Origin of the sequence: Streptomyces sp. NPDC050509 (assembly GCF_044457965.1) — a bacterium.
GTDB lineage: Bacteria > Actinomycetota > Actinomycetes > Streptomycetales > Streptomycetaceae > Streptomyces.
Genome location: NZ_JBITHL010000016.1, coordinates 1 through 56751 on the forward strand (window position 1 = coordinate 1; position 56751 = coordinate 56751).

Below are 56751 nucleotides of genomic sequence, written 5' to 3' on the forward strand. Positions count from 1 at the left end.
TTGTCTCCGGTGTGGGTGAGGTCGTCGATGCCGGCGGAGGCGCTGGTCATGACGGCTTCGGTACGCAGCGGGTTGATCTCCGAGACGGCGCCTACAAACGTGGTCTTGCCCACGCCGAAGCCGCCCGCCACCACGATCTTCGCGCTGGTGGTTGAGCGGGCCGCACCGCCGCTAGAGCTTGCGAAGTCCACTGAGCACCCTTTCGAGCAGTGTCACATCCGGCGTGCCGCCGGCCTCTCCGTTGCCCGGCTGGTGGATGGCCACCATGCCGGCCTCCGCCAGGTCGGCCACCAGGATGCGGGCGACGCCGAGCGGCATGGTCAGCAGCGCCGACACCTCCGCCACCGACTTGACCTCGCGGCACAGGTGGCAGATCCGCTGGTGCTCGGGGAGCAGGGTGGCGAGATGGGCCGGGTCTGCGGTCGTACTGACCAGCGCCTCGATGGCGAGCTGGTACCGCGGCCGGGTCCGGCCGCCGGTCATGGCGTACGGACGTACCAGCGGCTGATCGCCCTCAGGACCGTACGAGGCGTCGACAGAGACGCCGTACGGATCGTGAGAAGCGGGTGGCGGGGTCATGAATCCTCCGGGCGTGACAGCAAGATGTCTGCGTGCCGTCTGACTTGGCCGGTGGGGGGCCGGTTGGGCGGCCTGACGGTATGGAGCTGGGGAGTTCCTGGAAGCCTCAGTGCAGCAGACTTCCCTGGAGCTCGGCGCGCAGGTCCGGCGTGAGGACCGTACCGGCGCGATCGACCAGGAGGGCCATTTCGTACCCCACCAGACCGATGTCGCACTCGGGGTGGGCGAGCACGGCCAGGGAAGAACCGTCGGAGACGGACATGAGGAAGAGGAAGCCACGCTCCATCTCCACCACGGTCTGGTTGACCGGGCCGCCTTCGAAAATCCGGGACGCCCCCGCGGTCAGCGAGGTCAGACCGGATGCCACGGCCGCGAGCTGATCGGCGCGGTCGCGGGGGAAGCCCTCGGACATGGCCAGCAGAAGTCCGTCTGCGGAGACCACCACGGTGTGGGACACCCCAGGGGTGTTGTCCACGAAATTGGTGATCAACCAGTTCAGATTCTGCGCAGCCTGACTCATCGGACTCAACTAACGCTCCTGCTGGTGAGAGGTGCCGAGGTTGAATCCGTTGCTCGCCGGGCCGGTGTTGCCCGCCTGACGACCTTGCTGGATGCCCCGACGGAGATTGGTCAGCCGGCCGCGCACATCAGCGGGCGCACGGGAGACCTGCGGACCGGCCTGGGTGGTCTGTTCCTGCGCGGTACCGGGCACCAGATTGGCGCGCGGCACCCTGCGGGGCAGACCGGAGGTGGTGATGCCGCCGGCCTGGGGCTTTTTGACCCGCTCGGCCTGGCGTACCAGCTCGTCGTTGGGAGAAGTGCGCCAGGAGGAGTTGGCGCCCACGCCGCCCGCGGCCGAACCGTGAGCGTCCGAACCGTTGCCGCTGGAGAAGTTGAAGCCGGCGCCGTTCGTTCCGGAGCCCTGGGTCTGCTGATGGAGCTGACCGAGCCCCGGCCGCCGGCCCTGGCCAGGACCCTGCGCGTCCGATCCGTTGGCGCCCGGCCTGGTGAAGCCGGAGCCGTTGGTGTCGAAGCCGTTCGTGTCGTAGCCGGAGCCGTTGGTGTCGTAGCCGTTGGCGCCCGTGTCGTTCGCGCCGGAGCCGTTGGTTCCGGCGCTGTTCGTCCCGAGGCTGTTGGATCCGAGGCCGTTCGTCCCGGAGCCGTTGGTGGGCTCGCGGCGCGGCATCGGCGGCGTCGGCGGCTGCTGCGGGGACAGGTTCTCCTGGCGCTCCGCGTCCGGGGTGGAGGCCGGCCGGCCCTCGTCCGCCGCGCCGCCCTGCTGTCCGCCGCCCTGGGTGGCGTGGAACCAGTTGGTCTCCAGGGTGTCGTACAGCGGCGTACGGCCGTCACCGGGGCCGGAGGCCGGAGGCAGCGCCTCCGGCTGCGGCTGCGGCGGCAGGCTCGGCTGGCGGTAGCCGCCCTCGGAGCCGGGAGCCGGGGCCGGGGCGGGCGGACGCGGGGCGTTGAAGTCCTGCTGGGCGGAGCCGAAGTCCGACGACGGGCGGAAGCCCGAACCGTCGGTCTGGCCGCCCTGCGCGCCGTACTCCGGGGAGTAGCCGGCCGGGGAGTTGAAGTCAGGACGGGGGAACTGGGCCGTGGCAGCCGGGTCCTGGCCGCCGCCGAGCGGGGCGTTCTGGTCGGGCCGGGGCCCGTCGAAGTCCGGACGCGGGAACTCGGAGGTGGAGCCGGGCCCCTGCCGCTCACCCGTCGGACGGGCGAACCGGCCGCTGGAGTCGTGGTCCTCGTGGCCGCGCGGCGCGTCCAGCGAGGGACGGCCCGACTGCTGGTCGCTGCCCCAACTGGGGACCGGCGGGCTGCTCTGCGGGCGCGGCTGCGGGTTGCCGCCGGGCAGTTCGGCGCGCGGTCCGCCGGGCGGCGGGAGCTGCCGGCCGCGGTCGGGGGCGCCGCCCTGCTGGAAGGCGTTCTGGGCCCGCCCGCTGAAGCCGTTCTGGCCCTGGCCGCCGGGACCGCCCTGGTTGCTCTGGCCGCCCTGGTTGCCGGGGCCGCTCTGGCCGAAGGCGCCGCCGGGCCGGTCCGTACGCTGCTGGCCCTGGCCCTGGCCGGGGCCGCCCTGGTCCGCGCCCTGCGAGGGACCCTGCGACGAGGGGCCGAAGGCGTTCTGGGCGAAGATGTTGGGTTGTCCTGAGCTCTGACCCTGGCCGCCCTGACCCTGGCGCTGCGAGTCCTGGGCACCGCCCTGGTTCCCGTCGCGGGACGGCAGCGCGGCACGCGGCCCCGCACCGGCGCCGACCTGGCCGCGCGGCGCACCCGCGCCGAGCAGACCGCCGGGGGCGGGCGCGCCACCGGGGCCCGCACCGAGCCCGGGACGTCCGCCGCCGGAGCCGCCGGAACCCCCCGGGCCGCCGGGGAGCTGGCCGCCGCCCGCGGGCGCCTGGCCCAGCGGGCCGCCCTGGCCGGGGGCGCCGGGCCTGCCGCCGATGGGGCCCTTCTTGCCGCCGTGGGCGACATCGACGGGCAGCATGACCAGCGCGGTCGTACCACCGGAGTCGGAGGGGCGGAGCTGGATCCTGATGCCGTGGCGCAGCGACAGCCGGCCGACCACGAACAGACCCATGCGGCGCGAGACCGAGACGTCCACGGTGGGCGGCGAGGCCAGCCGCTCGTTGATCGCCGCGAGGTCCTCGGGGGAGAGGCCGATGCCGGTGTCGTGGATCTCCACGAGCACCCGGCCGTCGGGCAGCGCGTGACCGGTGACACGGACCTTCGTCTGCGGCGAGGAGAACGACGTGGCGTTCTCCAGCAGCTCGGCGAGGAGGTGCACGAGGTCGTTGACGACGCGTCCGGCGACCTCACTGGTGGGTACGGAGGACAGCTCGATGCGCTCGTACTGCTCCACCTCGGAGGCGGCGGCACGGAGCACGTCGACCAGCGGAACGGGGCGGGTCCAGCGGCGGCCGGGCTCCTCGCCCGCGAGGACGAGCAGGTTCTCGCCGTTACGGCGCATACGGGTCGCGAGGTGGTCCAGCTTGAACAGCGAGGAGAGCTGGTCCGGGTCGGCCTCGCGGGACTCCAGTTCGGAGATGAGCGAGAGCTGACGCTGGATGAGGCCCTGGCTGCGGCGCGAGAGGTTGGTGAACATCGCGTTGACGTTGCCCCGCAGCAGGGCCTGCTCGGCGGCGAGCCGGACGGCCTCGCGGTGCACGTCGTCGAAGGCCGCGGCGACCTTGCCGATCTCGTCCTTGGAGTGGACACCGACCGACTCGACGGAGGTGTCGACGTCCTGCGGGTCGGAGTCGGAGAGCTGCTTGACCAGCTCGGGCAGCCGGTCCTGGGCGACCCGGGTGGCCGTGTCCTGGAGGCGGCGCAGCGAGCGGATCATGGACCGGGCGACCACGAAGGCGCCGACGAGCGAGACACCGAGGACGACGAGGATCAGCGCGGCGTTGAAGATCGCGTCACGCTGCGACTCGTCGCGCAGGTCGCGGGCCTTGGCCTCCATCTCACCGAGCAGCGTGGCCTCGATGGTCTTCATCGCGTTGATCCGGGTGGACGCCTGGTCGGTCCAGTCCAGATACGAGCGGTTGGGCTGGCTCGCCAGGCCGTCGGCCGTGCTGAGTACCCGGTCCGCGTACTTCTCGGACGACTGGATCTCGGGGTTGCCCTGCCCGTTGAGCGGGGCCATCAGCTCCGCGGCGTCGCCGCCCATCGACTCGTACAGGAAGCTGAAGGAGGTGAGGGCGTTCTTCTCCTTCGACGCCGCGGCCTGACCGTACAGCCGGTCGTTCTCGGTGAGATTGCCCTTGGTCGACGGGTCGGCGGGCAGCGCGGCGGCGATGACCGCCCGCTGGATCGACGCGTACTCCTTGGCGGACGAGAACGCGGCCAGCGCGCGGGTCCGCTTGATCATGTCCGGGTTGTTCGTCGCCTGCGCCATGTCCTGCGAGAGGCTCAGCAGCGAGGTGATCAGTCCGTCGTACGCGTCGACCGTCAGCGAGTCCGAACCCGCGCCGACGTACGCGCCCTTACGGATGGTGCTGATCTGGTTGACCTGGGTGGAGATCTGCCTGACGTTCGAGCGGATGCTCTCCAGCGCCTGGTCGCCGTCGGTACTGCCGATGTCCAGCGTGGCGTCGAGGAAGATCTTCGAGGCCCGGTCGGTCTTCGTACGGCGGTCCTGGACCTTGAAGTCCTTGGCGCTCGCCCCGTTGGTCAGCGGCCCCGCCGACTCGTCGCGCTCCGCCTGGAGCGCCTGGGCGAGCGTGGTCGCCTCTTTGGTCATCTTGGTGAGCAACTGCATGTGTTCGAGCTGCTGTATGTCGTTCAGCGACTCGTTGATCCGCAGTCCGCCCAGCGTGGTGGCGGCGACCACCGGCAGGGTCAGCAGCGCCACGAGGCGGGTGCTGATGCGCCAGTTGCGCAGGGCTATTCGCGACCCGGGGTCGGTCGGTGACTTCGCGTTCGGCGCCGTCTGCGGAGGCGGCGGCGTGGACGGCGCGCCGGAGCCGCTCTGTCCCGGACCGGGGTGTCCGCCCCGGCCGCCGCTCTGGTCGCCCGACGGAGCCGGGCCCTGGTTCTGGGTGTGCTGGGGCGAGGAGCCGCGGTCGGATCCGCCGCGGTGCTCCTGCTCCGCCGCAGCGCTGCCATCCCTCTTGTAACGTCCCTGCACTAGCGTCGCAACCTCTGGACCAGGCGTCCCCCCGCTGAACGGCGGAACGGTGTCGGCGTCGTGGGGCGCGGAAACGCTCCCCATGGTGGTCGTGAGTGACCGGCGCTGCTCCCCTTCCCCACCGCCACTCGGCGCTGCGTTGCGCCCCTGCGCGCCGGCACATCCAAACCCGCGGCGGTGGGGGGAATTCCAGCACAGTGCAGGATCTCCAACAAGGGCGGTGGGCAGGGCTGTGACGTGAATGACACGGAGTGAGCGCCGAGTCACCAGCCGTAGAAAGTGTGGGCGGAGGAAACGGACTTTCACGTACGAGCCATGTACGGGTGGGGGGTGTCCCGGTCCGGATGATCAGCAGCGGAATGCAACGTTCAGTAACGCAATGTCCGTTTCCTTGGTCATCAACTGGCGCCCGGAATGAGGGAAATGCCGGGCGGGTCGTGAGCAAACTCACACGGTGATCGACGATCGATCGCCGCTCCGGTGGGGAATTGGATGTTTAGCCTGACGCTTTACAGGGATGGCTCATCCGACAACCGGCGCATCCGCGCCCGTAGCCCGACAAGGTCTGACACCACAGATGAATCCGCAGAAGACCACGATGATGTTCCGCAACACCGCCAACCCCCGGCGCACCACGCTGGCGCATCTGAAGGACGCCGAGGAACTGGCCCCCGCCGCGCAGCCGGAGCACCCCGTCGCCCTGCCGAACCGTACGGCCAACCCGCGCCGTACGACCCTGATGGTCGCCCCGTCCGCCCCCGCGGACACCGCCGAGGCCGCGCCCGCCACCTCGTAGCGGCCGGGCACGGGGGACCGCCTCGCCCGCTCCGTATCCGTACGCCGCGTTCCGCCCACGTCCGTTAGTACGCGCCACGGGCGCCCGTCGTTCACGCGCCGTTCCCTTCGCGCGGGTGGCTGCCCCCGCCGCGTTAGCCTGGAGCGTCAGTCTTCGGACCTGGGGCGTCAGACTCCGGGCCAGTCAGCAAGTGAAGGGCGAACAGCTTCCGTGCGCATCGCCAGATTCTCCATCGACGGCAATGTCGCCTTCGGCGCGGTCGAGGGCGACGGCAGCGGCGACACCGCCGGCCTCGTCCTCGACATCATCAAGGGCATTCCGTACACCGACTTCGAGCTCTCCGGCACCAAGGTCCCGCTGAGCAAGGTCCGGCTGCTCCCGCCCGTCCTGCCCAACAAGGTGGTGGCCTTCGGCCGCAACTACGCGGAGCACGCGGCAGAGCTCGGCAACGCCGTCCCCGACGCGCCGTTCGCCTTCTTCAAGCCCACCACCTCCGTGATCGGCTCGGGCGACGCGATCGAGTACCCGTCGTTCTCGAACGAGGTGCACTACGAGGCCGAACTGGCCGTCGTCATCGGGCGGATGTGCCGCGAGGTGCCGCGCGAACGCGTCAAGGACGTCATCTTCGGCTACACCTGCGCCAACGACGTCAGCGCGCGCGACATCCAGAAGAGCGAGAAGCAGTGGGCGCGCGCGAAGGGCTTCGACACCTCGTGCCCGCTCGGCCCCTGGGTGGAGACCGAACTCGACCCCTCCGACGTCACCATCCAGTGCACCGTCAACGGGGAACAGCGGCAGCTCGGCCGTACGAGCGACATGATCAACTCCGTTGAGGACCTGATCGTCAACATCAGCGAGGCCATGACGCTCCTCCCCGGTGACGTCGTCCTCACGGGCACCCCCGCCGGGGTCGGCCCCCTCAGCGTCGGCGACGAGGTCGCCGTCACCATCGAAGGCATCGGCACTCTCACCAACAAGGTGATCAAGCGTGGCTAGCGCACCCGTCCGTGTACGTTTCTGTCCCTCCCCGACCGGCAACCCCCACGTGGGCCTGGTCCGTACCGCCCTGTTCAACTGGGCGTTCGCCCGCCACACCGGCGGCACCCTGGTCCTGCGCATCGAGGACACCGACGCGGCGCGCGACTCCGAGGAGTCGTACGTCCAGCTCCTCGACTCGCTGCGCTGGCTCGGGCTCGACTGGGACGAGGGCCCCGAGGTGGGCGGCCCGCACGCGCCGTACCGCCAGTCGCAGCGGATGGACATCTACCGCGACGCCGCGGACAAGCTCCTCGCGGCCGGCCACGCGTACCACTGCTACTGCACGACCGAGGAGCTGGACGCCCGCCGGGAGGCGGCACGCGCGGCGGGCAGGCCCTCGGGGTACGACGGCCACTGCCGCGACCTGAGCGCCGAGCAGAAGGCGGCGTACGAGGCGGAGGGCCGCAGCGCCATCGTCCGCTTCCGGATGCCCGACGAGCCGATCACCTTCACGGACCTGGTCCGCGGCGAGCTGACCTTCACCCCGGAGAACGTCCCGGACTACGGCATCGTCCGCGCCAACGGCGCCCCGCTCTACACGCTCGTCAACCCGATCGACGACGCGCTGATGGAGATCACCCACGTCCTGCGCGGCGAGGACCTGCTCTCCTCCACGCCGCGCCAGGTCGCGCTCTACAAGGCGCTCACGGAACTGGGCATCGCCAAGGGCGTCCCGAGCTTCGGTCACCTTCCGTACGTCATGGGGGAGGGCAACAAGAAGCTCTCCAAGCGCGACCCCCAGGCGTCCCTCAACCTCTACCGCGAACGCGGCTTCCTCCCGGAGGGGCTGCTCAACTACCTCTCACTGCTGGGCTGGTCGCTCTCCGCGGACCGCGACCTCTTCTCCATGGACGAGATGGTCGCCGCGTTCGACATCGCGGACGTCAACGCCAACCCGGCCCGCTTCGACCTGAAGAAGGCCGAGGCGATCAACGCCGACCACATCCGGCAGCTCGACGTGAAGGCGTTCGCGGACGCCTGCGCCCCGTGGCTGAAGGCCCCGTACGCCCCCTGGGCGCCGGAGTCCTTCGACGCGACGGCGTTCGCGGCCCTGGCCCCGCTGGCCCAGACCCGGGTCACGGTCCTCTCGGACATCACCGCCAACGTCGACTTCCTCTTCCTGGACGAGCCGGTCGAGGACGAGGCATCGTGGGCGAAGGCGATGAAGCCGGGCGCGGACGCGCTGCTCACCACGGCCCGCGCGAAGATCGCGGAGTCCGACTGGAACGCGGAGTCCCTGAAGAACGCGGTCCTCGCCGCCGGCGAGGAACACGGCCTGAAGCTCGGCAAGGCCCAGGCCCCGGTCCGCGTCGCCACCACGGGCCGCACGGTCGGCCTCCCGCTCTTCGAGTCCCTGGAACTCCTGGGCCGCGAGCGCACGCTGACCCGCATCGACGCGGCACTGGCGAAGCTGACGGCGTAAGGCAGCAGGCGGTACGCGTACCGCACACGAGGGCCCGGTGGCCCGCCCCGCAGGCAGGGGGCGGCCCACCGGGCCCTCCCGCATACCGTCACGGCCTCGGCGCACCCGCCCATACGACGCTGCCGAGGCTCCCGGGCCTCCGCGAAACCCACGCGGCGGCCCGCTCGGGCGAGGCCAGGGACAACCAGGCGCCCCCGTCAACGCCGGCGACCTGCGTACCCCCGCCGTCCGCGTGGGCGAGGCCCCAGCCGGCGACCCGGGCGTCCAGCTCGCCGTCCTCGCAGGTGTACTCCTCGACGACGGCGAAGAGGCGGGGCGCGGTGTCGTCGACGAGCGCGCGGATCTCCTGGTCGAACCCTTCTGGGCGCTCGGGGCGGGGGAGGGGCGGGGATACGGTGTTCATGTGAAGTCTCCTATCCGTCGCAGCAGTTGGTACGTGGTAGGAATGTAGCCTCTGGGGGATAAAGTTATCCTCGATTTCACGATAGTTTTTTGACTTCACCTGTGTGGGTGACAGCTCGTATGGGGAGGGTGGCCAGTGGCGAGAGACACGCCGCCGACGCTGAGGCAGCGAAGGCTGGGCGCCGAACTGCGCAAGCTGCGCGAGCGGGCCGGACTCAAGTCAACTGCCGCCGCGGCTCAAGTCGGCGTCCAGCAGGCCCGGATGAGCATGATGGAAGCGGGCCGGTACGCGGTCGGCGCCGAACGGGTGCGTGCGATAGCGCATACCTACGCCTGCGACGACGCCGATCTGGTGGAGGCGCTGGCGGGCATGACGGGAGGCCGCGAGCGGGGGTGGTGGGACGAGTACCGTGAGCTGCTCTCTGCACCGCTGATCGAGTGTGCCGAGCTTGAGAATGACGCCACCTCGATGCGGGTGGCGGCCGTCATGAACGTGCCTGGCCTTCTTCAGACGGCCGCCCAGGCCCGCGTCTCTTTCAAGCACAGTGTTCCGTCCCTGCGCGCCCACGAACTTGAGCACCGTACGTCGTTCCGGATGAAGCGACAGGCGGTTCTGTACGGGGATTCGGCGATGCTCTACACGGCGATCGTCCATGAAGCGGCGCTCCGGCTCGGGTTCGCGGGCCCCGAGGTCACGCGCGAGCAACTGCACCATCTGATCGAGATGGGCGAGCACGACAATGTGAGGGTCCTGGTCATCCCCTTCGGTCTCAGCGACTTCCCCGCTGCAGGCCAGCCCGTTACCTATGCAACCGGACCAGTGCCGCAACTCGACACCGTCGTGTTGGACACCGATCATGGCTGTGACTTCCTGGACGGAGAGGCGCAACTCGCTCGGTACTGCACGGTTCTGGATCGCATGGAGAGCTGCGCCCTTCCGCCTGGAAAGTCACGGGACTTCATTCGGCGTGTAGCCAAGAGCATCTGAGGAAGTTTGACCATGCCTACCTACCAATGGCAGAAGTCCTCCTACAGCTCGGAGGGCGCCAATTGCGTCAACGTCGCCGCCGCCCCCGACGGCACCCTCCGTATCCGCGAGAGTGACGATCCGGATGTGCTGCTGTCCCTCGCACCGGGGCAACTGGGCTCGCTTCTGATAGCCATCAAGGATGGTCTGCGAGTTCGGGCCGAGGCGTAACCGGCCCGGCCCGGGTCCAATGGGTGCGGCAGGCCCGCCCCCTCCCTGGTTCGATGATCGCGGCTCCGGGGTGTGCGTCAAGGGCGCTCCTGCGTCGCGTCGGCTTCGCCGATGTCGCTGCGCTCCACCCTTGACCCACACCCCTGCGCCGCTGGAAAAGGCGTGGGGAGGGGGCGGGGGGGGAGGGGTCCCCTGGGAAACACCGATGTTCCTGGGGTCGGTTCCAGGCCGCCGGGTCGGCTCGCCCTGCGGGGCGCGCGGTAGTGGAGTGGGGCGGTGACGCGTCTCGTCAAGCGTCCGCCGACCGGTCGTGCGCTGGGCTTCATGCCCCGCTGGTCACTCGCCGTGGGTGAGGCCGGTGGTGAATGCGGCGTGGAGTGGGGCGACTTGACGCAGCCGGGTGCCTTGATGGAGTCGGGGTGGTGGGGGGCCGGGGCAGGATGCGGTGCCGGGGCAGGGTGCGGTGCTGGGAGGCCGATAGGGCGCTTCCTCACCAAAAAGCATGCCTTATGCCCCAGTTTGCCTGGTCAGTTGGGGGTTGGCTGTCCGTTGTTCCGTGACTGCGCGCAGCCAGCGCACCTATGCGGGACTCTCGGCACACACTTCCCCGTTGGGCACCTCTCCCGTCCCACACGTCACATCCACCCCGACTCCACCCGACCCCTCCCACCCACGGCGGGTGACCAGCGGGGCATGAAGCCCAGCCGTCATCCGGTGGGGAGCCGCTTGACGAAAGCCGGGCCACCCCACTCCACTACCGCGCGCCCCGCAGGGCGAGCCGACCGGCCAGCCTGGAACGGAGCGGGAGTGCAGCCGTGTTTCCCAGGGGACCCCTCCCCCCCCGCCCCCTCCCCACGCCTTTTCCAGCGGTGGAGGGGTGTGGGTCAAGGGTGGAGCGCAGCGACATCGGCGCAGCCGACGCGACGCAGGAGCGCCCTTGACGCACACCCCGGAACCGCGATCATCGGACCAGGGAGGGGGCGGACCGCCCGCCATTACCCACCACCGGCCCACCCCGACAGACCCCGTCCGAACCCGCACTCTCCGCAACCCCCCGCGCGGTACCGTCGCCGTATGGCGATTCGTGCCGTCCTCTGGGACATCGACGACACCCTCTTCGACTACACCACCGCCGACCGCGCCGGCATGCAGCGGCATCTCGCTGCCGAAGGGATGGCCGACCCAGGCGAAACCGTCGATCAGGCTCTCGGGCGGTGGCGGGAGATCACCGATGCCCAGTGGCTGCGCTTCGCCGCCGGGGAGACCGATTTCCTGGGGCAGCGGCGGGACCGGGTGCGGATCTTCGTCGGTGCGGGGCTGAGCGATGCCGAGGCCGACGCGTGGTTCGACCGGTACATCACGCACTACGAGGCCGGCTGGAGCCTGTTCCCCGACAGCCTCGCCGCTCTCGATCTGCTTGCCGCCGACTACCGGCAGGCCGTGCTGTCGAACTCCTCGATCATCAACCAGGACCGGAAGCTGCGCGTCCTGGGCGTACGTGATCACTTCGAGGCCGTGCTCTGCGCCGCCGAGCTGGGGGTCTCCAAGCCTGACGCCGCCGCCTTCCACGCCGCCTGCGACGCGCTCGCGCTGGAGCCGGGCGAGGTGGCGTACGTCGGGAACGAGCCGGACATCGACGCCGGCGGGGCCACGGCCGCCGGGCTCGCCGGGGTGTGGCTGGACCGGGGCGGGCTCGGCGGGCGTCCCGAACTGGTGCGGATCACCGATCTCGGTCAGCTTCCCGCCGTACTGCGCGGGGATACTCGTTTTGGAGCGCTGTCCGCGATCGGGTAATGTTCTTCCTGCGTCGCCCGGGAAAACCGCAAGGTCCGACCGGGAAGCGCACGCCAGACAAGACCCCCGTACGGGGGTTCAGCTTTGGTGGGCTATGGTGTAATTGGCAGCACGACGGTTTCTGGTTCCGTTAGTCTAGGTTCGAGTCCTGGTAGCCCAGCGCAGACTGTAATCTGCAACGCCCCCGTTGTGTAGCGGCCTAGCACGCTGCCCTCTCACGGCAGTAGCGCCGGTTCGAATCCGGTCGGGGGTACAGATCCTTCTCTCCGACGTCTTCGGGTCGCACCTGGATACGTTGATGCAGGATCGCTAGGGCCCCCGTTGTGTAGCGGCCTAGCACGCTGCCCTCTCACGGCAGTAGCGCCGGTTCGAATCCGGTCGGGGGTACTGATTCTCAAGAATCACCATGGGCTATGGTGTAATTGGCAACACGACGGTTTCTGGTTCCGTTGTTCTAGGTTCGAGTCCTGGTAGCCCAGCTTGGCTCAGGGCCATGCCCCCGTTGTGTAGCGGCCTAGCACGCTGCCCTCTCACGGCAGTAGCGCCGGTTCGAATCCGGTCGGGGGTACCACGCAGGAAAGATCGCGATATCGACCCTCCCCTCGGGGAGGGTCTTTTCGTTGCCCCGCGATCAACTGCCCGCGATCAACTGCCCTCGCCGAAGCGCCGGTTGGACTCCTCCGCCTGGGCGAGCCGCCGCAGGCTCAGCAACACCGGTTCGTACAGCACCGTCTTCGCCACGGCCGCCTCGACCTGCCGCGTGCCCGGCTCGTATCGCTCGATCATGTCGATGTCCACGACGCCGAGTTGGTCCGCGCACCGCCCGTACGCGAGCAGGTCCTCCACCGTGGTCGGATACCCGCTCCGTTCCAGCGCCGCGATCGCCCCGACGAGCGTCCGGAACGCGGGGGATTCGCCCCGCGCCGCGCTGCCGAAGCCCCAGCCCAGCCGTACCAGCAACTCCGTCGCCTGCTGCTCGGCCGCCTCCACCGTGGCATCCGGTACGGGGGCCTCCGTGCCCGGGGCCGCTGCGTCCGGCGCCGTACCGGGGGCCGTGGAGGGGAAGGCGTCCGGGAGCGACCAGACCGCCGCGCCGATCCGGCTGTGGTGGTCCAGCGACTCGTCCTCCACCGCCACCAGGACCTCCCGCGCCGTGGCCACCGGCATCCGTCCCACCTGGATCAACGCCCGCACCAGCCGCAGCCGGCGCAGGTGTTCCTCGTCGTACGCGGCCTGCGTGGCGTTGATCCGGCGGCCCGGCCGGAGCAGCCCCTCGCGCAGGTAGTACTTGATCGTGGCGGTGGGGACCCCACTGCGTTCGCTCAGCTCCGCCATGCGCATCCCGGTTGCACCTTTCCTTGAATAGTGCCACTATCCAATCATGGATAGCGACACTATCCAATCCGTGGAGGCCGCCCGGGAGGGCGGGAGCAGGGGAGATGAGGGCGTCATGGGTACGAAGGTGATCGAAGGCCGGATGACCGCGGCGGCGGAGCGGGAGGTGGTCGTCTTCATGATCGGGATGCGGATCAACAAGTTCCGCTCCCCGCGCGACTGGTGGCCCGTGGCCAAGGCCATGCCGCGGATGCTGAAGGAGCTGTCCCGGGACGCGTCCAGCGGGTTGATAGGGTCCCGGATCCTTCTGGGCGGGCCGCGACTGGTCTACCTCGTCCAGTACTGGGAGTCCGAGGAGAAGCTGCTGGCGTACGCGGCGGCGCCGGACAACGAGCACCGTCCCGCCTGGGCGGCGTTCAACCGCAGGGCGCGCGAGGGCGGCGACGGGGTCGGGTTCTGGCATGAGACCTATCTGGTCCCGGCCGGTTCGTACGAGTCCGTCTACGTCAACATGCCGGAGTTCGGCCTCGGTGCGGCGACCGGGGTGATTCCGGTCGGCAGGCGCGGTGAGCGCGCGGCGGACCGGCTGGCCGCGCGGAGCCCGGCCGTGTAAGGCGGGGGCCTCGCCTCGTCGGAGAAGTCGGAGAAGAAGGCGGGTCCGGGCGGGGGGCCGGGGAAGGCCGGGGCGGGCCGCTGCGGCGCTGGAGCGGCCTGCTGGGTTTCGGGGAACGCCGCTGAGCTCGGGGAACGCCCGGCGAGGTCAGCTCGCGCGGCGCAGGGCCTCGCTCAGCCGTCCCGCCGCGTCGATCACGGCCTGGGCGTGCATCCGGCCCGGGTGGCGCGTCAGGCGTTCGATCGGTCCGGATACCGAGACGGCCGCGACCACCCGGTTCGAGGGGCCCCGTACCGGCGCCGAGACCGAGGCCACGCCCGGCTCGCGCTCGCCGATCGACTGGGCCCAGCCCCTGCGCCGGACGCCCGAGAGCGCCGTCGCCGTGAAGCGCGCCCCCTGAAGGCCGCGGTGCAGCCGCTCCGGCTCCTCCCAGGCCATCAGGATCTGGGCCGAGGAGCCTGCCTTCATGGTCAGGGTCGAGCCGACCGGGACCGTGTCCCGCAGCCCCGAGAGCCGCTCCGCCGCCGCCACACATATCCGCATGTCGCCCTGGCGGCGGTAGAGCTGCGCGCTCTCGCCGGTCAGGTCGCGCAGATGCGTGAGGACCGGTCCCGCCGTCGCCAGCAGGCGGTCCTCGCCCGCCGCCGCGGCCAGCTCGGCCAGCCGGGGGCCGAGAATGAACCGGCCCTGCATGTCCCTCGCCACCAGCCGGTGGTGTTCCAGTGCCACAGCCAGCCGGTGTGCCGTGGGTCGTGCGAGCCCGGTCGCCGCGACCAGCCCGGCGAGGGTGGCCGGACCGGACTCCAGGGCGCTCAATACCAGAGCCGCCTTGTCGAGAACGCCGACGCCGCTAGAGTTGTCCATGAAACGATACTCGCGTCTCACTCTGTGAAACGCAAGTTCAATTTTCCGGGGAAGTTGCCAACCTGTAGGTACGGGCCCGCGGAATCGGGCCCGCGGGAGACGGGCCCATGACCAAGGGTCCCCCGCCGACGTCCGGTGCGTGGGGTACGGACGTAGGCCCACATATCTCTAGGAGAGCCGGCCACGAGAGGCCGGCCGGAGGGAACGCGATGGGTAGGACACTCGCGGAGAAGGTCTGGGACGACCATGTCGTCCGGCGCGCGGAGGGCGAGCCCGACCTTCTCTTCATCGATCTGCACCTGCTGCACGAGGTGACCAGCCCCCAGGCGTTCGACGGCCTCCGCCAGAACGGCCGGCAGGTCCGGCGGCTCGACCTCACCATCGCGACCGAGGACCACAACACCCCGACCCTCGACATCGACAAGCCCATCGCGGACCCCGTCTCCCGCGTCCAGTTGGAGACCCTGCGCAAGAACTGCGCCGACTTCGGTGTACGGCTGCACCCGCTCGGCGATGTCGAGCAGGGCGTCGTCCACGTCGTGGGCCCCCAGCTCGGACTGACCCAGCCCGGCACCACGGTGGTCTGCGGCGACAGCCACACCTCCACCCACGGCGCCTTCGGCGCGCTCGCGTTCGGCATCGGCACCAGCCAGGTCGAGCACGTCCTCGCCACCCAGACGCTGCCGCTGGCCCGCCCCAAGACCATGGCGATCACGGTCGAGGGCGACCTGCCCGCCGACGTCACCGCCAAGGACCTGATCCTCGCGATCATCGCGAAGATCGGCACCGGCGGCGGCCAGGGCTACATCCTCGAATACCGGGGTTCCGCCATCGAGAGCCTGTCGATGGAGTCCCGGATGACCATCTGCAACATGTCGATCGAGGCCGGTGCCAGGGCGGGCATGATCGCCCCCGACGCGACCACCTTCGACTACCTCAAGGGCCGCGACCACGCCCCCGAGGGCGCCGACTGGGACGCGGCCGTCGCGTACTGGGAGACGCTGCGCACCGATGACGACGCGGTCTTCGACGCCGAGGTCTTCATCAAGGCCGAGGAACTGGCCCCGTTCGTCACCTGGGGCACCAACCCGGGCCAGGGCCTGCCGCTCTCCGCGCACGTCCCCGACCCGGCTTCGTACGAGGACGCTTCGGAGCGCCTCGCCGCCGAAAAGGCCCTGGAGTACATGGGGTTGACCGCCGGGCAGGCGCTGCGCGACATCAAGGTCGACACCGTCTTCGTAGGCTCCTGCACCAACGGCCGCATCGAGGACCTGCGCTCGGCCGCCACCCTGCTGGAGGGCCGCAAAGTCGCCGACGGCGTACGGATGCTGGTCGTCCCCGGGTCGGTACGCGTCGCGCTCCAGGCCGTCGCCGAGGGCCTGGACAAGGTGTTCACCGCCGCCGGCGCCGAATGGCGGCACGCGGGCTGCTCGATGTGCCTGGGCATGAACCCCGACCAACTCGCGCCCGGCGAGCGTTCCGCGTCGACGTCCAACCGCAACTTCGAGGGCAGGCAGGGCAAGGGCGGCCGTACCCATCTCGTCTCTCCCCAGGTCGCCGCCGCCACCGCCGTACTGGGCCATCTGGCCTCGCCCGCCGATCTGTCCGACGCCGGTGCCGACGACCGTACGCCCGCTGGAGCGCGATAACCATGGAAGCCTTCACCACCCACACCGGTCCCGCCGTTCCGCTGCGCCGCAGCAACGTCGACACCGACCAGATCATCCCCGCCCACTGGCTCAAGAAGGTCACCAGGGACGGGTTCGAGGACGGGCTGTTCGAGGCGTGGCGCAAGGACCCGTCCTTCGTCCTCAACCGGCCCGAGTACGCCGGGGCCTCGGTCCTGGTCGCCGGACCCGACTTCGGCACCGGATCGTCCCGGGAACACGCCGTCTGGGCCCTCCAGAACTTCGGTTTCAAGGCCGTCATCTCCTCCCGGTTCGCGGACATCTTCCGCGGCAACTCGCTCAAGAACGGCCTGCTGACCGTCGTTCTGGAGCAGTCCGTCGTGGACGCCCTCTGGGCGATCACCGAGAGCGACCCCACGGCGGAGGTCACGGTCGACCTGGAGCAGCGCCAGGTCCGCGCGACCGCCCCTGACGGAGCAACGCTTGTGGCCGATTTCGAGCTTGACGAGAACGCCCGCTGGCGCTTGCTGAACGGGCTCGACGACATCAGCCTCACCCTTCAGAACGAGTCCGACATCGTCACGTACGAGGCCGCCAGGCCGTCCTTCAAACCGCGCACGATTGCCGCCTGATCAGCGCTTTTCCCCTACTGCACCCCCTGCCTCCAGGTAGGGGGTGCAGTTGCTTGTTGAGCCCCTGTCGGGCGACAACTCGCCCTAGATGGCACAATCGGCGCATGGAACGCGACAACCAACTCAAGCTCTACGGGTTAGTCGCCGAACAACTCAAAGATGCGCACGCAAGGGTGCGTGCACTGCAAGTCCCGGAGGGCGTGCGCCAGGCACTCTCCCGGAAGCTGCTGGTCATCACGGCCGCGGCGAAACACGATCTCCCGGGCGCGGCAAGGCGTCTGGACCGCTTGATGAAGGACCTGGACGAGGGTCGTTTTCCGGAAGGTCTCTGACCCTCCGCGGAACTCCGCCGGGCCGACTTCGTTGCGGCACTAGGGTGATTAGCCCGTTTCGTGTTTGATTTGCGGTATATATCTGCCTAACGTGCGAAAAAGCTTGAACACTTTCGTTCTGGCAATGTCTCCGAAGGGGAAGACGTGAACAAGGCGCAGCTCGTAGAAGCGATTGCGGACAAGGTCGGCGGCCGTCAGCAGGCCGCGGACGCGGTCGACGCGGTACTCGACGCGATCGTCCGCGCGGTGGTCGCCGGTGACCGGGTCTCGGTCACCGGCTTCGGTTCGTTCGAGAAGGTCGACCGTCCGGCGCGTTACGCCCGTAACCCGCAGACGGGCGAGCGCGTACGGGTCAAGAAGACCTCGGTGCCGCGGTTCCGCGCGGGCCAGGGCTTCAAGGACCTCGTGAGCGGCTCGAAGAAGCTCCCGAAGAACGACGTGGCCGTCAAGAAGGCCCCCAAGGGCAGCCTCTCGGGCGGATCTTCCACCCGTACGACCGTGAAGGCCGCGGCCAAGAAGGCCACCGCCAAGAAGGCGGCCACGGCGGCGAAGAAGACCGCGGTCAAGAAGACCACGGCCGCCAAGACCACCACGGCCAAGAAGACCAGCGCGGCGAAGAAGACCGCCAAGAAGACCACGGCCACGGCGAAGAAGACCGCCAAGAAGGCCACGGGCACGGCCAAGAAGGCCACCGCCAAGAAGACCGCGCCGGCCAAGAAGGCGACCGCCAAGAAGGCCCCCGCGCGCAAGGCCACCGCGCGCACCACGACGGCGAAGAAGGCCGTCGCCAGAAAGAAGTAAGCAGGAAGCGGTACAGGGCCGTACGCGCCGGGCCGGGCTCCCCTCGGGGAGCCCGGCCCGCGGCGTTTCCCGGAAGAGCTGGTACGCGTACGCACTACCGTTCCAGGCGGCGTACGGGGCGCTACGGGGCGCTACGGGGCGGCTTCCGGGCCGCTACAAGGGTGCTACAAGGTGGTGCGGCGGGCCTCAGCGGGTCTTCAGCGGGTCTGGAGCTCAGAGGGTCTGGAGGGTGACCAGCGTGATGCGGAGCGACGCGCCCTCGCCCTGGCCCTCGGTCTCGATCCGCACGCGCTGACCCGGTCGGAGCAGTCGCAGCCCGCCGGCGTCGAAGGCCGCCGCGTCGAACTCCACCGGGGTGCCGTCGTCCAGCAGCACACTCCCGCAACGGGTCTCGGAATCGTATGTGTACGAGGTCGCCTGCATAGCCGCAGCGTATCCTCCGGGCCGTCGCGGCTCAGCAGCCCGGCCCCGGCGCCGGAAGCGGGCCGTACGCCTGATGCCCGCCTCGCTCCCCTCGCTCCCCTTGCTCGCCTTTCCCGGTGGTCGCCCCGTACCGAAGAGCCGTACGCGGACCGAGTCCCAGCTCCGCCGCCCGCAGCAGATCCTCGCCCGTATCGACATCCCGCCGTACGGAATCCACCCCGGCCAGAAGTATTTCCACCGCCCCTGTCGACAAATGTCCTCTGCGGGAGGGGCCGCCGAAAGCCGGATTCAATTCCACGCCGGGCCCCGCCGTCAGCAAAGTCGTACCGATTCCCGCGGCGTCCGCGAGAAAAGCGCGCGGAAATGACTCCGCCGCGGTCAGGACCAGGGCGAGTTCCGCCGGGCGGAGCGCCGGGAGATCCGCGTTGAGTACGGCCACCGCCGCCCGGGGCCGCAGGGTCCTGACGGCCCGCGCCCCGTGCGCGAGCGCCGCGTTGAGGCCGTCCGCCGGGGTGTCCGGGACGATGCGCGCGCCCAGCGCGGACAGCTCCGCCGCCGCCGTCGGGTCGTCGGTCACCACCGCCACGTCGCGGACGACGGGGCAGGCCAGGACCGCGGCCACGGTGTCCAGCGCGAACGCGAGGGCGAGCCGCGGGCGCAGGGCGTCGCCCGTCGCGGCGGCGAGCCTGCTCTTCGCGAGCCGGAGCGGTTTGAGCGGGACGACCAGGGACCATGGGGCGGCCGCGTCGGTGTGCGTGGCGAACTCTCCGTCCATCTCCGCGTCCGTTCTCCCGCCCTGCTCGGTGGCCCGTGTACAGCCCATGTGTATCGGCCCTCTATTGTGGCCCGGCACCGTTCCGACCCGCAGGGCCGGTCCCCGGACCGGGGCGTACGGTGTTCTCGACAGAGCAGGGGACCGGGGCCGCACTTGACCCCCGGCAGCCGGGGGCAGGCCCGGCGAGAAGAGGAAGGTGTTCGAGTGTCCCGCCGTAGAATCGGCTTCTGGTACCGCCTGGCGGCGGTCATCGCAAAACCGCCGCTGATCCTTCTCCTCAAGCGGGACTGGCGGGGTACGGAGCACATTCCGGCCGACGGCGGATTCATCACCGCGGTGAACCACAATTCGCATCTCGACCCGTTCGCCTACGCACACTTCCAGTACAACACCGGCCGCGTTCCGCGCTTCCTCGCCAAGGACGGCCTTTTCACCAAGGGGTTCATCGGCGCCGTCATGCGCGGCACCGGACAGATCCCCGTCTACCGCGAGACCAGCGACGCCCTGAGCGCCTTCCGGGCCGCCATCGACGCCGTCGAGCGGGGCGAGTGCGTGGCGTTCTACCCCGAGGGCACCCTCACCCGCGACCCCGACATGTGGCCCATGACCGCCAAGACCGGCGTCGCCCGGGTCGCGATCCAGACCAAGTGCCCGGTCATCCCCGTCGCGCAGTGGGGCGCCAACCTCGTGCTGGCGCCGTACGCCACGAAACCCGACCTGTTCCCACGCAAGACCCACCACATCCTCGTCGGCCCGCCCGTCGACCTCACGCGCTTCTACGACCGGGAGATCGCTCCCGAATTGCTGCGCGAGGCCACCGAGGTCATCATGGCCGCCATCACGGAACTGCTGTCCGAGGTACGCGGCGAGCCGGTGCCCACCGTCTCGTACGACTACCGCAAGGCCAGGGAAGAACAGCGGCGCAAAGCCGCGGAAGAGGGGTCGAAGTGACGCGGGTCGCCGTCTTCGGAGCAGGGTCTTGGGGTACGGCTTTCGCCATGGTCCTCGCCGACGCGGGATGCGACGTGACGATCTGGGGCCGGCGCCCCGAGATCGCCGACGCCATCAACACCACCCGCGCCAACCCCGCCTACCTGCCGGGCTTCGAACTACCCGCGGGCGTACGGGCCACCACCGACCCGGCCGAGGCGGCGCGCGACGCCGAGTTCACCGTGCTCACCGTGCCCTCGCAGACGCTGCGCGGCAACCTCGCGCGGTGGGCGCCCGTACTCCCCTCCGACACGGTCCTCGTCTCCCTGATGAAGGGCGTCGAACTCGGCACCGCCAAGCGGATGAGCGAGGTGATCGAGGAGGTCGCCAAGGCCCCCGCCGAGCGCGTCGCCGTGGTCACCGGACCCAACCTCGCCAAGGAGATCGCGGGCCGGATGCCGGCCGCCGCCGTCGTCGCCTGCGAGGACGAGGGGGTCGCCCAGCGGCTCCAGGCCGCCTGCCACACCCCGTACTTCCGCCCGTACACCAACACCGACGTGGTCGGCTGCGAGCTCGGCGGCGCCGTCAAGAACGTGATCGGCCTCGCCGTCGGCATCGCCGACGGAATGGGCCTCGGCGACAACACCAAGGCGTCCCTGATGACCCGCGGACTCGCCGAGACCACCCGGCTCGGCCTCGCGATGGGCGCCGACCCGCACACCTTCTCCGGACTCGCCGGAATGGGCGATCTCATCGCCACGTGTTCCTCACCGCTCTCCCGGAACCACACCTTCGGCACCAACCTCGGCCGCGGCATGACCCTCCAGGAGACCATCGCGGTCACCAAGCAGACCGCGGAGGGCGTCAAGTCCTGCGAGTCCGTGCTGGATCTGGCCCGGCGCCACGATGTCGACATGCCCATCACCGAAACCGTCGTGGACATCGTGCACAACGGTAAGCCGCCGCTCGTCGCGCTCAAGGAGCTGATGTCGCGCAGCGCCAAGCCCGAGCGGCGCTGACTCGGGCGGTACCAGCAGGTACGCTCGTCGCGATATGAGCAGCGAGAACTCCCCCCGAAGCCCCGAGCGCAGCCTTGGGCACAGCCCGGAGAGCGGCCCCGAGCAGCCGCTCCGCAAGCCGCGCGTGGCCGTCGTCTTCGGCGGCCGCAGCTCCGAGCACGCCATCTCGGTGGTCACGGCCGGCGCCGTACTGCGGTCCATCGACCGTACGAAGTACGACGTTCTCCCGATCGGTATCACCACCGACGGCCGCTGGGCGCTGACCGCCGACGACCCGGAGCGGATGGGTATCGCCGAGCGCTCCCTGCCGAGCGTCGAGCAGATCGCCGAGTCCACGGACGGCTCCGTCGTCCTCTCCGTCGACCCGGGCAGCCGCGAGGTCGTCTACAGCGAACCGGGCGCCGTGCCCAAGGTGCTGGGCGACGTCGACGTGGTCTTCCCGATGCTGCACGGCCCGTACGGGGAGGACGGCACCCTCCAGGGGCTGCTGGAGCTCTCCGGGATCCCGTACGTCGGCGCGGGCGTCCTCGCCTCGGCCGTCGGGCAGGACAAGGAGTACATGAAGCGGGTGTTCACCTCCTTCGGGCTGCCCGTCGGCCCGTACGTGGTGATCCGGCCCCGTGAGTGGGAGCAGACCCCCGACGGCGGGGCGCCCGGCGCCGCCGCCCGCGCGAAGATCGTGGGCTTCGCCGCCGAGCACGGCTGGCCGCTCTTCGTGAAGCCCGCCCGGGGCGGCTCCTCCATGGGCATCACCAAGGTCGACGACCCCTCGGGGCTCGACGAGGCGATCGCCGAGGCCCGTAGCCACGACCCCAAGATCCTGGTGGAGTCGCTGCTGCGCGGGCGCGAGATCGAGTGCGGCGTGCTGGAGTTCGAGGACGGTCCGCGCGCCAGCGTGCCCGCCGAGATCCCGCCCGTCACGGAGCACGACTTCTACGACTTCGAGGCCAAGTACATCGACTCGGCGGCCGGTCTGGTGCCCGCGCCCCTCACGCCCGAGGAGACCGCGGAGGTACAGCGGCTCGCGGTGGCGGCGTTCGAGGCCACCTCCTGCGAGGGACTGGTCCGCGCGGACTTCTTCCTCACCGAGGACGGCGAGTTCGTCATCAACGAGATCAACACGATGCCGGGCTTCACACCCATCTCCATGTACCCGCGCATGTGGCAGGAGAGCGGCGTCAGCTACGAGGCACTGGTCGACCGGCTCATCCAGGCGGCGCTGCGCCGCCCGACCGGCCTGCGCTGAGCGCGCCGGGGAACGTCCGTACCGTACGGCGCGCGTACGGCCCGGTGCGCCCGCCGCACCGGGCCCGGGTCGCTCCCGCGGGCCGGGAGCGTCTACACGCTGGGCGGGACCGTCTTGGCGACGGCCTCGGCCAGCCCCGCGAGCGGGGTGGAGTCATGGGTGAACCGCGTGGTCATCGTGACCTCGACATAGGTCTGGCGGTAGGTCGTGGTGAACCGAGGACCGGAGTCCCGCTCCTCCAGCATCCAGTTGACGCCGTCCGCCTCCACCGCCTGCGCCTGGGGGTTGTCCATCTCCGCGGGCCGGGGGACCCCGCAGCGCAGTACGATCGCGCCGTCCCCCCACCCGGCGGTGAGTTCGGAGCGCGGCTCGGGATCGGCGCGGCCGAGGTCCGCGAGGGTCTTGGGCAGCTCCTTGTCCAGGGCGTGGCAGAGGGCTGCCTCCTCCTTGGAGGGGGTAGGAACCGTGACCGGCGCGTCCGTGGAAGAACAGCCCGCCGCCGCCGTCAGAAGGACGGCGACGGCGGGAAGACGGGCGATCGAACGGCCGGACAGCCTGCGGCTCGGAAGCGGGCGACGGGAACGTATCACCGGCCAAGCGTAGACGGGGGCGGTCTAGAGATGAACGACCGGGCAGGTCAGGGTGCGGGTGATGCCTTCTACTTGCTGGACCTTGGCGACGACCATGCGGCCGAGCTCATCGACGGTGTCCGCCTGAGCCCGCACGATCACGTCGTAAGGACCGGTGACGTCCTCGGCCTGGATCACTCCCGGAATCTTTGCGATGGTCTCGGCGACGGTCGTCGCCTTGCCCACCTCGGTCTGAATAAGGATGTACGCCTGTACCACGGAACCTCCAGGGCGGCCACGAGGATCATGTGGGGGAAAGAGACGCCACGGTATCGCGTCGCCGTGGGCCACGGGGAGACCCGGGCGCCCGGTGGCGCCCGCAGGGTGGCGTCGGCAAGTCCACGTTGACGCGAGCGGGCGACATGGCACGCGCGGCGCGCGGCGCGGGGTGTGACACCCCCGCCGTGGCACGCGCGCGTGACCTGGCGTACGACGGTGTTGACGTGACGCGTGAAGGTACCGAAAGCAGTGAGGGGCCGCGACCGCAGACGCGGCCCGGTGATGAGAGCAAGAGAAGGGGAGACTCGGTGAAGGGAACCGTGGGCGAGTTGGGGGAGTTCGGGCTCATCAGAGAGCTGACGTCCCGGCTCACCACCACCCCGGCGGTGCGGCTCGGGCCGGGCGACGACGCCGCGGTCGTGGCCGCCCCCGACCGCAGGGTCGTGGCGAGTACGGATCTGCTCCTCGAAGGGCGGCACTTCCGACGCGACTGGTCGACGGCGTACGACGTGGGCCGCAAGGCCGCCGCGCAGAACCTGGCCGACATCGCGGCGATGGGCGCGGTGCCCACCGCGCTGCTGCTCGGGCTGGTCGTGCCGGCCGAACTCCCGGTCACCTGGCCTACCGAGCTGATGGACGGCATCCGCGACGAATGCCAGGTCGCGGGAGCCGCCGTGGTCGGAGGCGACGTGGTGCGCGGCGACTCCATCACGATCGCGATCACGGCGCTGGGCGATCTGCGCAACCACGAGCCCGTGGTCAGGTCGGGCGCCAGGCCCGGCGATGTGGTCGCCTACACCGGGTGGTTGGGCTGGTCCGCGGCGGGGCACGCGGTGCTCTCCCGGGGCTTCCGCTCGCCGCGCGCCTTCGTGGAGGCGCACCGCAGGCCGGAGCCGCCGTACCACGCGGGCCCGGCGGCGGCGGGTCTCGGCGCCACCGCGATGACCGACGTCAGCGACGGACTGGTCGCGGACCTCGGGCACATCGCGGAGGCGAGCCAGGTCCGTATCGACCTGCGGTCCGGTCTGATCGACATCCCCTCGCAGATGAACGACATCGGCCAGGCGGTCGGCGTCGATCCGCTCCAGTGGGTGCTGACCGGCGGGGAGGACCACGCGATCGTCGCGACCTTCCCCTCGGACGCCAAGCTCCCGGCGCGCTGGAAGGTGATCGGGGAGGTGCTCAACCCCTCCGCGCTGCCCCAGGTGACGGTCGACGGCGCCCCGTGGACCAGCAAGGGCGGCTGGGACCACTTCGGCGACATCGAGGACACTCCGTGACCGGGGACATCCCGTAGGGGCGTCCCGCGGGGGAGTGCGGTGCGTGGGGGCACGTAGATTCGTCGGTATGCCGATATCTGCACCTGTGCCTCCCCGCGTCCTCACCGTCGCCGGATCCGACTCCGGCGGCGGTGCGGGCATCCCGGCGGACCTCAAGACGATGCTCGCCTTCGGCGCGCACGGCATGAGCGTGCTCACCGCCGTCACGGCGCAGAACTCCCGGGGCGTCCAGGGCGCCTGGGAGCTGCCGGTGGAGGCGGTACGGGCGCAGTACCGCAGCGTCGTCGACGACATCGGCGTACAGGCCGTGAAGACCGGCATGCTCTCCTCCGCCGCCCTGGTCGACACCGTGGCCGAACTGCTCGCCGGGACCGGTGTCCCCGTGGTCGTCGATCCGGTCGGGGTCTCCAAGCACGGCGATCCGCTGCTGGCCGCCTCGGCGCTGGACGGCGTACGGAAAAGGCTGCTGCCGGCCGCGACGGTCGCCACCCCCAACCTGGACGAGGTGGCGCAGCTCACCGGCGTGCGGGTGGTGGAGGAGGCGGACCTGCGGCGCGCGGCGCACGCCGTCCTGGAGTTCGGGCCCCGCTGGGCGCTGATCAAGGGCGGGCATCTGCCGGGGGACGCGGTGGACCTGCTCACCGACGGCACCGAGGAGCACTGGCTGCGGGCGCCGCGCCACGACAACCGGCACACGCACGGCACGGGGTGCACCTACGCGTCGGCGATCGCCGCGGGGCTGGCGGGCGGGCAGGACGTGGTGAGGGCCGTCACGGCGGCCAAGGAGTACGTGACGGGCGCGATCGCGCACGGCTTCGCGCTGGGCAGCGGCATCGGCCCGGTGGACCACGCCTGGCGGTTCCGGGCCTGAAGGGCCGGACCCCGAGCACGGCAAAGAGCCGGCCCACCGAGGTGGACCGGCTCTTCAAGGCAACCGCAGGGGCTGCGCTACGACGCAGGCGTCAGCGCGAGACCTTGCCGGCCTTGATGCACGATGTGCAGACATTGAGGCGCTTCGGCGTCCGACCGACCACGGCACGCACGCGCTGGATGTTCGGGTTCCAGCGACGGGGCGTACGGCGGTGCGAGTGGGAAATGCTGTTGCCGAAGCCCGGCCCCTTGCCGCAGACGTCGCAGTTGGCAGCCACGGGTCACTCCAAAGACTTCAGATGCTCGTACAGAGAAATCCGGCGTGGCTGAATCAACGGAACAGAAGATGTCGATGTCGCTTTGCCGGGGGATTGGCCCGACTCTCATCGGGCAACCGCAGCAGCATACAACGACTGCCTCGGTACCCGGAAACTATACCCTTCTCGCATCACCCCGGCCGACGGAGGAGGACCCCGCAGGTGCCGCAGACCCTCGACGCCGCAGCGGTGCGGAGCTGGTGCGCGCTGGCGCTGGAGGCCCTCGGCCGGGAGCGCGAGGAGATCGACGCGATCAATGTCTATCCGGTCGCGGACGGCGACACCGGCACCAACCTCTATCTGACCGTGGAGTCCGCCGCACAGGCGGTCGAGGCGGTGTTCGCGGCACACGAGACGGGCGTCTCCGCGCCCGCCCCGGCCGACGCCGTACGGGCCATGGCGCACGGCGCGCTGATCGGCGCGCGGGGGAACTCCGGGACGATCCTGGCGCAGCTTCTGCGCGGGATGGCCGAGGTGCTGACGGCCGGGCCTCCCGGTGACGGGGATCACGCGGACGAGGGACACGGCGAGGGGTACGGGGAGGGACATGCGCAGGGGTACGGCGGCCGGCTCGCCCCCGCGCTGCGGCGGGCCGCCGAACTGGCCCGCGAGGCCGTCGCGCACCCCGTCGAGGGCACGATCCTGAGCGTGGCGAGCGCCGCCGCCGACGCGGCGGAGGCGGCATCCCGCGCGGACGCCCCGTACGGCGCGGACGGGGCGGACAAGGGCGCCGCGTACGGGGCGGACGCCGCCGACGCCGTACGGGCCGCGTACGCGGGCGCCCGCGCCGCGCTCGACGCCACCCCGGGCCAGCTCGCCGTGCTCGGCCGCGCGGGCGTCGTCGACGCGGGCGGCCGGGGACTGCTCACCGTGCTGGGCGCGCTGGTGCGCTGCCTCACGGGCGACGCGCCCCCGCCCTTCCCGGCGGGCCACCGCCGGCACGAGAACCCCGTCGCGGCGGAGTCCGCCGCCGAGGCGTGCGCCGCGGAGGGCGGACCCGCCTTCGAGGTGATCTATCTGCTGGAGGCGGACGAGGCCGCCGTGTCGCGGCTGCGCGCCCGGCTCGACGGGCTCGGGGACTCCCTGGTGGTCGTCGGCGGCGACGGGCTGTGGAACGTGCACGTCCATGTCGACGACGCGGGCGCCGCCGTCGAGGCGGGCGTCGAGGCGGGCCGCCCCTACCGCATCCGTATCACCCACTTCGGCGCCGCCGCCGAGGAGCCGCGCGTCCAGCGCGCCGTTGTCGCCGTCGTCCCGGGCGAGGGCCTCGCGGGGCTCTGCGCCGAGGCCGGCGCGACGACCGTCCTCGCCCGCCCCGGGGAGCCGCCCGCCAGCGGCGAACTCGTCGAGGCGATCCGGCGCGCGCACGCCCGCGAGGTGGTCCTCATGCCGAACGACGAGGCCCTGCGGCACACCGCCGCGGCCGCCGCCGAACAGGCCCGCACCGAAGGCGTACGGGTCGCCCTCATCCCGACCAGGGCCGCCGTCCAGGGCATCGCCGCGCTCGCCGTGCACCAGCCCGACCGCCGCTTCGACGAGGACGTCGTCGCGATGACCAGCGCCGCCGGAGCCACCCGCTACGCCGAACTGGCCGTCGCGGAGCGCCAGTCCTGGACCATGGCGGGCATCTGCCAGGCCGGGGACGTCCTGGGGCTGATCGACGGGGACGTCGCGGTCATCGGCTCCGACCTCGCCGCCACGGCGGAGACGGTGCTCTCCCGGATGCTCTCCGCGGGCGGCGAACTCGTGACACTCGTCCTCGGGGAGGACGTACCCGAGACGCTCGCCGCCCGCCTGGAGAGCTACGTACGCGAGGGCCATCTCGCCGTCGACACCGTCGTCTACCGGGGCGGCCGGCAGTCGGCGCCGCTGCTCGTCGGCGTGGAGTGAACCCGGCGCGTGCCCGAACGGCACGGCTGTGACCTGCGGAAACCTGGGGGTGCGCGACGGCTGTCAGTGGTGTGGTGTGCAATGGATCGCGTGTCCGCGCTGGATGAACCACTCAAGAAGTCACTCGGCCCCGCCACCGCGAAGGTGATGGCCGAACACCTCGGCCTGCACACGGTCGGTGACCTGCTCCACCACTACCCACGGCGGTACGAGGAGCGCGGCCAGCTCACCACCCTGGCCGAACTCCCGCTGGACGAGGACGTGACGGTGGTCGCCCAGGTCGCCGACTCCCGGATCCTGACGTTCAACCACGGCCGTGGCCAGCGCCTGGAGATCACCCTCACCGACGGCAGCGGCCGGCTCCAGCTCGTCTTCTTCGGCCGGGGGCTCCACAAGCCGCACAAGGAACTGCCGCCCGGCAGCCGCGGCATGTTCGCCGGCAAGGTGTCCGTCTTCAACCGCAAGCTCCAGCTCGCGCACCCCACGTACGTCCCGCTCGGCCGGCCCGACGGAGACGCGGGGGACGACGACGCCACGAGCGCCGTGGACGCCTTCGCGGGCAAGCTGATCCCGATCTACCCGGCCTGCAAGGGCCTGGAGTCCTGGAAGATCACCAAAGCCGTCGACGCCGTTCTGCCCCGCGCCGTGGAGGCCGCCGACCCGCTGCCGCCCGCGCTGCGCGAGGGACGCGGCTTCGTCCCGCTGCCCGAGGCGCTGCTCAAGGTCCACCGGCCCGAGACGAAGGCCGACATCGAGGACGCCCGCGCCCGCCTCAAGTGGGACGAGGCGTTCGTCCTCCAGGTCGCGCTGGCCCGGCGGCGGTACGCGGACACCCAGCTCCCCGCCGTCGCCAGAAAGCCGGTGGCGGGCGGCCTGCTCGACGCCTTCGACGCCGAACTGCCCTTCACCCTCACGGAGGGCCAGCGCAAGGTCACCGCCGAGATCTTCGCGGGCCTCGCCACCGAACACCCCATGCACCGGCTGCTCCAGGGCGAGGTCGGCTCCGGCAAGACGCTCGTCGCGCTGCGCGCGATGCTCACGGTCGTGGACGCGGGCGGCCAGGCCGCGCTGCTGGCGCCCACCGAGGTCCTCGCCCAGCAGCACCACCGTTCGATCACGGAGATGATGGGCGAGCTGGCCGAGGGAGGCACGCTCGGCGGCGCGGAGAACGCCACCAAGGTGGTGCTGCTCACCGGCTCCATGGGCACCGCCGCCCGCCGTCAGGCGCTGCTCGACCTGGTCACCGGCGAGGCCGGGATGGTCATCGGCACCCACGCGCTGATCGAGGACAAGGTGCGCTTCCACGACCTGGGACTGGTCGTCGTGGACGAGCAGCACCGCTTCGGCGTGGAGCAGCGCGACGCACTGCGCTCCAAGGGCAAGCAGCCGCCGCATCTGCTGGTCATGACGGCCACCCCCATCCCCCGTACGGTCGCCATGACCGTCTTCGGGGACCTGGAGACCTCCGTACTGGACCAGCTCCCGGCCGGGCGCTCCCCGATCGCCAGCCATGTCGTCCCCGCCGAGGACAAGCCGCACTTCCTGGCCCGCGCCTGGGAGCGGGTGCGCGAGGAGGTCGGCAAGGGGCATCAGGCGTACGTGGTCTGCCCCCGGATCGGGGACGACGACGAGGAGAAGGGCGGCAAGGGCGGGAAGGGCGGGGCGAAGAAGGCGTCCGCGGCCAAGGAGAAGGCCAAGGAGAAGGCCGCCGAGGACGCCGAGAAGCGGCCCCCGCTCGCGGTCCTCGACGTGGCGGAGCAGCTCGTGGCGGGGCCGCTGGCCGGGCTCCGCGTCGAGGTCCTGCACGGCCGGATGCAGCCGGACGACAAGGACGCCGTGATGCGCCGCTTCGCCGCGGGCGAGGTGGACGTCCTGGTCGCGACGACGGTCATCGAGGTCGGAGTGAACGTCCCCAACGCCACCGCGATGGTGATCATGGACGCGGACCGGTTCGGCGTCTCCCAGCTCCACCAGTTGCGTGGCCGGGTCGGCCGCGGCGCGGCCCCCGGTCTCTGCCTCCTGGTCACCGACATGCCGGAGGCGAGCCCCGCCAGGGCCCGGCTCGGCGCGGTCGCCGCCACGCTCGACGGCTTCGAGCTGTCCCGGATCGACCTCGAACAGCGCCGCGAGGGCGATGTGCTCGGCCAGGCCCAGTCCGGGGTGCGCTCCTCGCTGCGGATGCTCGCCGTCATCGAGGACGAGGAGATCATCGCCGCCGCCCGCGAGGAGGCCGTGGCGGTGGTCGCCGCCGACCCGGAGCTGGAGTCCAGCCCCGAGCTGCGTACGGCGCTGGACGCGCTGCTCGACACGGAGCGCGAGCAGTACCTCGACAAGGGCTGACGAGGAGGCGGCGTGGGCCGGTCCCGGGGCACCGGCCGGGCCCGGCCCCGGCGTACGCCATATCGTGGAGCCCGGGCGGTCGTCGCCGACCGCTGCCCCACCGCTGTCCGTTCCAGCCCTTCCCCGCCCGTTCCAGCCCTCCCACGAACCGAGGACCCGACACCCATGACCCGCGTGATCGCCGGTGCCGCCGGCGGGCGCCGGCTCGCCGTCCCGCCCGGCACCGGCACCCGCCCCACCTCCGACCGGGCGCGTGAGGGCCTTTTCTCCACCTGGCAGTCGCTCCTCGGCACCCTGGACGGCGTCCGGATCGCCGATCTGTACGCCGGGTCCGGTGCCGTCGGCCTCGAAGCGCTCTCGCGCGGCGCCGCGCACGCCCTGCTCGTCGAGGCCGACGCCCGCGCCGCCCGCACCGTCCGCGAGAACGTGGCGACGCTCGGACTGCCCGGCGCCGAGGTCCGTACCGGCAAGGCGGAGCAGGTCGTCGCGGGACCGGCCCCGCAGGACCCGTACGACCTGGTCTTCCTCGATCCCCCGTACGCCGTCACCGACGACGATCTTCGGGAGATCCTGCTCACACTCCGGACCGGGGGGTGGCTCAGTGGCGACGCCGTCGCCACCGTGGAACGCGGCACCAGAGGCGGGCCATTCGGCTGGCCGGCGGGTTTCGTACCACTGAGGTCCCGTCGCTACGGCGAGGGAACGCTTTGGTACGGTCGCGCCGCTCGTTACGAAGACGCACCATGACCGGACCGGAGAGCGAGGGAAATCAGTTGCGCCGCGCCGTCTGTCCGGGGTCCTTCGACCCCATCACCAATGGACATCTCGACATCATCGCCCGCGCCTCCAAGCTGTACGACGTCGTACACGTGGCGGTGATGATCAACCAGTCCAAGAAGGGGCTGTTCACGATCGAGGAGCGGATCGACCTGATCCGCGAGGTCACCGCCGAGTTCGGCAACGTCGAGGTGGAGTCCTTCCACGGCCTCCTCGTGGACTTCTGCAAGCAGCGCGACATCCCGGCCATCGTGAAGGGCCTGCGGGCCGTCAGCGACTTCGACTACGAACTGCAGATGGCCCAGATGAACAACGGGCTCTCGGGCGTCGAGACCCTGTTCGTCCCCACCAACCCCACCTACAGCTTCCTTTCCTCCTCCCTGGTGAAGGAAGTGGCCACCTGGGGCGGCGACGTCTCCCACCTGCTGCCCCCCGCCGTCCACAGCGCGGTCATAGAGCGCCTCGGCAAGAAGTGACGCGCTGACCGCCCGTCACCCGGTGTCGGACGGACGCGGACTGGCCGTACAGTCGTTGCGTCCGTCTCCAAACCGGCCGAAAGAGTGGCGAGCACACGGTGGACGTGCAGAAGAAGCTCGACGAGATCGTCGACACGGTGGGCAACGCCCGCTCGATGCCCATGTCGGCGTCCTGTGTGGTCAACCGGGCCGAGCTGCTCGCGCTGCTCGAAGAGGTACGGGAGGCGCTGCCCGACTCCCTGGCCCAGGCGCGGGAGCTGATCGGCGGGCAGGAACAGCTCGCCGAACAGGCCCGTCAGGAGGCGGAGCGCATCATCGAGGGCGCGCACGCCCAGCGCTCCACGCTGATCTCGGACACCGCGGTCGCCCGCCGCTCCCAGGAGGAGGCCGACCGGATCCTCTCCGAGGCCCGCAAGGAGGCCGAGGAGATCCGCGCCGAGGCCGACGACTACGTCGACTCCAAGCTCGCCAACTTCGAGGTCGTCCTCACCAAGACCATCGGGTCCGTCGACCGGGGCCGCGAGAAGCTGCTCGGCCGCTCCCCGGGCTCCGGCGAGCCGGGGTACGCGGGCGGCGATGACGACGACGCCCCCGAGTACAGCGCGGACCCCAGCACCCTGATCCGGCGGGCCGACGAGTACGTCGACGCCAAGATCGGCGCCTTCGAGGCCGTCCTGACCAAGACGCTCGAAGCGGTCGGCCGGGGCCGGCAGAAGCTGCACGGCCGTACGGAGTCCGACGAGCTGGGGGCGCACATGGCCGCCCAGGACGCGGCGGGCCCGCAGGCACGCACCAGCGACGCCGACTACCTGGCCGACCTCGCCGGGACCCCGCGAGAAGCCCTCCAGGCGCCCGTGGCGGCCCCGCAGCAGCCCCTCGCTCCTCCGGAGCCCGTCCTGCCCCCCGTGCCCGCCCAGCAGCCGTACACGGACCCCGCCTACGCGCAGACGGCGCGGCAGCCCGCCGGCCCCGGCTACCAGGACGGCGGCTACGACGCGACCGGCGGCTACCAGGACCCGGCGTACCCCGCCACGGACCCCGGCTACGGGGCGGGCTACCCGCAGCAGGACGCGTACGGCTACCAGCAGGACCCGTACACGTACCAGCAGCAGGGGTACGGCCAGGACCAGGGCCAGGGCGCGCAGCAGCAGGCCCAGGGGTACGACCCGAACTACGGCTGGCAGCAGCAGCAGCAGCAGACGGACGGGCGGCCCGCGCTGCCGGCCCTGCCCGCCGCCCCCGCCGACCAGCAGCAGGGCGCGCTCGACGAGACCAGCTTCTTCGACACGAGCATGATCGATCTGGAGCAGCTCCGCCGCTACGAACAGGGCCACTGACCGGTCCCGGGGCCGGCCCCCTGTCCTGCCCCGGACCGGCCACCGACCGGCCCCGGACCGGCCACCGACCGGCCCCGGACCGGCCCCGGATCCGGACAGGGGCCGGATTGGGGCCGGATTGGGGCCGGATTGGGCCTATGGCGGCCGTTCCAGTACCCTGGTTCTTCGGCCGTGTGCATGTCCGCGGCTCAGGCTGCCCGCTTCGCTTCCGCGACGGTGGCGGCCCCTCTCTCCACGATCCGAAAGCGGGAAACAGCCCTGAACGCGCGCCTCGACCACCACAACCCCCTCGTGTTCGACACACACGAGCTGGGGCGGCGTCCTGGTGCGCTCCGTAAGCTGACCCGCTCGGTGCCCGCCCCCAAGGACTTCGGTATCGACGGGGTCATCGGAGCGCCCGAGGGCGCCCCGGTGGAGCTGGACCTCCGCCTTGAGTCGGTCATGGAAGGGGTGCTCGTCACGGGCACCGCCCGTGTCTCGGCCGAGGGGGAGTGCGTAAGGTGTCTGGAGCCGCTCAGCCAGGAAGTGGCGGCGGAGTTCCAGGAGATGTTCTCGTACCACGACACCGACGACCGGGGCCGCGTCCGCGCGGAGCCGGCCGACGATGCCGAGGACGACGAGGACACGCTCTTCATCGAGGACGGCCTGTTCGACCTCGAACCCGTGCTGCGCGATGCGGTGGTGCTCGCACTGCCGATGCAGCCGGTGTGCCGGGAGACCTGCTCCGGTCTGTGTTCCACATGTGGGATCAGGCTGGACGAGAACCCGGACCACCACCACGAAGCCGTCGACATCCGTTGGGCGGCATTGCAGGGACTCGCCGAGACCGTCAAGGACGGCGAGAAGGACAACATGGGCGGCGCCGAAGCCGGCGTCGACGAGAAGCAGGAGAAGTAGCCGTGGCTGTTCCGAAGCGGAAGATGTCGCGCAGCAACACGCGCCACCGCCGGTCGCAGTGGAAGGCTGCGGTCCCCAACCTGGTTTCGTGCGAGCGCTGCCAGGAGCCGAAGCTCCAGCACATCGCGTGCCCGAGCTGCGGCACCTATAACAAGCGCCAGGTCCTCGAGGTCTGAGCGGCTGGTGAGAGGCTCGATGTCTGAACTGTCCCCTGCCAAGAAGCAGGCAGACACTGTCAGTACGGCCTCGTCCCACACGCTTCTGGAAGGGCGGCTCGGGTATGACCTCGAGACCGCCCTTCTGGTGCGTGCGCTGACCCACCGTTCGTTCGCGTACGAGAACGGCGGTCTGCCCACCAACGAGCGGCTCGAATTCCTCGGGGATTCGGTGCTCGGCCTGGTGGTCACGGACACGCTGTACCGCATCCACCCCGACCTGCCCGAAGGCCAACTGGCCAAGTTGCGGGCCGCGGTGGTCAACTCGCGTGCGCTGGCGGAAGTGGGCCGCGGCCTCGAACTCGGCTCCTTCATCCGGCTCGGCCGGGGCGAAGAGGGCACGGGTGGCCGGGACAAGGCATCCATCCTCGCCGACACCCTTGAAGCGGTGATCGGCGCCGTCTATCTCGACCAGGGCCTCGGAGCGGCGTCCGAGCTGGTGCACCGGCTCTTCGACCCGCTGATCGAGAAGTCCTCGAATCTCGGGGCGGGCCTGGACTGGAAGACCAGTCTCCAGGAGCTGACCGCGGCGGAGGCCCTCGGCGTGCCCGAGTACCTCGTCACGGAGACAGGACCCGACCACGAGAAGACCTTCACCGCTGCCGCCCGCGTCGGTGGTGTCTCGTACGGCACCGGCACCGGCCGCAGCAAGAAGGAAGCGGAGCAGCAGGCGGCCGAGTCCGCCTGGCGGTCCATCCGGGCCTCGGCCGACGAGCGGGAAGCGGCGGTCGGCTCCGGAGCCGACTCCGGAGCCGGTGAGCCGTCCGGAACCGACTCCGGCGCCGGCCGGCCGTCCGCTGCCGCCGCCGGTGAACCCGCCGGCGCCGGTGACGGCGCCGACGGGGCCGCCGACGCCGGTTCGGCCCCGTCCGGGCAGGCTCAGGCGGACACCGCGACGGGCTGACCGTCCGGCCGTACGCTCCCTCCCTGTACGCCCCTCGCGTCGTTCGCGGCGCGAGGGGCGTCTCCCGTGCGGCGCCGTCCGCCGGGCCCCGTACCCCCTGATCGCCGTTGCCCTGTTCCGAGGAGCCTCCCGTGCCCGAGCTGCCCGAGGTCGAAGTCGTCCGGCGCGGACTCGAACGCTGGATCAGCGGCCGGACCGTCGCCGAGACCGAGGTGCTCCATCCGCGCTCGGTACGGCGCCACCTCGCGGGCGGCACGGACTTCGCGGCGCGCCTCAAGGGGCACACCATCGGGGTCGCACGGCGCCGCGGCAAATACCTGTGGCTGCCGCTCACCGACACCGACGCGTCGATCCTCGGCCATCTCGGGATGAGCGGTCAGCTCCTCGTCCAGCCCGAGACCGCCCCCGCCGAGAAGCATCTGCGGATCCGGGTCCGCTTCGCCGACCCGCTCGCCACCGAACTGCGCTTCGTCGACCAGCGCACCTTCGGCGGCCTCTCGATCCACGACAACACCCCCGACGGGGTGCCGGACGTCATCGCGCACATCGCCCGCGACCCCCTGGACCCCGCCTTCGACGAGGACGCCTTCCTCACCGCGCTGAAGCTGCGCCGTACGACGGTCAAGCGTGCGCTGCTCGACCAGTCACTGATCAGCGGTGTCGGCAACATCTACGCGGACGAGGCGCTCTGGCGCGCCAAACTCCACTACGAACGGCCCACGGAGACCCTGCCCCGGCCGCGCGCCGCCGAACTGCTCGGCCACGCGCGCGACGTCATGAACGCGGCGCTCTCCGTCGGCGGCACCAGCTTCGACAGCCTGTACGTCAACGTGAACGGCGAGTCCGGCTACTTCGACCGGTCGCTCGACGCGTACGGACGCGAGGGCGAGCCGTGCCGCCGCTGCGGGACCCCGATCCGCAGGCGCCCCTGGATGAACCGTTCCAGCTACTTCTGCCCGCGCTGTCAGCGACCGCCGCGCGCCGCGTCGTAACGCTCCCGCGCCGCCAGCACCTCGGGCATCCGCCCCTCCAGCAGGTGGACGAGGCCGAGCAGCCGCCCGGCGACCTCGTGTCCCAGCGGCGTCAACTCGTAGTCCACACGCGGCGGATTGACCGGCTGCGCGTCGCGGCGTACGAGGCCGTCCCGCTCCAGCGCGTGCAGCGTCTGGGAGAGCATCTTCTCGCTCACCCCGTCGACGCGCCGCCGCAGTTCGTTGAAGCGGAAGCCGCTCTCGTGGAGCGCGCAGAGGGTGAGGCCGCCCCAGCGGCCCGTCACATGCTCCAGCGTGCCGCGCGAGGGGCACTGCCGGGAGAACACGTCGAAGGCGAGCCCGTCGAGCCCGGCGTCAGCGGAGAGAGTGTCCATATCCGCACCCTACTGGCGGAAAGCGCCGCCCGGTGGGTGGCGCTTTCTCGTGGTGAGTGCGGGAGGGCCCGGAACCGCGCACCGTACGGCGCGGTTCCGGGCCCTCCCGCCAGGTCAGAAGCCGAAGTTCTGCGTCCACCACGGGCCGCCGGAACCGGTGTGCACCCCGACGCCGAGCCGGGTGTAGTCGCAGTTCAGGATGTTCGCGCGGTGGCCCTCGCTGTTCATCCAGGAGTCCATCACCGCCTCGGCGGTGGCCTGCCCCCGGGCTATGTTCTCGCCCCCGAGGTTCTTCACGCCGGCCTGCTCCGCGCGGTCCCAGGGCGTGTCGCCGTCGGGGTTCGTGTGGTCGAAGAAGCCGCGCGCCGCCATGTCGTCGCTGAACGCCTGCGCCAGCGCGTTCAGGCTCGCGTCCGCCTTCAGTGCGGCGCAGCCGACCTTGGCCCGCTCCTGGTTCACCAGCGAGAGCACGGCCGACGCCTCGGACGAGGGCGCCGCCTGGGACTGCTCGGCGGCGCGCTCCGTGGTCCGCGTGGGGGCCGGGGCCTTGTCCGCCTTGGTGGGCGAGCCGGCCGAGCCCGCGGAGCCGGATTCCGTGTCCTTGGACGGCGTCTGCGACTTCGCCTTCGGCGGCGCCGGGGCGGGCTTCGCCTGCGACGGGGAGGTGGAGGGAGCCGTGGGGGAGGGGGAGGCCGACTTCTTCGGCCCCGTCGTCCGCTCCGTGCCGCGGCTGGGCTCCACCGTCGACCTACGCGTCGGATCCGTGGACGTACCGCCCTGCTGCTGCAGTTCGGGCGCGCCCTCGCTGCGGATCTGCTCACCGGTGGTGCCGCCGCCGCCCACCGAGAACTGGCCCCCACCGGGCAGCAGACCGGAGGCGACCGCGACAGCGCCGACCGCCATCGCCGCGGAGGCGCCGAGCAGTCCCGTACGGACGGGCTTGGTGACCCGGCCCTTGCGGCGCGGCGCGCCCGCGGGGCCGTTGGCGGAGCCCTCAGGGGATACGACAGGTGCGCCGGGGGCGGCGGCGCGTCGGTGGCGTCCCATCTGTGGTGCCTTCCTCAGTCTCGACGGCAGCGTTACTCACTCGTACGAGTGAGGCTCATCGCGACCGGACTGTACGGCATGGCACGTGGGGGTGCCGGGTCCACAGAGCAATTGGCCGATTAGCTTTGCGCCCATGAAAGAAGATGTACGACTCACGGCTTGGGTCCGCGGCAGAGTACAAGGAGTCGGCTTCCGCTGGTTCACCAGGGCGAACGCTCTGGAGATCGGCGGCCTCACCGGATTCGCCCTCAATCTCGACGACGGCCGGGTGCAGATCGTCGCGGAGGGACCGCGTGACAATTGCCACCGACTCCTGGAGTGGCTCCGCTCCGCCGACACACCCGGGCGAGTGGATGGAGTCACTGAGATCTGGGACACCCCGCGCGGTGGTTACGAGAGCTTCGCGATCCGCTGAGAAGTACGACCGGGCGTCGGCCCGCGCGGCCGGGAATTGCCACCGGGATACCCGACTCTCCGCGATGACCAGCGATGACCTGGTGGTTGCCAAGAACGGCCGACCGTGCCAGGCTGCCCGGTCAGCGAAGATCTCGACGCCCCCGGGCCCCCGGGGAGAGCGCGCGCCGCCGCAGGCCGCGGCCCCGCGCCACCGGGCCGCCCGCCGGTACGGGCTGTGATCGTGTTGACCGTCAAACTTTTTGGTGAGACTCTGGAATCCCCGCGCACCTTAGCTGTTTGGCAGTAAGAACCGCAGTAGGAACCGCAGTGATGAACAAGCACTGCCAGGCACCGCGGGTGCGATTTCCCTCACGACCCACACCGCATTCGGTCGGTCACTCAGTGTGGAGGACCATTCATCATGGCAAAGGCGCTTCTCGGTTATGTCGGCGGCTCCGACCCGCGACTCCTCGCCGAGATGCGACGGCTTCAGCAGCGCGTCCAGGACCTCGAATCCGAGCTCGTACGGATCCAGTCCGAGAATGACGTGCTGAACGCCGCTGTCGCACAGCACCCCGGAGAGTCGCTGCTCAACGGCATCGACATTGACGTACCCCAGGCGGAGCCCGCGCTCACCTGACAACAGCCCCCGTCGGGGCCAGGTGAGAAACACTCTCGCAAGATATGCAAGGGACGCTTCGGCGTCCCTTCTTTCTTTCCATCTTCCCCTGTACGAAGCTTTGTTGGCGCTGCCACGCCTTTCTTAACGTCTGATGTGCCCTGCGCGTTCCACGGTGAAACCGCCGACGGACGATCCGGGCCCGGTAGAGTCCGGCGGCGTGCACCTCAAGGCCATGACCCTGCGCGGGTTCAAATCCTTCGCCTCCGCCACGACGCTGCGCTTCGAGCCGGGTATCACCTGCGTCGTGGGCCCGAACGGCTCCGGGAAATCCAATGTGGTGGACGCCCTCTCCTGGGTCATGGGAGAACAGGGGGCGAAGTCGCTGCGCGGCGGCAAAATGGAAGACGTGATCTTCGCCGGCACGACCGGGCGCCCCGCGCTCGGCCGCGCGGAGGTCTCTCTCACGATCGACAACTCCGACGGAGCGCTGCCGATCGAGTACGCCGAGGTCACCATTACGCGGATCATGTTCCGCAACGGCGGCAGCGAATACCAGCTCAATGGCGACACCTGCCGGTTGCTCGATATCCAGGAGCTGCTCTCCGACTCCGGTATCGGCCGCGAGATGCACGTGATCGTCGGACAGGGTCAGCTCGACTCCGTACTCCACGCCGATCCGATGGGCCGCCGCGCATTCATCGAGGAAGCCGCCGGGGTGCTGAAGCACCGCAGGCGCAAAGAGAAGGCGCTGCGGAAGCTGGAGGCGATGAAGGCGAATCTCGCCCGCGTCCAGGACCTGACGGACGAGCTGCGCCGCCAGCTCAAGCCGCTCGGCCGGCAGGCGGCGGTCGCGCGGCGGGCCGCCGTCATCCAGGCCGATCTGCGCGACGCCCGGCTGCGACTGCTCGCCGACGATCTCGTACGGCTGCGCGAGGCGCTGCGTACGGAGATCGCGGACGAGGCCGAGCTGAAGAGCCGCAAGGAGGAGGCCGAGAACCGGCTGAAGGCCGCGCTGACCCGCGAGGCGGAACTGGAGGAGGAGGTACGGCGGCTCGCGCCGCGCCTCCGCAAGGCCCAGCAGACCTGGTACGAGCTGTCGCAGCTCGCCGAACGGGTGCGCGGCACCATCTCGCTGGCCGACGCGCGGGTCACCAGCGCCACCAGCGCCCCCGAGGAGGAGCGGCGGGGCCGCGACCCCGAGGACCTGGAGCGCGAGGCCGCCCGGATCCGTGAGCAGGAGGCGGAGCTGGCCGCCGCACTGGAGGCGGCCGAGCACGCGCGCGAGGACACCGTCGCCCACCGCGCCGAGCTGGAGCGGGAACTCGCCGCCGAGGAACGCCGCCTCAGGGACGCCGCCCGCGCCCTCGCGGACCGCCGCGAGGGCCTGGCCCGGCTGCACGGCCAGGTCAACGCGGCGCGCGGCCGGGCCGCCTCGGCCCAGGCGGAGATCGGCCGGCTCGCCGGTGCCAGGGACGAGGCGCGCGAGCGCGCCGCCCAGGCACAGGAGGAGTACGAACAGCTCAAGGCCGAGGTCGACGGCCTCGACGCGGAGGACGACGCGCTCGCCGCACGGTACGAGGACGCCCGCCGCGCCCTCTCCGACGCGGAGACGGCGCAGAGCGCGGCACGGGACGCCGCGACCACGGCGGAGCGTGAACACGCCGCCCTGACCGCCCGCCACGACGCCCTCGCCCTGGGGCTGCGCCGCAAGGACGGCACGGGGGCGCTGCTGGGCGCCCGCGACCGGCTCACCGGCCTGCTCGGGCCCGCGGCGGAACTGCTCACCGTCACCCCCGGTCAGGAGATCCCGGTGGCCTCGGCGCTGGGCGCGGCGGCCGACGCGATCGCGGTCAGCGGCCCCGCCGCTGCGGTGGAGGCCCTGCGGCTGCTGCGCGAACGGGACGCGGGCCGGGCGGCCCTGCTGCTGGGCGCCCCGGCGCCGGACACCGGGGACGGCGGCCGGGACGGGACGGCCGACGTGCCTGACGTGGTTGACGCGCCCGCCGTACCCGCCGTGCCTGCTCCGGCCGCCCCGTCGTTCGCCTCGTCGTCCGCTCCGCATGGGCAGCCCTCCGCCCCGCACGCGCCCGGCGGGGTGCCCGCGCAGAGCGGCGGCCCCGGCGCGCATACGGCGGAGATCGCCCGCGGCCCGGCCGTCTCCGTACGGACCGCCGTCTCCGCGCCGTACGTCGCCGACCTCGTCCAGGGACCCGCCGAGCTGATGGGCGCCGTACGGCGGCTCGTACGCGACATGGTGGTCGTCGCGACCCTCGAAGACGCCGAGGAACTGGTCGCCGCGCGGCCCACCCTCACCGCCGTGACCGCCGAAGGGGACGTGCTCGGGGCGCACTTCGCGCACGGCGGCTCCGCGGCGGCGCCCAGCCTGCTGGAGGTGCAGGCCTCCGTCGACCAGGCCGCCGCCGAGCTGGCGCTGCTCGCCGTACGGTGCGAGGAGCTGGACGGGGCGCGGCGCGCCGCCGCCGCGCGCCGGGCCGAACACGCCGCGCTCGTGGAGGAGCTGGGGGAGCGGCGCCGGGCCGCCGACCGGGAGAAGTCCGCCGTGTCCGGGCGGCTCGGGCGGCTCTCCGGGCAGTCCCGCGCCGCCGCCGCGGAGGCCGAACGGGCCGCCGGAGCCGCCGCCGAGGCCCAGGAGGCGCTGGAGCGGGCCACGGAGGAGGCGGAGGAGCTGACGGAGCGGCTGCTCGTCGCGGAGGAGGAGTCCCCCTTCGGGGAGGGCCACGAGGAACCGGACACCTCCGTACGCGACCGGCTCGCCGCCGACGGCGCGAACGCCCGGCAGACCGAGATGGAGGCGCGGCTCCAGGTCCGTACCCACGAGGAGCGCGTGAAGGGGCTCGCGGGCCGGGCCGACGGCCTCGACCGGGCGGCGCGCGCCGAGCGCGAGGCGCGGGCGCGCGCGGAGCAGCGGCGCGCCCGGCTGCGCCACGAGGCACGGATCGCCGCGGCCGTCGCGGCCGGTGCCCGGCAACTGCTCGCGCACGTGGAGGTCTCGGTCGTACGGGCCGAGGCGGAGCGCGCCGCGGCCGAGGAGGCCAGGTCCGTACGCGACCGGGAGCTGACCGCCGAGCGGAACACCGGCCGTGACCTCAAGAGCGAGCTGGACAAGCTCACCGACTCGGTGCACCGGGGCGAGGTGCTCGGCGCCGAGAAGCGGTTGCGGATCGAGCAACTGGAGGCGAAGGCGCTGGAGGAGCTGGGCGTGGAGCCGGCCGGGCTGATCGCCGATTACGGCCCCGACCAGCCCGTGCCGCCCTCGCCGGCGGCCGAGGGCGAGGAGCTTCCGGAGGACCCGGAGGATCCGCGGAACCGGCCCACGCCGTACGCGCGGGCCGAGCAGGAGAAGCGGCTCAAGGCCGCCGAACGGGCGTATCAGCAGCTCGGGAAGGTGAATCCGCTGGCCCTGGAGGAGTTCGCGGCGCTGGAGGAACGCCACCAGTTCCTCTCCGCGCAGCTCGAAGACCTGAAGAAGGCCCGGGCCGATCTGCTGGGGGTGGTGAAGGAGGTCGACGAGCGGGTGGAGCAGGTCTTCACCGAGGCGTTCCGGGACACCGCCGTCCAGTTCGAGGGTGTCTTCTCACGGCTCTTCCCGGGCGGCGAGGGGCGGCTGATCCTCACGGATCCGGAGAACATGCTGACCACGGGCGTGGACGTGGAGGCCAGGCCGCCGGGCAAGAAGGTCAAGCGGCTCTCGCTGCTCTCCGGTGGCGAACGGTCCCTGACCGCGGTGGCGCTGCTGGTGTCGATCTTCAAGGCCAGGCCGAGCCCGTTCTACGTGATGGACGAGGTCGAGGCGGCGCTCGACGACACCAATCTCCAGCGGCTGATCCGCATCATGCAGGAGCTCCAGGAGAGCTCCCAGCTCATCGTGATCACCCATCAGAAACGGACGATGGAGGTCGCCGACGCGCTCTACGGGGTGTCGATGCAGGGTGACGGGGTATCCAAGGTCATCAGCCAGCGGCTCCACTGAGGTTCATGGCAGCGCCGAGGTTCATACCGTTTTCATCACTTGAAGATGTGGTGAGGGAAAGGCGGGGGATTTGTCGCACCGTGCCGCAAACGGCCCCGTGACAGCCCCGCGCCATCTATTCAAAACATGAAGGCATAGTCTCTTGCGCGTTGCTTTTGCCTTCAAGTGGTGGCTGGCGAGACGTTATGCCTCACTTGAAAGGCTCGCCCACCCCACGCCCGGCAACGCAGCCGGGCGGCCTCAGGAGTACACGTGACCAGCACAGCGCAGGTTCCGCCGCCAGGAGGTCGAGCGGCCCACCCCGAACACCTCGGCCATGTCATTTTCATCACGGCCGCCGCCGCGATGGGCGGCTTCCTCTTCGGCTACGACAGCTCGGTGATCAACGGAGCCGTCGAGGCCATCCGGGACCGGTACGACATCGGCTCCGCGGCCCTTGCCCAGGTCATCGCCATCGCCTTGATCGGCTGTGCGATCGGGGCCGCCACGGCGGGCCGGATCGCCGACCGGATCGGCCGGATCCGCTGCATGCAGATCTCCGCCGTCCTCTTCACGATCAGCGCGGTCGGCTCGGCCCTGCCGTTCAACATCTACGATCTCGCGTTCTGGCGGGTCATCGGCGGGTTCGCGATCGGCATGGCGTCGGTGATCGGCCCCGCGTACATCGCCGAGGTCTCCCCGGCCGCCTACCGCGGCCGGCTCGGCTCCTTCCAGCAGGCCGCGATCGTCATCGGCATCGCCATCTCGCAGCTCGTCAACTACGGCATCCTCCAACTCGCCGACGGCGACCAGCGCGGCAAGCTGCTGGGCTTCGAGGCGTGGCAGTGGATGCTCGGTGTGATGGTCGTACCGGCGATGCTCTACGGTCTGCTCTCCTTCGCGATCCCCGAGTCCCCGCGCTTCCTGATCTCCGTCGGCCGGGTGGACCGGGCCAAGCAGGTGCTCGCCGAGGTCGAGAGCAAGGACGTCGACCTGGACGCGCGGGTCACCGAGATCGAGCACGCGATGCACCGCGAGCACAAGTCGACCTTCAAGGACCTGCTGGGCGGTGGCGGCTTCTTCTTCCTGCCCATCGTGTGGGTGGGTATCGGGCTCTCGGTCTTCCAGCAGCTCGTCGGCATCAACGTCGCCTTCTACTACTCGGCGACGCTCTGGCAGTCCGTCGGGATCGACCCGTCCAGCTCGTTCTTCTATTCGTTCACGACATCGATCGTCAACATCATCGGCACCGTGATCGCGATGGTCCTGGTGGACCGGGTCGGCCGCAGGCCGCTCGCCCTCGTCGGCTCCGCCGGTATGGCCGTCGCGCTCGCCTGTGAGGCGTGGGCGTTCTCCGCCCACCTGGTCGACGGCAAGCTCCCCAGCACCGAGGGCACCGTCGCCCTGGTCGCTGCGCATGTGTTCGTGCTCTTCTTCGCGCTGTCGTGGGGCGTCATCGTCTGGGTCTTCCTCGGCGAGATGTTCCCGAACCGGATCCGCGCCGCCGCGCTCGGTGTCGCCGCCTCCGCGCAGTGGATCGCCAACTGGGCCATCACGGCGAGCTTCCCGAGCCTGGCCGACTGGAACCTTTCGGGTACGTACGTCATTTACGCCTGCTTCGCCACGCTCTCCATTCCGTTCGTGCTCCTCTTTGTGAAGGAGACGAAGGGCAAGACGCTGGAGGAGATGGGCTAGCCCGTCCCGAAGCGCCCGTCCCGAAGCGCCGTTCCGAAGCCGGGAAGCCACGTGTACGTGGCGGGGATGTCAGACGGTCAGTCTCGCTGACCCCGCGTCGGACGCGCCCGTACCTGTCCCCGTCCCGGCTTCGGCCCCGGGCTCCGCTTCGGCTTCGGCCCCGGGCTCCGCTTCGGCGGACGCCGGGGCCTTCGCGCGCTCCCGTGGCAGCACCCCGTACAGCCCCGCCGCGACCAGGACCGTGACGACCCAGCCCAGGCCGTTCTCCCCGACCCAGGTCCCGGCGAGGGGGCCCGAGAACCACTGGACCGAGGTGAAGAGCACCCCCACCACCAGCGCCGTACCCCAGGCGGCCATGGCCGACGGGGCGAAGCCGCCCCGGTACCAGTAGCCGCTGGTGCGGGTCGTGTCCATCAGCGCGGCACCGTCGTACGTACGCCGCCGCAGCATGTCCACGCCGAAGACGCCGATCCACGCGGAGAACGCCACAGCGAGCAGTGTGAGGAACGAGACGAACGAGCTGATGAAGCTCGTGGCGACCACCATCAGCAGGAAGCCGAGGATCAGGCTGATCACCGCGTTCACGCTGACCGCCCACGCACGGGGCACCTTGATGCCCAGGGTCTGCGCCGTGAACCCGGCCGAGTACATCGACATCGAGTTGATCAGCACCATCCCCACCAGCGCGATCAGCAGGTACGGCACGGATATCCAGGTGGGCAGCAGGGCGCCGATGAAGGAGACCGGGTCCTGCGCCCTGGCCAGATCCGGGGTTCCCACCGCCATCACCGCGCCCATCAGCACCAGGGGCAGCACCACGATCCCCGCGCCGCCCACCGTGATGCCGACCATGGCCCGGCCCGAGGCGGAGCGGGGCAGATAGCGGGTGAAGTCGGGGCCGGACGGGACCCAACTGAGGCCGCCCGCCGCGATCGTGCCGATGCCCGCGATCATCATCGCCGTCGAACCGGCCGGCTTGCCGAAGACCGCCGACCAGTCGGTCCCGGCGATGAGATGGACGAGCACCAGCACGCTGAACGCGCCGAAGAGATACGCCGACCAGGTGCTGCAGACCCGCAGCGCCTTGATGCCCAGACCCGAGACCAGGAAGGTCCCGGCCACGAAGAGCAGCAGCGTGACCACGACGAGCGGGGTGCTGCGCTTGATCCCGAAGAGCAGATCGAGCACCGTCAGCACGGCGTACGCGCCGGTCACCGCGTTGATCGTCTCCCAGCCCCAGCGGGCGACCCAGATCAGCGACCCGGGGAAGAGATTCCCCCGCTGGCCGAAGACCGCCCGGGAGAGCGCCATCCCCGGCGCTCCGCCACGCTTGCCCGCGATGGAGATCAGCCCGACCGTGCCGTACGAGACGACCGGCGCCGTGACCCCGACGACCAGCGCCTGCCAGAAGTTGAGGCCGTTCAGGACGATCAGCCCGGCGCCCATCGTGAGCAGCAGCACGCTGATGTTGGCGGCGACCCAGGTGGGGAAGAGTCCCCGCACATGGCCGGTGCGCTCGTCGTCGGGGACGGGCTCCAGGCCACGGGTCTCCATCGCGCCTTCGGACGCGGAGGCGTGGGGCATGAACAGGCTCCGAACAGAGGTGGGGGCTCCTGCGGGGGAGTGGACCTCCGGGCGAACCCGGAACCTCCACCATCGTACGTTCGGGGTAAAACGTCCAAATCGTCACGAGGATCTTCGTGTGAACCTCTGACGCCATGGCCGGGGCGGACCCCGCCGGGACATGTTCCGGCGAGGACCCTGCCGGGACGCGCACGGGCATGGCCGAGAGCCGCGCCCGGCCGTGGCCGATACTGGGAGCGTTATGGAAATCGTCATCCTTGTTGTAGTCATCGCCCTGGTCGCGGTCGGCGCGATCAGCGGGCTCGTGGTCAGCAGCCGCAAGAAGAAGCTGCCGCCCTCGGCACCGTCGAGCACGCCGACCATCACAGCCCCACCCGCCGAACCGCACGTCGGTGACGAGGCGGAGACACCGCGCGACGAACCGCGCCGCACGATCGAGGAGGTCGGACTCCCCGACACCACCGGTGCGCCGGTCGCCGTCGAGGAGCCCGTCGCGGCCGCCGAGGCGCCCGCCATCGAGATCCCCGAGCCGTCCGCGGGCCGGCTGGTCCGGCTGCGCGCGCGGCTCGCCCGCTCGCAGAACTCCCTCGGCAAGGGGCTGCTCACCCTGCTCTCCCGCGAGCACCTGGACGAGGAGACCTGGGAGGAGATCGAGGAGACCCTCCTCACCGCCGACGTCGGCGTCGCCCCGACCCAGGAGCTGGTCGAGCGGCTGCGCGAGCGCGTCCGGGTGCTGGGCACCCGCACCCCGGCGGAGCTGCGCACCCTCCTCAGGGAGGAGCTGCTGGTGCTCCTCGACCCCGATCTCGACCGGGCCGTGAAGACGGAGAGCGGCCTGGACACGCCCGGCGTCGTGATGGTCGTCGGAGTCAACGGCACCGGAAAGACCACCACCACGGGCAAGCTGGCCCGGGTGCTCGTCGCGGACGGCAAGTCGGTCGTCCTCGGCGCGGCGGACACCTTCCGCGCCGCCGCCGCCGACCAGCTCCAGACCTGGGGCGAGCGCGTCGGCGCGCGCACCGTACGGGGCCCCGAGGGCGGCGACCCCGCCTCGATCGCCTTCGACGCCGTCAAGGAAGGCATCGCGGAGGGCGCGGACGTCGTCCTCATCGACACGGCGGGGCGGCTGCACACCAAGACCGGCCTGATGGACGAGCTGGGCAAGGTCAAGCGGGTCGTGGAGAAGCACGGTCCGCTGGACGAGGTGCTGCTCGTCCTGGACGCGACGACCGGGCAGAACGGCCTCGTGCAGGCACGGGTCTTCGCGGAGGTCGTCGAGATCACGGGGATCGTGTTGACCAAGCTGGACGGTACGGCCAAGGGCGGCATCGTGATCGCGGTCCAGCGAGAGCTGGGTGTACCGGTGAAGCTGGTCGGTCTGGGCGAGGGCCCCGACGACCTCGCACCGTTCGAGCCCGGTGCGTTCGTCGACGCGCTGATCGGGGACTGACCTCCGGTCCGGTCCGGTCCGGTCCGGAGCGGAGGTACGGGGGTACGGGGCGGGAGGCGGCCCCGTACCCCGGTACCCCCGCCCTCGGCCTACCGGGTTACGGCGACGGCATCGAGCGGTGGCAGATGTACGCCAGCGTGCCGAGCAGCAGCCGGGCCGGCGGGGGCGCCGCGGCCGTGTCCAGGGACGGTGGCCGCAGCCAGCGGACCGGGCCGAGGCCCGCCAGGTCCGACGGGGGCGCCGTGACATGTGAGCCCGCGCCCCGGCCGTGCAGATCCAGGTCCGCGTCGTCCCAGCCCATCCGGTAGAGCAGCTCCGGCAGCTCGGCCGCCGCGCCCGGAGCGACGAAGAAGTGGGCGCGGCCCGTCGGCGTCGCCAGCACCGGGCCCAGCGGGAGCCCCATCCTTTCGAGCCGCACCAGCGCGCGGCAGCCGGCCGGCTCCGCGACGTCGATGATGTCGAAACTCCGGCCCACCGGGAGCAGCACCGCCGCGCCCGGCACCTCCGACCACGCCTTCCCCGCGTCGGCCAGCGTGGCGCCCGCCGGGACCTCGGCTCCGAAGCCGAGCGGGTGGGCGCCCGGCGCCGTACACCCGGGATCGCCGCAGGAGCAGTGTCCTCCCGAGGCCCGCGCGCCGGGTACGACGTCCCAGCCCCAGAGTCCGGTGTACTCCGCCACCACGGTGCACTCCGCGGTGCGAACGCGGCGGCGCGAGCCGGACCGCCTGTCCCGGATGCCGCCGATCGTGAAGCCCATGCCCCCTCCAACGGGTCGAACTCGCCGGTGGTTACGACTCGCAGTCTGCCTGTGACGCTCCGTTGTCGCTTGAGCCATTCGAGTGGCGCGAAGTGGCATCGGGGGTGGTGCGATCCGATTCGCGCGCCCCGGCGTGCAACGTTTCGCCACCCCTGAACGTCCTTCGTCAAGTCAATCGCGCCCCACGGGGGGCGAGTTCATTCGAAGGGGTGGCGAATGGTGGCGTTTGTGGAATCACCCTCGCCGGACGGGTGATCGTAGGATTACTTTCGGTGCACGAACCTCGGGGTAAGACAGTCTCGCGGGTATGCCAAGGGCAACTCGGTTTCCTGTTCGAAGGGGCGCAACCTCCGGACACGGGGCCGTCGCTCACGGCATTCTGATAGCGGTTCGCGGGACAAGGGCATTCGTCGGATGGGGGCTTTCCAGTGGGTAGCGGCGCAGGCGGTACGGATACCGGCAAGCGTCCGAATGGGCAACTCAACTCGTGGTTCCTGCGCAGCGGCTGGTCGAAGGGTGAGCTGGCGCGCCAGGTCAACCGCCGCGCGCGCCAGATGGGCGCGCATCACATCAGCACGGACACCTCGCGGGTACGCCGCTGGCTCGACGGCGAGCAGCCCCGCGAGCCGATCCCGCGCATCCTCTCCGAGCTGTTCTCCGAGCGTTTCGGCGCCGTGGTGGCCGTCGAGGAGCTGGGACTGCGCTCCGCCCACCGCTCCCCGTCGGTGTCCGGCGTCGACCTGCCCTGGGCGGGCCCCCAGACGGTCGCGCTGATCAGCGAGTTCTCCCGCAGCGACCTGATGCTGGCGCGGCGCGGCTTCCTCGGTACGTCCCTGAGCCTGGCCGCCGGGCCCGCCCTGGTCGAGCCGATGCAGCGCTGGCTGGTGCCCACCCCCGCGGCCGACCCGGGTGAGCCGGTCCCGGACCCTGTCGCCCTGTCCCGCCCCACCCGCCTCTCCGACCCCGAGCTGGACCTGCTGGAATCGACCACGTCCTGCTTCCGGCTGTGGGACGCCCAATGCGGCGGCGGCCTGCGCCGCAAGGCGGTCGTCGGCCAACTCCACGAGGTCACCGAACTCCTCCAGGAGCCGCAGCCCGAGACGACCTCCCGGCGGCTCTTCCGGTGCGCGGCCGAGCTGGCGGAGCTGGCCGGCTGGATGAGCTACGACGTGGGCCTCCAGCCCAACGCCCAGAAGTACTTCGTGCTGGCCCTGCACGCCGCCAAGGAAGCCGGGGACAAGCCGCTCGGCGCGTACATCCTCTCCTCCATGAGCCGCCAGATGATCCACCTGGGCCGGCCCGACGACGCCCTCGAACTCATCCATCTCGCGCAGTACGGCGGCAGGGACGGGGCCACCCCCAGGACCCAGGCGATGCTGTATGCGATGGAGGCCAGGGCGTACGCGAACATGGGCCAGCCGAGCAAGACCAAGCGGGCCGTCAGAATGGCCGAGGACACCTTCTCCGACGTCGGGCTCGACGGCGAGCCGGAGCCCGACTGGATCCGCTTTTTCTCCGAGGCCGAGCTCAACGGCGAGAACGCCCACTCGTACCGCGATCTGGCCTATGTCGCCGGCCGCAGCCCCACGTACGCCTCCCTCGCCGAGCCCGTCATGCAGCGCGCCGTCGAACTCTTCGCCAAGGACGACGACCACCAGCGGTCCTACGCGCTGAACCTGATCGGCATGGCCACCGTCCACCTCCTCAACCGTGAGCCCGAGCAGGCGACGGCCCTGGCCGAGAAGGCGTTGGACGTCGCCCGCAGCGTGCGCTCCGAGCGGGTCAACACCCGGCTGCGCAAGACGCTCGACACCGCCGCCAGGGACTTCGGCGACGTCGCCGAGGTCGTCGATCTGACCGAAGTGCTCGCCCAGAAGCTGCCCGAGTCCGCGGAGGCCGTCTGAGCCGCGGGCCCGCCCCCGGTCGTACACAGCCCGCCCCCGCCGTCGTACACGGCGCGCCCCAGCTCCGGCCGCGGCAACCACCCCGTACAGCCCGACACGGCTCCCCCGCCGCCAGGACAGCAGGGTGAATGCCGCGGCCGGTTTCCGCTGCCCGCCGGCCGCCCGCCGGGTGTCCGCAGAGGGTATCCGCGGCCCCCGTCCGAGATCTGCCGGTTCATCGGGGTGTAACACAGGGGACGCCTTCGTCACCGGCGTGAAACATCGAGCGGCACTGGCTGAAACCGCGCTGCGCCAATCTCCTGAGCACAGTCGGCCCCATACCCGCTTGAGCATCCGCACGGGCCGTATCCGACCCACGAGGAGACGCTGGCCTTGAATGGCGCAGATACCGCATTCGTACTGATCAGTGCCGCGCTCGTCATGCTGATGACGCCCGGCCTGGCATTCTTCTACGGCGGCATGGTGCGGGTGAAGAGCGCCCTCAACATGCTCATGATGTCCTTGATCTCGCTCGGGATCGTCAGCGTCCTGTGGGTCCTCTACGGATACTCACTGGCTTTCGGTGACGACATCGGCGGCGGTCTCCTGGGCAACTTCGACCACATCGGCCTCAAGGGCATTTCGGTCGACACCCTGACCGGTGGCAAGGAAGGCATCCCCGTCTTCGCCTTCGCCCTTTTCCAGCTCATGTTCGCCGTCCTCACCCCCGCGCTGATGAGCGGTGCGCTCGCCGACCGGGTGAAGTTCAGCGCCTGGGCGCTCTTCATCACGCTCTGGGTCACCGTGGTGTACTTCCCGATCGCGCACTGGGTCTGGCAGTCCGACGGCTGGCTCTTCAAGCTGGGCGTGATCGACTTCGCCGGCGGTACGGCGGTCCACATCAACGCCGGTGTCGGAGCGCTCGCCGCGGTCCTGGTCGTCGGCAAGCGGATCGGCTTCAAGAAGGACCCGATGCGGCCGCACAGCCTGCCGCTCGTCGTCCTCGGCATGGCCCTGCTGTGGTTCGGCTGGTTCGGCTTCAACGCCGGCTCCGCGCTCGCCGCCAACGGCACCTCCGCGATCATGGCCTTCAACACCCAGATCGCCACCGGCGCGGCCATGCTCGGCTGGCTGATCTACGAGCGCATCCGGCACGGCGCGTTCACCACGCTGGGCGCCGCCTCCGGCGCCATCGCCGGCCTCGTCGCGATCACCCCGTCCGGTGCGAACGTCAGCCCCTTCGGCGCCATCCTCATCGGTCTCGTGGCCGGTCTGGTCTGCTCCTGGGCCGTCAGCCTCAAGTTCAAGCTGGGCTACGACGACTCCCTCGACGTGGTCGGCGTCCACCTCGTCGGCGGTGTCATCGGCACCCTGCTCGTCGGTGTCCTCGCGGTCGACGGTGTCGGCGGCCTCACACAGCTCGGCAAGCAGGCCACCGGAGCCTTCTCCGTGATGGCGTACTCCTTCGTGGTTTCCTGGATCCTCGCCAAGATCGTCGACGTCACCATCGGTTTCCGGGCCTCCGAGGACGACGAGACCAGCGGTGTCGACATGGCGTACCACGCGGAATCGGCGTACGACTACAGCGCGGTCGGCGGCTCCCCGTCCGGCCGTAGCAGCCTCGCCCCGCACCACGACGAGAAGAACGCCGCCGCGGCGAAGAACAAGAAGGTGGACGCATGAAGCTCATCACCGCAGTCGTGAAGCCACACCGGCTGGACGAGATCAAGGAAGCCCTCCAGGGCTTCGGCGTCCAGGGCCTCACGGTCACGGAGGCCAGCGGATACGGCCGGCAGCGCGGCCACACCGAGGTCTACCGGGGTGCGGAGTACACCGTCGACCTCGTACCGAAGATCCGTATCGAGGTACTGGTCGAGGACAGCGACGCCGACGAGCTCATCGAAGTGGTGGTGAAGGCCGCCCGCACCGGCAAGATCGGTGACGGAAAGGTATGGAGCGTCCCGGTCGACACGGCGGTCCGCGTACGGACCGGCGAGCGCGGCCCGGACGCCCTCTAGAGACGGGAACGACTGGGTGACGAGCCTCGAAGAGACACCCGAAAAGGCAGACTCGGGACCCAGCGGCTATGCGGCGGCCCGGCTGCGCCTCCTCCAGGAGAAGGCGCAGCCAGGGCCGCCGCGCCGTGGAGCGCTGGCCCGCCTGACCGACGACTGGCTGAACGCCCTGTTCACCACCGCCGCCCAGGAGACCGGGGTACGCGGCGCGGCCCTCGTCGCCGTCGGCGGCTACGGACGGGGCGAACTCTCCCCGCGCAGCGATCTCGACCTGCTGCTCCTGCACGACGGCAAGACCCCCGCGAAAGCGATCGCCGCCCTCGCCGACCGCGTCTGGTACCCCGTCTGGGACCTCGGACTCGCCCTCGACCACTCCGTACGCACCCCCGCCGAGGCGCGCAAGACCGCCGCCGAGGACCTCAAGGTGCAGCTCGGCCTGCTCGACGCCCGGCAGGTTGCCGGAGACCTCGGCCTGGTCACCGGCGTGCGCACCACGATCCTCGCCGACTGGCGCAACACCGCGCCCAAGCGCCTGCCCGAACTGGACGAACTGTGCCGGGAACGGGCCGAGCGCCAGGGCGAGCTCCAGTTCCTCCTGGAACCCGACCTCAAGGAGGCCAGAGGCGGGCTGCGCGACGCCACCGCGCTGCGCGCCGTCGCCGCCTCCTGGCTCGCCGACGCGCCCCGCGAGGGCCTCGGCGACGCACGCCGCACACTGCTCGACGCCCGCGACGCCCTGCATCTGACCACCGGACGCGCCACCGACCGGCTCGCCCTCCAGGAACAGGACCCCGTCGCCGCCGAACTCGGCCTGCTCGACGCCGACGCCCTGCTGCGCCAGGTGTACGAGGCCGCGCGCACCGTCTCGTACGCCTCCGACGTCACCTGGCGCGAGGTCAACCGCGTCCTGCGCTCCCGCTCCGTACGCCCCCGGCTGCGCGCCATGCTGGGCGCCAAGCCCGCCCCGGACCGCACCCCGCTCGCCGAGGGTGTCGTCGAGCAGGACGGCGAGGTCGTCCTCGCCCGCACCGCACGGCCCGAACGCGACCCCGTGCTGCCCCTGCGGGCCGCTGCCGCCGCCGCGCAGGCCGGACTGCCGATCTCCCTGCACGCCGTACGCCGCCTCGCCCGCGCCGTCAAACCCCTGCCCGTGCCCTGGCCCGCCGAGGCCCGGGAGGAACTGGTCACCCTGCTCGGTGCCGGCGAGTCGACCGTCCCCGTCTGGGAAGCACTCGAAGCCGAAGGGCTGATCACCCAGCTCCTGCCCGACTGGGAGCGCGTACGGTGCCGGCCCCAGCGCAACCCCGTCCACACCTGGACCGTCGACCGTCACCTCGTCGAGGCCGCCGTCCAGGCGTCCTCGCTCACCCGCCGCGTCGGCCGCCCCGACCTGCTGCTCGTCTGCGCCCTGCTGCACGACATCGGCAAGGGCTGGCCCGGCGACCACTCCGTGGCCGGTGAGATCATCGCCCGCGACGTCGCCGCCCGGATCGGCTTCGACCGCGAGGACGTCGCCACCGTCGCCACCGTCGTACGCCACCACCTGCTGCTCATCGACACGGCGACCCGGCGCGACCTGGACGACCCGGCGACCGTCAGCTCCGTCGCCACCCGCGTCGGCTCGCTGGCGACCCTGGAACTCCTGCACGCCCTCACCGAGGCCGACGCCCTCGCCACCGGACCCGCTGCCTGGTCGTCCTGGCGCTCCTCCCTCGTCACCGACCTGGTCACACGCGTCGCCGCCGTGCTCGCCGGCGACGACCCGGCGGAACCCGAGCCCACCGCGCCCAGCGCCGAGCAGGAACGCCTCGCCGTCGAGGCGCTGCGCACCGGCGGCCCCGTACTGGCCCTGCACGCGCAGACCGAGGCCCCGCAGCCGGGGACCGAGCGGGACGAACAGGAGGACGGCGCCCCGGAACCGGTGGGCGTCGAACTGCTCATCGCCCTGCCCGACCAGCCCGGCGTGCTGCCCGCGGCGGCAGGGGTGCTCGCCCTGCACCGGCTCACCGTACGGGCCGCCGACCTGCGCGCCGTCGAACTGCCGGGCGGGATGGGCGGTCCGCCGGGTGAACCGGGCTCCGCCCCAGGCGAAGGAGGTGCGTCGGGAAGGACCACCGGTGTCCTGCTGCTGAGCTGGCGCGTCGCCGCGGCGTACGGCTCGCTGCCGCAGGCCGCCCGGCTCCGCGCCGACCTCGTACGGGCCCTGGACGGCTCCCTGGACATCCCGGCCAGGCTCGCCGAACGCGAGGCCGCCTACCCGCGCCGTCGCGGCGTCAAGGCCCCGCCGCCGCGCGTGACCGTGGCGCCGACCGCCTCCCGGCACGCGACGGTCATCGAGGTACGCGCCCAGGACGCCCCGGGGCTGCTGCACCGCATCGGCCGCGCCCTGGAGGACGCGCGGGTGATGGTGCGCAGCGCCCATGTGTCGACGCTGGGTGCCAACGCCGTCGACGCCTTCTACGTCACCTCGGACCGTGGACGGCCGTTGACGGCGGAGGCCGCCACCGAACTGGCACGCGCCGTGGAGACCGCACTGCGCTGAGACCCGTCGCGCGCCGCTCAGTACGCGGGCCCGTACGCCGCCGGACCGGAGCTCCCCGGCCGGACCCGGCCGGGGTACGTGGACCGTGCCGCGGCGACGATTCCGGCCGCCCGGTGGCCTGCGGCCGTACGGGGCGCGTACGCCTCCCGTACGGCCGGGCCACCCACGGGGCAGACCCCACCACGCGCGGCCGGATACCCTGGGGGACGGTCTGTCCTTCACCGCGCGGGACAGCCCCCTCATCCGCTCCCGACCTGAGGATCCGCGACCGCCGTGTTCGACACTCTCTCCGACCGCCTCGCAGCCACATTCAAGAGCCTCCGGGGCAAAGGGCGCCTCAGCCCGGAGGACATCGACGCCACGGCCCGCGAGATCCGTATCGCCCTGCTCGAAGCCGACGTGGCGCTGCCCGTCGTCCGTGCCTTCATCGCCAAGGTCAAGGAGCGCGCGGCCGGCGCGGAGGTCTCCCAGGCGCTGAACCCCGCGCAGCAGGTCGTCAAGATCGTCAACGAGGAACTGGTCGGCATCCTCGGCGGTGAGACCCGCGTCCTGCGCTTCGCGAAGCAGCCGCCGACCGTGATCATGCTGGCGGGCCTCCAGGGCGCCGGTAAGACCACCCTGGCCGGAAAGCTCGGCCTCTGGCTCAAGGGCCAGGGCCACACCCCGCTGCTCGTCGCCTGTGACCTCCAGCGCCCCAACGCCGTCACCCAGCTCTCCGTCGTCGCCGACCGCGCGGGCGTCGCGGTCTACGCGCCGGAGCCGGGCAACGGCGTCGGAGACCCGGTCAAGGTCGCCAAGGACTCGATCGAGCACGCGAAGACCAAGCAGCACGACGTCGTCATCGTCGACACCGCGGGCCGCCTCGGTATCGACGAGGAGCTGATGAAGCAGGCCGCGGACATCCGCGACGCCGTCAGCCCCGACGAGGTCCTCTTCGTCGTGGACGCGATGATCGGCCAGGACGCGGTCAACACCGCGGAGGCCTTCCGCGACGGCGTCGGCTTCGACGGCGTGGTGCTCTCCAAGCTCGACGGCGACGCCCGCGGTGGCGCGGCCCTCTCCATCGCGCATGTCACCGGCAAGCAGATCATGTTCGCCTCCAACGGCGAGAAGCTGGACGAGTTCGACGCGTTCCACCCCGACCGGATGGCGTCCCGCATCCTCGACATGGGTGACCTGCTCACCCTCATCGAGCAGGCGGAGAAGACGTTCAGCCAGGCCGAGGCCGAGAAGATGGCCTCCAAGCTGGCGGGCAGCAAGGGCGGGAAGGACTTCACGCTCGACGACTTCCTGGCGCAGATGGAGCAGGTCAGGAAGATGGGCTCCATCTCCAAGCTGCTCGGCATGCTGCCCGGCATGGGGCAGATCAAGGACCAGATCAACAACATCGACGAGAAGGACGTGGACCGTACCGCCGCGATCATCAAGTCGATGACCCCGGCCGAGCGCCAGGACCCGGTCATCATCAACGGCTCGCGCCGCGCCCGTATCGCCCGGGGTTCCGGTGTCGAGGTCAGCGCCGTGAAGAACCTCGTGGAGCGGTTCTTCGACGCGCGCAAGATGATGTCGAAGATGGCGCAGGGCGGCGGGATGCCGGGCATGCCGGGCGTCCCGGGGATGGGCGGCGGCCCCGGCCGTACGAAGAAGAAGGTCAAGCAGGCCAAGGGCAAGCAGCGCTCCGGCAACCCGATGAAGCGCAAGGCCGAGGAGCAGGCGGCGCTGGCGCGGCGCGAGGAGGCGGCGCAGTCGGGCGGCGCGTTCGGACTGCCGGCCGGGGACCAGGACAAGAACTTCGAACTGCCGGACGAGTTCAAGAAGTTCATGGGCTAGCCGTACGAGTACGGGTACGGGTACGGGTACGGAGGGTGGTGGCGCGGAGACAGCGGTCCGCGCGCCACCGCCGAGGCCGTCGATGGCTGTCCTGCTCATGGGGTGGCTCCTTCGAGGGCCCGGCCCCGCGCGTCGTACAGCCCCGTGAGCCGGGGCTTTCCGCCGGTGAGACCGGTGACGACCGCGACGGTCGAGCGGGTGACGAAGATCTGCGTACGGAATGCCAGGACGGCGGTGTCCCCGGCTCTGACCTCGCCGGATCCCCTGCCGGGCGGGTCCAGCAGCCGGTAGTAGTCGATGTTCTCCGCAGGAGTGTCGCCCACCCGGAGGCGCAGACCCGTGCGGGGCAGCAGGGCGGAGCGGACCCCGGCCCGCGGGTAGAACCCGCCGCCGAAGAGCGCTGGCCGTCCGTCCGCGAGCGTGTGGGCGACCTCGGTGACGTACACGGAGGCGGGCCGTTCCGGCTGGTGCGGATCCGCCGCGTGCAAGGGCGTGGTGCCGGTGAGGGCGTGGCCCGGCTCGCCGTGCGTGGCGCCCAGCCGGGCCAGCAGCGGCAACGCCGCCACGGAGGTCGCGCCCGGGGCGCTGAGGCCCAGCCCCCGATGGCCGCGGGCGGTCAGCACCTCCCGCGCCTGGTGGACGAGTTCGAAGGTGGCCGTCGGGACCGGCCGGCCCGTGTCGGGCGCGCACAGCACGCACGGGAACGCCGTCACCCCGGCGATCCGCACCGACGGCAGCCGCTCGACCGCGGCGGCGAAGCCGTCCAGGGCGTCCAGCGGTACGCCGCCCTCCTGACCAGGATGGCCGGAGCCCGGTGCGGCCTCGATCCGTACGAACACGTCCTGGACGAGGCCGAGCCCGCCCGCCGCGTCCGAGACGGCCCGCGCGTTGGCGAGATCGAAGACCGTGACCGCCTCGGGGCGCCAGGTCAGCATCTCGGGCAGGGCACGGTGTGGGATCTGTACGAGATGGCCGAGGTTGCCCGCCC

At 71.1% G+C, this 56751-nt stretch carries 51 protein-coding genes, 5 tRNA genes and 1 pseudogene (1 of these 57 only partly in view); 40 read left to right on the forward strand and 17 right to left on the reverse strand.

Going from position 1 to position 56751, the window contains the following annotated elements:
• The 4 genes and pseudogenes from ACIBJC_RS34005 to ACIBJC_RS34020 all read right to left on the reverse strand — a co-directional run.
• Window positions 1–191 (reverse strand): annotated as a pseudogene (locus ACIBJC_RS34005) (ATP/GTP-binding protein); the annotation flags it as partial.
• Window positions 172–579, reverse strand: coding sequence for a DUF742 domain-containing protein (locus ACIBJC_RS34010; protein WP_319683976.1), 408 nt, complete (start codon window positions 577–579; stop codon window positions 172–174). The pseudogene ACIBJC_RS34005 and the gene ACIBJC_RS34010, both read right to left, overlap by 20 nt.
• Window positions 580–685: 106 nt before the next feature.
• Complete coding sequence (locus ACIBJC_RS34015) at window positions 686–1099, reverse strand: roadblock/LC7 domain-containing protein (protein ID WP_030351794.1); 414 nt, start codon at window positions 1097–1099, stop codon at window positions 686–688.
• Window positions 1100–1108: 9 nt separating this feature from the next.
• The gene (locus ACIBJC_RS34020) at window positions 1109–5206 is read right to left on the reverse strand and encodes a nitrate- and nitrite sensing domain-containing protein (RefSeq protein WP_399299229.1); all 4098 of its coding nucleotides are present in this window, start codon (window positions 5204–5206) and stop codon (window positions 1109–1111) included.
• 577 nt (window positions 5207–5783) lie between these two features.
• Between ACIBJC_RS34020 and ACIBJC_RS34025 the strand changes: the two genes are divergently transcribed.
• From ACIBJC_RS34025 to gltX, 3 genes are all read left to right on the forward strand, one after another.
• Window positions 5784–6002, forward strand: a complete 219-nt coding sequence (locus ACIBJC_RS34025) for a hypothetical protein (RefSeq protein ID WP_399299231.1) — start codon at window positions 5784–5786, stop codon at window positions 6000–6002.
• 210 nt (window positions 6003–6212) lie between these two features.
• Window positions 6213–6998, forward strand: coding sequence for a fumarylacetoacetate hydrolase family protein (locus ACIBJC_RS34030; protein ID WP_329823078.1), 786 nt, complete (start codon window positions 6213–6215; stop codon window positions 6996–6998).
• The gene (gltX, locus tag ACIBJC_RS34035) at window positions 6991–8463 is read left to right on the forward strand and encodes a glutamate--tRNA ligase (RefSeq protein ID WP_399299233.1); all 1473 of its coding nucleotides are present in this window, start codon (window positions 6991–6993) and stop codon (window positions 8461–8463) included. The genes ACIBJC_RS34030 and gltX overlap by 8 nt, the downstream gene beginning before the upstream one ends.
• A gap of 88 nt (window positions 8464–8551) precedes the next feature.
• Here the strand turns inward: gltX and ACIBJC_RS34040 are convergent, their stop codons facing one another.
• Window positions 8552–8866: a hypothetical protein gene (locus ACIBJC_RS34040; RefSeq protein ID WP_399299235.1), complete on the reverse strand. Its 315-nt coding sequence runs from the start codon at window positions 8864–8866 to the stop codon at window positions 8552–8554.
• Window positions 8867–9001: 135 nt separating this feature from the next.
• Here ACIBJC_RS34040 and ACIBJC_RS34045 point away from each other — a divergent pair, with 135 nt between their 5' ends.
• The 8 genes from ACIBJC_RS34045 to ACIBJC_RS34080 all read left to right on the forward strand — a co-directional run bounded on the left by ACIBJC_RS34045 (window position 9002) and on the right by ACIBJC_RS34080 (window position 12428).
• A complete protein-coding gene (locus tag ACIBJC_RS34045; protein WP_399299237.1) occupies window positions 9002–9853 on the forward strand; it encodes a helix-turn-helix domain-containing protein in 852 nt (283 codons plus the stop codon).
• Between the two features lie 12 nt (window positions 9854–9865).
• Window positions 9866–10063, forward strand: a complete 198-nt coding sequence (locus ACIBJC_RS34050) for a DUF397 domain-containing protein (protein WP_399299239.1) — start codon at window positions 9866–9868, stop codon at window positions 10061–10063.
• Between the two features lie 1074 nt (window positions 10064–11137).
• On the forward strand, window positions 11138–11857 hold the full coding sequence (locus ACIBJC_RS34055) for an HAD family hydrolase (protein WP_399299241.1): 720 nt from the start codon (window positions 11138–11140) through the stop codon (window positions 11855–11857).
• An 88-nt stretch (window positions 11858–11945) separates the two neighbouring features.
• Window positions 11946–12017: transfer RNA gene (locus tag ACIBJC_RS34060), tRNA-Gln, on the forward strand.
• Between the two features lie 20 nt (window positions 12018–12037).
• Window positions 12038–12110: transfer RNA gene (locus ACIBJC_RS34065), tRNA-Glu, on the forward strand.
• A 61-nt stretch (window positions 12111–12171) separates the two neighbouring features.
• A tRNA-Glu gene (locus ACIBJC_RS34070) sits at window positions 12172–12244 on the forward strand.
• A gap of 20 nt (window positions 12245–12264) precedes the next feature.
• Window positions 12265–12336: transfer RNA gene (locus ACIBJC_RS34075), tRNA-Gln, on the forward strand.
• 16 nt (window positions 12337–12352) lie between these two features.
• Window positions 12353–12428: transfer RNA gene (locus tag ACIBJC_RS34080), tRNA-Glu, on the forward strand.
• A 74-nt stretch (window positions 12429–12502) separates the two neighbouring features.
• On the opposite strand, the gene ACIBJC_RS34085 is transcribed toward ACIBJC_RS34080, so the two are convergent.
• On the reverse strand, window positions 12503–13198 hold the full coding sequence (locus ACIBJC_RS34085; RefSeq protein ID WP_399299243.1) for a MerR family transcriptional regulator: 696 nt from the start codon (window positions 13196–13198) through the stop codon (window positions 12503–12505).
• Between the two features lie 109 nt (window positions 13199–13307).
• On the opposite strand from ACIBJC_RS34085, the gene ACIBJC_RS34090 reads away from it, so the two are divergent.
• On the forward strand, window positions 13308–13805 hold the full coding sequence (locus ACIBJC_RS34090) for a DUF4188 domain-containing protein (RefSeq protein WP_399299483.1): 498 nt from the start codon (window positions 13308–13310) through the stop codon (window positions 13803–13805).
• A 147-nt stretch (window positions 13806–13952) separates the two neighbouring features.
• Here ACIBJC_RS34090 and ndgR read toward each other — a convergent pair whose 3' ends face one another.
• Entirely contained in the window at window positions 13953–14669 is a 717-nt protein-coding gene (gene ndgR / locus ACIBJC_RS34095; protein ID WP_329823068.1) for an IclR family transcriptional regulator NdgR, read from the reverse strand.
• Between the two features lie 209 nt (window positions 14670–14878).
• Here ndgR and leuC point away from each other — a divergent pair, with 209 nt between their 5' ends.
• The 4 genes from leuC (at window position 14879) to ACIBJC_RS34115 (ending at window position 18062) form a co-directional block, all read left to right on the forward strand.
• A complete protein-coding gene (gene leuC, locus ACIBJC_RS34100; RefSeq protein ID WP_399299245.1) occupies window positions 14879–16318 on the forward strand; it encodes a 3-isopropylmalate dehydratase large subunit in 1440 nt (479 codons plus the stop codon).
• Between the two features lie 2 nt (window positions 16319–16320).
• The gene (leuD, locus tag ACIBJC_RS34105) at window positions 16321–16929 is read left to right on the forward strand and encodes a 3-isopropylmalate dehydratase small subunit (RefSeq protein WP_399299247.1); all 609 of its coding nucleotides are present in this window, start codon (window positions 16321–16323) and stop codon (window positions 16927–16929) included.
• A gap of 104 nt (window positions 16930–17033) precedes the next feature.
• Window positions 17034–17261, forward strand: coding sequence for a hypothetical protein (locus ACIBJC_RS34110; protein ID WP_329823065.1), 228 nt, complete (start codon window positions 17034–17036; stop codon window positions 17259–17261).
• Window positions 17262–17405: 144 nt separating this feature from the next.
• Complete coding sequence (locus ACIBJC_RS34115) at window positions 17406–18062, forward strand: HU family DNA-binding protein (protein WP_329823064.1); 657 nt, start codon at window positions 17406–17408, stop codon at window positions 18060–18062.
• Between the two features lie 213 nt (window positions 18063–18275).
• Here the strand turns inward: ACIBJC_RS34115 and ACIBJC_RS34120 are convergent, their stop codons facing one another.
• Together ACIBJC_RS34120 and cofC are read right to left on the reverse strand one after the other, a co-directional pair.
• Window positions 18276–18485 carry a hypothetical protein gene (locus ACIBJC_RS34120; protein ID WP_399299250.1) on the reverse strand — a complete coding sequence of 70 codons (210 nt, stop codon included), beginning with the start codon at window positions 18483–18485 and terminating at the stop codon, window positions 18276–18278.
• A gap of 31 nt (window positions 18486–18516) precedes the next feature.
• On the reverse strand, window positions 18517–19260 hold the full coding sequence (gene cofC / locus ACIBJC_RS34125; RefSeq protein ID WP_399299485.1) for a 2-phospho-L-lactate guanylyltransferase: 744 nt from the start codon (window positions 19258–19260) through the stop codon (window positions 18517–18519).
• Between the two features lie 204 nt (window positions 19261–19464).
• Here cofC and ACIBJC_RS34130 point away from each other — a divergent pair, with 204 nt between their 5' ends.
• Genes ACIBJC_RS34130 through ACIBJC_RS34140 form a run of 3 tightly spaced genes read left to right on the forward strand, consistent with a single transcriptional unit; the run spans window position 19465 to window position 22455 of the window.
• On the forward strand, window positions 19465–20211 hold the full coding sequence (locus ACIBJC_RS34130) for a lysophospholipid acyltransferase family protein (RefSeq protein WP_399299252.1): 747 nt from the start codon (window positions 19465–19467) through the stop codon (window positions 20209–20211).
• Window positions 20208–21209: an NAD(P)H-dependent glycerol-3-phosphate dehydrogenase gene (locus ACIBJC_RS34135; protein ID WP_329823060.1), complete on the forward strand. Its 1002-nt coding sequence runs from the start codon at window positions 20208–20210 to the stop codon at window positions 21207–21209. The genes ACIBJC_RS34130 and ACIBJC_RS34135 overlap by 4 nt, the downstream gene beginning before the upstream one ends.
• A 34-nt stretch (window positions 21210–21243) precedes the next feature.
• A complete protein-coding gene (locus ACIBJC_RS34140; RefSeq protein ID WP_399299254.1) occupies window positions 21244–22455 on the forward strand; it encodes a D-alanine--D-alanine ligase family protein in 1212 nt (403 codons plus the stop codon).
• Window positions 22456–22547: 92 nt separating this feature from the next.
• Here ACIBJC_RS34140 and ACIBJC_RS34145 read toward each other — a convergent pair whose 3' ends face one another.
• Both ACIBJC_RS34145 and ACIBJC_RS34150 read right to left on the reverse strand, forming a co-directional pair.
• The gene (locus tag ACIBJC_RS34145) at window positions 22548–23042 is read right to left on the reverse strand and encodes a DUF3515 domain-containing protein (protein WP_399299488.1); all 495 of its coding nucleotides are present in this window, start codon (window positions 23040–23042) and stop codon (window positions 22548–22550) included.
• Between the two features lie 27 nt (window positions 23043–23069).
• Window positions 23070–23303, reverse strand: a complete 234-nt coding sequence (locus tag ACIBJC_RS34150; protein ID WP_329823058.1) for an Lrp/AsnC ligand binding domain-containing protein — start codon at window positions 23301–23303, stop codon at window positions 23070–23072.
• Window positions 23304–23611: 308 nt separating this feature from the next.
• On the opposite strand from ACIBJC_RS34150, the gene ACIBJC_RS34155 reads away from it, so the two are divergent.
• Both ACIBJC_RS34155 and thiD read left to right on the forward strand, forming a co-directional pair.
• Window positions 23612–24583, forward strand: coding sequence for a thiamine-phosphate kinase (locus tag ACIBJC_RS34155; RefSeq protein WP_399299257.1), 972 nt, complete (start codon window positions 23612–23614; stop codon window positions 24581–24583).
• A 67-nt stretch (window positions 24584–24650) separates the two neighbouring features.
• Window positions 24651–25454, forward strand: coding sequence for a bifunctional hydroxymethylpyrimidine kinase/phosphomethylpyrimidine kinase (gene thiD / locus ACIBJC_RS34160; RefSeq protein ID WP_399299259.1), 804 nt, complete (start codon window positions 24651–24653; stop codon window positions 25452–25454).
• A 91-nt stretch (window positions 25455–25545) separates the two neighbouring features.
• Here thiD and rpmB read toward each other — a convergent pair whose 3' ends face one another.
• The gene (gene rpmB / locus ACIBJC_RS34165) at window positions 25546–25731 is read right to left on the reverse strand and encodes a 50S ribosomal protein L28 (RefSeq protein WP_028426177.1); all 186 of its coding nucleotides are present in this window, start codon (window positions 25729–25731) and stop codon (window positions 25546–25548) included.
• A 201-nt stretch (window positions 25732–25932) separates the two neighbouring features.
• Here rpmB and ACIBJC_RS34170 point away from each other — a divergent pair, with 201 nt between their 5' ends.
• From ACIBJC_RS34170 to mutM, 9 genes are all read left to right on the forward strand, one after another.
• On the forward strand, window positions 25933–27660 hold the full coding sequence (locus ACIBJC_RS34170; protein ID WP_399299262.1) for a DAK2 domain-containing protein: 1728 nt from the start codon (window positions 25933–25935) through the stop codon (window positions 27658–27660).
• An 81-nt stretch (window positions 27661–27741) separates the two neighbouring features.
• Window positions 27742–30000 (forward strand): ATP-dependent DNA helicase RecG, encoded by a 2259-nt coding sequence (gene recG / locus ACIBJC_RS34175; RefSeq protein WP_399299264.1) that lies wholly within the window; start codon window positions 27742–27744, stop codon window positions 29998–30000.
• Window positions 30001–30165: 165 nt separating this feature from the next.
• Window positions 30166–30747, forward strand: a complete 582-nt coding sequence (gene rsmD, locus ACIBJC_RS34180) for a 16S rRNA (guanine(966)-N(2))-methyltransferase RsmD (RefSeq protein ID WP_399299266.1) — start codon at window positions 30166–30168, stop codon at window positions 30745–30747.
• 26 nt (window positions 30748–30773) lie between these two features.
• A complete protein-coding gene (coaD, locus tag ACIBJC_RS34185) occupies window positions 30774–31253 on the forward strand; it encodes a pantetheine-phosphate adenylyltransferase (RefSeq protein ID WP_329823093.1) in 480 nt (159 codons plus the stop codon).
• A gap of 98 nt (window positions 31254–31351) precedes the next feature.
• Complete coding sequence (locus tag ACIBJC_RS34190; protein WP_399299268.1) at window positions 31352–32590, forward strand: ATP synthase F0 subunit B; 1239 nt, start codon at window positions 31352–31354, stop codon at window positions 32588–32590.
• A gap of 258 nt (window positions 32591–32848) precedes the next feature.
• Complete coding sequence (locus ACIBJC_RS34195; RefSeq protein WP_329823092.1) at window positions 32849–33487, forward strand: DUF177 domain-containing protein; 639 nt, start codon at window positions 32849–32851, stop codon at window positions 33485–33487.
• Between the two features lie 2 nt (window positions 33488–33489).
• Window positions 33490–33663, forward strand: a complete 174-nt coding sequence (gene rpmF / locus ACIBJC_RS34200) for a 50S ribosomal protein L32 (protein ID WP_053675094.1) — start codon at window positions 33490–33492, stop codon at window positions 33661–33663.
• 19 nt (window positions 33664–33682) lie between these two features.
• Window positions 33683–34606 carry a ribonuclease III gene (rnc, locus tag ACIBJC_RS34205; RefSeq protein WP_399299270.1) on the forward strand — a complete coding sequence of 308 codons (924 nt, stop codon included), beginning with the start codon at window positions 33683–33685 and terminating at the stop codon, window positions 34604–34606.
• Between the two features lie 131 nt (window positions 34607–34737).
• Window positions 34738–35598 (forward strand): bifunctional DNA-formamidopyrimidine glycosylase/DNA-(apurinic or apyrimidinic site) lyase, encoded by an 861-nt coding sequence (gene mutM, locus ACIBJC_RS34210; protein ID WP_399299272.1) that lies wholly within the window; start codon window positions 34738–34740, stop codon window positions 35596–35598.
• On the opposite strand, the gene ACIBJC_RS34215 is transcribed toward mutM, so the two are convergent.
• Entirely contained in the window at window positions 35571–35972 is a 402-nt protein-coding gene (locus ACIBJC_RS34215; RefSeq protein WP_399299274.1) for a winged helix-turn-helix transcriptional regulator, read from the reverse strand. The two genes, mutM and ACIBJC_RS34215, sit on opposite strands and share 28 nt — an antisense overlap.
• A gap of 114 nt (window positions 35973–36086) precedes the next feature.
• A complete protein-coding gene (locus tag ACIBJC_RS34220) occupies window positions 36087–37019 on the reverse strand; it encodes a CAP domain-containing protein (RefSeq protein WP_399299276.1) in 933 nt (310 codons plus the stop codon).
• 133 nt (window positions 37020–37152) lie between these two features.
• Between ACIBJC_RS34220 and ACIBJC_RS34225 the strand changes: the two genes are divergently transcribed.
• The 4 genes from ACIBJC_RS34225 to ACIBJC_RS34240 all read left to right on the forward strand — a co-directional run bounded on the left by ACIBJC_RS34225 (window position 37153) and on the right by ACIBJC_RS34240 (window position 43702).
• Complete coding sequence (locus ACIBJC_RS34225) at window positions 37153–37434, forward strand: acylphosphatase (RefSeq protein ID WP_329823047.1); 282 nt, start codon at window positions 37153–37155, stop codon at window positions 37432–37434.
• A gap of 402 nt (window positions 37435–37836) precedes the next feature.
• The gene (locus ACIBJC_RS34230) at window positions 37837–38055 is read left to right on the forward strand and encodes a hypothetical protein (protein ID WP_030351764.1); all 219 of its coding nucleotides are present in this window, start codon (window positions 37837–37839) and stop codon (window positions 38053–38055) included.
• 199 nt (window positions 38056–38254) lie between these two features.
• The gene (locus ACIBJC_RS34235) at window positions 38255–42028 is read left to right on the forward strand and encodes a chromosome segregation SMC family protein (protein ID WP_399299279.1); all 3774 of its coding nucleotides are present in this window, start codon (window positions 38255–38257) and stop codon (window positions 42026–42028) included.
• Between the two features lie 252 nt (window positions 42029–42280).
• A complete protein-coding gene (locus tag ACIBJC_RS34240) occupies window positions 42281–43702 on the forward strand; it encodes a sugar porter family MFS transporter (RefSeq protein ID WP_399299281.1) in 1422 nt (473 codons plus the stop codon).
• 69 nt (window positions 43703–43771) lie between these two features.
• Here ACIBJC_RS34240 and ACIBJC_RS34245 read toward each other — a convergent pair whose 3' ends face one another.
• Window positions 43772–45286, reverse strand: a complete 1515-nt coding sequence (locus ACIBJC_RS34245) for a purine-cytosine permease family protein (RefSeq protein WP_399299283.1) — start codon at window positions 45284–45286, stop codon at window positions 43772–43774.
• Between the two features lie 241 nt (window positions 45287–45527).
• Here ACIBJC_RS34245 and ftsY point away from each other — a divergent pair, with 241 nt between their 5' ends.
• Window positions 45528–46736, forward strand: coding sequence for a signal recognition particle-docking protein FtsY (ftsY, locus tag ACIBJC_RS34250; RefSeq protein ID WP_399299285.1), 1209 nt, complete (start codon window positions 45528–45530; stop codon window positions 46734–46736).
• Window positions 46737–46833: 97 nt separating this feature from the next.
• On the opposite strand, the gene ACIBJC_RS34255 is transcribed toward ftsY, so the two are convergent.
• Window positions 46834–47493, reverse strand: coding sequence for a bifunctional DNA primase/polymerase (locus ACIBJC_RS34255; protein WP_399299287.1), 660 nt, complete (start codon window positions 47491–47493; stop codon window positions 46834–46836).
• 554 nt (window positions 47494–48047) lie between these two features.
• On the opposite strand from ACIBJC_RS34255, the gene ACIBJC_RS34260 reads away from it, so the two are divergent.
• From ACIBJC_RS34260 to ffh, 5 genes are all read left to right on the forward strand, one after another.
• A complete protein-coding gene (locus ACIBJC_RS34260; RefSeq protein ID WP_399299492.1) occupies window positions 48048–49397 on the forward strand; it encodes a hypothetical protein in 1350 nt (449 codons plus the stop codon).
• Window positions 49398–49769: 372 nt separating this feature from the next.
• Window positions 49770–51059 (forward strand): ammonium transporter, encoded by a 1290-nt coding sequence (locus tag ACIBJC_RS34265; RefSeq protein WP_399299289.1) that lies wholly within the window; start codon window positions 49770–49772, stop codon window positions 51057–51059.
• Window positions 51056–51394, forward strand: coding sequence for a P-II family nitrogen regulator (locus ACIBJC_RS34270; RefSeq protein ID WP_329823041.1), 339 nt, complete (start codon window positions 51056–51058; stop codon window positions 51392–51394). Before ACIBJC_RS34265 ends, ACIBJC_RS34270 begins: the two co-directional genes overlap by 4 nt.
• 16 nt (window positions 51395–51410) lie before the next feature.
• Window positions 51411–53933 (forward strand): [protein-PII] uridylyltransferase, encoded by a 2523-nt coding sequence (locus ACIBJC_RS34275; RefSeq protein WP_399299292.1) that lies wholly within the window; start codon window positions 51411–51413, stop codon window positions 53931–53933.
• Between the two features lie 273 nt (window positions 53934–54206).
• Entirely contained in the window at window positions 54207–55763 is a 1557-nt protein-coding gene (gene ffh, locus ACIBJC_RS34280; RefSeq protein WP_399299294.1) for a signal recognition particle protein, read from the forward strand.
• 95 nt (window positions 55764–55858) lie between these two features.
• On the opposite strand, the gene ACIBJC_RS34285 is transcribed toward ffh, so the two are convergent.
• Window positions 55859–56751, reverse strand: partial view of an alanine racemase gene (locus ACIBJC_RS34285; protein ID WP_399299296.1) — the 3' portion only. 289 nt of this gene lie beyond the right edge of the window; only the last 893 of its 1182 coding nucleotides appear in the window; its start codon lies beyond the right edge, outside the window; it ends in the stop codon at window positions 55859–55861.

Bases quoted from the DNA above. Each gene is read 5' to 3' on its own strand.
- ACIBJC_RS34010 (WP_319683976.1), bottom strand. From the start codon at position 579: ATGACCCCGCCACCCGCTTCTCACGATCCGTACGGCGTCTCTGTCGAC.
- ACIBJC_RS34015 (WP_030351794.1), bottom strand. From the start codon at position 1,099: ATGAGTCAGGCTGCGCAGAATCTGAACTGGTTGATCACCAATTTCGTG.
- ACIBJC_RS34025 (WP_399299231.1), top strand. From the start codon at position 5,784: ATGAATCCGCAGAAGACCACGATGATGTTCCGCAACACCGCCAACCCC.
- ACIBJC_RS34040 (WP_399299235.1), bottom strand. From the start codon at position 8,866: ATGAACACCGTATCCCCGCCCCTCCCCCGCCCCGAGCGCCCAGAAGGG.
- ACIBJC_RS34050 (WP_399299239.1), top strand. From the start codon at position 9,866: ATGCCTACCTACCAATGGCAGAAGTCCTCCTACAGCTCGGAGGGCGCC.
- ACIBJC_RS34055 (WP_399299241.1), top strand. From the start codon at position 11,138: ATGGCGATTCGTGCCGTCCTCTGGGACATCGACGACACCCTCTTCGAC.
- ACIBJC_RS34085 (WP_399299243.1), bottom strand. From the start codon at position 13,198: ATGCGCATGGCGGAGCTGAGCGAACGCAGTGGGGTCCCCACCGCCACG.
- ACIBJC_RS34090 (WP_399299483.1), top strand. From the start codon at position 13,308: ATGGGTACGAAGGTGATCGAAGGCCGGATGACCGCGGCGGCGGAGCGG.
- ndgR (WP_329823068.1), bottom strand. From the start codon at position 14,669: ATGGACAACTCTAGCGGCGTCGGCGTTCTCGACAAGGCGGCTCTGGTA.
- leuC (WP_399299245.1), top strand. From the start codon at position 14,879: ATGGGTAGGACACTCGCGGAGAAGGTCTGGGACGACCATGTCGTCCGG.
- leuD (WP_399299247.1), top strand. From the start codon at position 16,321: ATGGAAGCCTTCACCACCCACACCGGTCCCGCCGTTCCGCTGCGCCGC.
- ACIBJC_RS34110 (WP_329823065.1), top strand. From the start codon at position 17,034: ATGGAACGCGACAACCAACTCAAGCTCTACGGGTTAGTCGCCGAACAA.
- ACIBJC_RS34120 (WP_399299250.1), bottom strand. From the start codon at position 18,485: ATGCAGGCGACCTCGTACACATACGATTCCGAGACCCGTTGCGGGAGT.
- cofC (WP_399299485.1), bottom strand. From the start codon at position 19,260: ATGGACGGAGAGTTCGCCACGCACACCGACGCGGCCGCCCCATGGTCC.
- ACIBJC_RS34140 (WP_399299254.1), top strand. From the start codon at position 21,244: ATGAGCAGCGAGAACTCCCCCCGAAGCCCCGAGCGCAGCCTTGGGCAC.
- thiD (WP_399299259.1), top strand. From the start codon at position 24,651: ATGCCGATATCTGCACCTGTGCCTCCCCGCGTCCTCACCGTCGCCGGA.
- recG (WP_399299264.1), top strand. From the start codon at position 27,742: ATGGATCGCGTGTCCGCGCTGGATGAACCACTCAAGAAGTCACTCGGC.
- rsmD (WP_399299266.1), top strand. From the start codon at position 30,166: ATGACCCGCGTGATCGCCGGTGCCGCCGGCGGGCGCCGGCTCGCCGTC.
- rnc (WP_399299270.1), top strand. From the start codon at position 33,683: ATGTCTGAACTGTCCCCTGCCAAGAAGCAGGCAGACACTGTCAGTACG.
- ACIBJC_RS34215 (WP_399299274.1), bottom strand. From the start codon at position 35,972: ATGGACACTCTCTCCGCTGACGCCGGGCTCGACGGGCTCGCCTTCGAC.
- ACIBJC_RS34220 (WP_399299276.1), bottom strand. From the start codon at position 37,019: ATGGGACGCCACCGACGCGCCGCCGCCCCCGGCGCACCTGTCGTATCC.
- ACIBJC_RS34225 (WP_329823047.1), top strand. From the start codon at position 37,153: ATGAAAGAAGATGTACGACTCACGGCTTGGGTCCGCGGCAGAGTACAA.
- ACIBJC_RS34230 (WP_030351764.1), top strand. From the start codon at position 37,837: ATGGCAAAGGCGCTTCTCGGTTATGTCGGCGGCTCCGACCCGCGACTC.
- ACIBJC_RS34245 (WP_399299283.1), bottom strand. From the start codon at position 45,286: ATGCCCCACGCCTCCGCGTCCGAAGGCGCGATGGAGACCCGTGGCCTG.
- ftsY (WP_399299285.1), top strand. From the start codon at position 45,528: ATGGAAATCGTCATCCTTGTTGTAGTCATCGCCCTGGTCGCGGTCGGC.
- ACIBJC_RS34255 (WP_399299287.1), bottom strand. From the start codon at position 47,493: ATGGGCTTCACGATCGGCGGCATCCGGGACAGGCGGTCCGGCTCGCGC.
- ACIBJC_RS34260 (WP_399299492.1), top strand. From the start codon at position 48,048: ATGGGCGCGCATCACATCAGCACGGACACCTCGCGGGTACGCCGCTGG.
- ACIBJC_RS34270 (WP_329823041.1), top strand. From the start codon at position 51,056: ATGAAGCTCATCACCGCAGTCGTGAAGCCACACCGGCTGGACGAGATC.